This is a genomic window from Bradyrhizobium sp. LTSP857 (assembly GCF_000938285.1).
Taxonomy (GTDB): Bacteria; Pseudomonadota; Alphaproteobacteria; order Rhizobiales; family Xanthobacteraceae; genus Bradyrhizobium.
The window spans coordinates 1511-59181 of the sequence record NZ_JYMS01000048.1 but is presented as its reverse complement, the minus strand read 5'-3'; the positions used below and the strand labels follow the sequence as shown (position 1 = coordinate 59181).

44 protein-coding genes and 2 pseudogenes (1 of these 46 cut by a window edge) are annotated in these 57671 nt (G+C 56.4%); 21 read left to right on the top strand and 25 right to left on the bottom strand.

What is annotated here, in order from left to right; genetic code table 11:
* On the bottom strand, positions 1 to 464 hold the start of the coding sequence (gene xrtD, locus UP06_RS32820; protein ID WP_045007853.1) for a VPLPA-CTERM-specific exosortase XrtD. 1120 nt of this gene lie to the left of the window's left edge; 464 of the gene's 1584 nt are visible here — the first part of the coding sequence; the start codon lies at positions 462 to 464; its stop codon lies beyond the left edge, outside the window.
* Between the two features lie 134 nt (positions 465 to 598).
* On the opposite strand from xrtD, the gene UP06_RS32815 reads away from it, so the two are divergent.
* Positions 599 to 2992 carry a tetratricopeptide repeat protein gene (locus UP06_RS32815; RefSeq protein WP_045007852.1) on the top strand — a complete coding sequence of 798 codons (2394 nt, stop codon included), beginning with the start codon at positions 599 to 601 and terminating at the stop codon, positions 2990 to 2992.
* Between the two features lie 91 nt (positions 2993 to 3083).
* On the opposite strand, the gene UP06_RS32810 is transcribed toward UP06_RS32815, so the two are convergent.
* Positions 3084 to 4406, bottom strand: a complete 1323-nt coding sequence (locus tag UP06_RS32810) for a UDP-glucose dehydrogenase family protein (protein WP_045007851.1) — start codon at positions 4404 to 4406, stop codon at positions 3084 to 3086.
* 1102 nt (positions 4407 to 5508) lie between these two features.
* Here UP06_RS32810 and UP06_RS32795 point away from each other — a divergent pair.
* Positions 5509 to 5901 carry a VanZ family protein gene (locus UP06_RS32795; RefSeq protein WP_045007848.1) on the top strand — a complete coding sequence of 131 codons (393 nt, stop codon included), beginning with the start codon at positions 5509 to 5511 and terminating at the stop codon, positions 5899 to 5901.
* A 22-nt stretch (positions 5902 to 5923) separates the two neighbouring features.
* Here UP06_RS32795 and UP06_RS32790 read toward each other — a convergent pair whose 3' ends face one another.
* Entirely contained in the window at positions 5924 to 6331 is a 408-nt protein-coding gene (locus tag UP06_RS32790) for a hypothetical protein (protein ID WP_197087443.1), read from the bottom strand.
* Between the two features lie 207 nt (positions 6332 to 6538).
* On the opposite strand from UP06_RS32790, the gene UP06_RS41865 reads away from it, so the two are divergent.
* Positions 6539 to 6784: a hypothetical protein gene (locus UP06_RS41865; protein ID WP_082081795.1), complete on the top strand. Its 246-nt coding sequence runs from the start codon at positions 6539 to 6541 to the stop codon at positions 6782 to 6784.
* Between the two features lie 30 nt (positions 6785 to 6814).
* Here UP06_RS41865 and UP06_RS32780 read toward each other — a convergent pair whose 3' ends face one another.
* Complete coding sequence (locus UP06_RS32780; protein WP_045007845.1) at positions 6815 to 7075, bottom strand: hypothetical protein; 261 nt, start codon at positions 7073 to 7075, stop codon at positions 6815 to 6817.
* 168 nt (positions 7076 to 7243) lie between these two features.
* Here UP06_RS32780 and UP06_RS32775 point away from each other — a divergent pair, with 168 nt between their 5' ends.
* A complete protein-coding gene (locus tag UP06_RS32775; protein ID WP_045007844.1) occupies positions 7244 to 8398 on the top strand; it encodes a hypothetical protein in 1155 nt (384 codons plus the stop codon).
* Between the two features lie 414 nt (positions 8399 to 8812).
* Here UP06_RS32775 and UP06_RS32770 read toward each other — a convergent pair whose 3' ends face one another.
* Positions 8813 to 9181 (bottom strand): hypothetical protein, encoded by a 369-nt coding sequence (locus UP06_RS32770; protein ID WP_050032373.1) that lies wholly within the window; start codon positions 9179 to 9181, stop codon positions 8813 to 8815.
* An 838-nt stretch (positions 9182 to 10019) separates the two neighbouring features.
* Here UP06_RS32770 and rfbB point away from each other — a divergent pair.
* From rfbB to UP06_RS32740, 6 genes are read left to right on the top strand one after another with little or no spacing between them, the layout of a single operon-like run.
* On the top strand, positions 10020 to 11126 hold the full coding sequence (gene rfbB, locus UP06_RS32765; RefSeq protein WP_245305610.1) for a dTDP-glucose 4,6-dehydratase: 1107 nt from the start codon (positions 10020 to 10022) through the stop codon (positions 11124 to 11126).
* A 23-nt stretch (positions 11127 to 11149) separates the two neighbouring features.
* Entirely contained in the window at positions 11150 to 11707 is a 558-nt protein-coding gene (gene rfbC, locus UP06_RS32760) for a dTDP-4-dehydrorhamnose 3,5-epimerase (protein ID WP_045007843.1), read from the top strand.
* Between the two features lie 33 nt (positions 11708 to 11740).
* A complete protein-coding gene (locus tag UP06_RS32755) occupies positions 11741 to 12583 on the top strand; it encodes an NAD-dependent epimerase/dehydratase family protein (protein ID WP_045007842.1) in 843 nt (280 codons plus the stop codon).
* Positions 12584 to 12619: 36 nt separating this feature from the next.
* Entirely contained in the window at positions 12620 to 13519 is a 900-nt protein-coding gene (gene rfbA, locus UP06_RS32750; RefSeq protein WP_045007841.1) for a glucose-1-phosphate thymidylyltransferase RfbA, read from the top strand.
* 18 nt (positions 13520 to 13537) lie between these two features.
* Positions 13538 to 14605: a glycosyltransferase gene (locus UP06_RS32745; RefSeq protein ID WP_082081791.1), complete on the top strand. Its 1068-nt coding sequence runs from the start codon at positions 13538 to 13540 to the stop codon at positions 14603 to 14605.
* Between the two features lie 40 nt (positions 14606 to 14645).
* Positions 14646 to 15728, top strand: a complete 1083-nt coding sequence (locus UP06_RS32740; RefSeq protein ID WP_045007839.1) for an acyltransferase family protein — start codon at positions 14646 to 14648, stop codon at positions 15726 to 15728.
* Between the two features lie 566 nt (positions 15729 to 16294).
* Here the strand turns inward: UP06_RS32740 and UP06_RS32735 are convergent.
* The 3 genes from UP06_RS32735 to UP06_RS32725 all read right to left on the bottom strand — a co-directional run bounded on the left by UP06_RS32735 (position 16295) and on the right by UP06_RS32725 (position 20267).
* Complete coding sequence (locus UP06_RS32735; protein ID WP_082081789.1) at positions 16295 to 17089, bottom strand: class I SAM-dependent methyltransferase; 795 nt, start codon at positions 17087 to 17089, stop codon at positions 16295 to 16297.
* A gap of 528 nt (positions 17090 to 17617) precedes the next feature.
* Positions 17618 to 19540 carry an acyltransferase family protein gene (locus UP06_RS32730; RefSeq protein ID WP_156163390.1) on the bottom strand — a complete coding sequence of 641 codons (1923 nt, stop codon included), beginning with the start codon at positions 19538 to 19540 and terminating at the stop codon, positions 17618 to 17620.
* Positions 19541 to 19571: 31 nt separating this feature from the next.
* Entirely contained in the window at positions 19572 to 20267 is a 696-nt protein-coding gene (locus UP06_RS32725) for an FkbM family methyltransferase (RefSeq protein ID WP_050032370.1), read from the bottom strand.
* Between the two features lie 1054 nt (positions 20268 to 21321).
* Between UP06_RS32725 and UP06_RS39475 the strand changes: the two genes are divergently transcribed.
* From UP06_RS39475 to UP06_RS32700, 4 genes are all read left to right on the top strand, one after another.
* Positions 21322 to 22539 carry a glycosyltransferase gene (locus tag UP06_RS39475; RefSeq protein ID WP_045007835.1) on the top strand — a complete coding sequence of 406 codons (1218 nt, stop codon included), beginning with the start codon at positions 21322 to 21324 and terminating at the stop codon, positions 22537 to 22539.
* Positions 22536 to 23912 (top strand): hypothetical protein, encoded by a 1377-nt coding sequence (locus UP06_RS32710; protein WP_156163389.1) that lies wholly within the window; start codon positions 22536 to 22538, stop codon positions 23910 to 23912. The genes UP06_RS39475 and UP06_RS32710 overlap by 4 nt, the downstream gene beginning before the upstream one ends.
* Positions 23913 to 23953: 41 nt before the next feature.
* A complete protein-coding gene (locus tag UP06_RS32705) occupies positions 23954 to 25420 on the top strand; it encodes an MOP flippase family protein (RefSeq protein ID WP_082081788.1) in 1467 nt (488 codons plus the stop codon).
* 577 nt (positions 25421 to 25997) lie between these two features.
* Complete coding sequence (locus UP06_RS32700) at positions 25998 to 27188, top strand: glycosyltransferase family 2 protein (protein WP_082081787.1); 1191 nt, start codon at positions 25998 to 26000, stop codon at positions 27186 to 27188.
* A 564-nt stretch (positions 27189 to 27752) separates the two neighbouring features.
* Here the strand turns inward: UP06_RS32700 and UP06_RS32695 are convergent.
* The 14 genes from UP06_RS32695 to UP06_RS32630 all read right to left on the bottom strand — a co-directional run bounded on the left by UP06_RS32695 (position 27753) and on the right by UP06_RS32630 (position 46767).
* Entirely contained in the window at positions 27753 to 29024 is a 1272-nt protein-coding gene (locus tag UP06_RS32695) for an O-antigen ligase family protein (RefSeq protein WP_082081785.1), read from the bottom strand.
* A gap of 29 nt (positions 29025 to 29053) precedes the next feature.
* Complete coding sequence (locus tag UP06_RS39350; protein ID WP_156163388.1) at positions 29054 to 30157, bottom strand: hypothetical protein; 1104 nt, start codon at positions 30155 to 30157, stop codon at positions 29054 to 29056.
* Positions 30158 to 30689: 532 nt separating this feature from the next.
* A complete protein-coding gene (locus tag UP06_RS32685; protein ID WP_045007830.1) occupies positions 30690 to 31706 on the bottom strand; it encodes a hypothetical protein in 1017 nt (338 codons plus the stop codon).
* 97 nt (positions 31707 to 31803) lie between these two features.
* On the bottom strand, positions 31804 to 33468 hold the full coding sequence (locus tag UP06_RS32680) for an MBOAT family O-acyltransferase (RefSeq protein WP_045007829.1): 1665 nt from the start codon (positions 33466 to 33468) through the stop codon (positions 31804 to 31806).
* A 490-nt stretch (positions 33469 to 33958) separates the two neighbouring features.
* Positions 33959 to 35185, bottom strand: coding sequence for an acyltransferase family protein (locus UP06_RS32675; protein WP_050032356.1), 1227 nt, complete (start codon positions 35183 to 35185; stop codon positions 33959 to 33961).
* Positions 35186 to 36032: 847 nt separating this feature from the next.
* The gene (locus UP06_RS39345; protein WP_156163387.1) at positions 36033 to 36680 is read right to left on the bottom strand and encodes a hypothetical protein; all 648 of its coding nucleotides are present in this window, start codon (positions 36678 to 36680) and stop codon (positions 36033 to 36035) included.
* Between the two features lie 150 nt (positions 36681 to 36830).
* Positions 36831 to 38267 (bottom strand): O-antigen ligase family protein, encoded by a 1437-nt coding sequence (locus tag UP06_RS32665; RefSeq protein WP_050032351.1) that lies wholly within the window; start codon positions 38265 to 38267, stop codon positions 36831 to 36833.
* Between the two features lie 2 nt (positions 38268 to 38269).
* Complete coding sequence (locus tag UP06_RS32660; RefSeq protein ID WP_045007828.1) at positions 38270 to 39298, bottom strand: ABC transporter substrate-binding protein; 1029 nt, start codon at positions 39296 to 39298, stop codon at positions 38270 to 38272.
* A 91-nt stretch (positions 39299 to 39389) separates the two neighbouring features.
* On the bottom strand, positions 39390 to 39902 hold the full coding sequence (locus tag UP06_RS39340) for a hypothetical protein (RefSeq protein WP_156163386.1): 513 nt from the start codon (positions 39900 to 39902) through the stop codon (positions 39390 to 39392).
* Between the two features lie 20 nt (positions 39903 to 39922).
* A complete protein-coding gene (locus UP06_RS32650; RefSeq protein ID WP_045007827.1) occupies positions 39923 to 40606 on the bottom strand; it encodes a hypothetical protein in 684 nt (227 codons plus the stop codon).
* A 74-nt stretch (positions 40607 to 40680) separates the two neighbouring features.
* Positions 40681 to 43077, bottom strand: coding sequence for a polysaccharide biosynthesis tyrosine autokinase (locus tag UP06_RS32645; protein ID WP_045007826.1), 2397 nt, complete (start codon positions 43075 to 43077; stop codon positions 40681 to 40683).
* 156 nt (positions 43078 to 43233) lie between these two features.
* Complete coding sequence (locus UP06_RS32640) at positions 43234 to 44397, bottom strand: WecB/TagA/CpsF family glycosyltransferase (RefSeq protein ID WP_050032339.1); 1164 nt, start codon at positions 44395 to 44397, stop codon at positions 43234 to 43236.
* Complete coding sequence (locus UP06_RS32635; RefSeq protein ID WP_082081780.1) at positions 44384 to 45571, bottom strand: glycosyltransferase family 2 protein; 1188 nt, start codon at positions 45569 to 45571, stop codon at positions 44384 to 44386. Before UP06_RS32635 ends, UP06_RS32640 begins: the two co-directional genes overlap by 14 nt.
* A complete protein-coding gene (locus UP06_RS32630; protein ID WP_245305609.1) occupies positions 45568 to 46767 on the bottom strand; it encodes a glycosyltransferase family 4 protein in 1200 nt (399 codons plus the stop codon). The genes UP06_RS32635 and UP06_RS32630 overlap by 4 nt, the downstream gene beginning before the upstream one ends.
* 171 nt (positions 46768 to 46938) lie before the next feature.
* On the opposite strand from UP06_RS32630, the gene UP06_RS32625 reads away from it, so the two are divergent.
* The 3 genes and pseudogenes from UP06_RS32625 (at position 46939) to UP06_RS32610 (ending at position 49944) form a co-directional block, all read left to right on the top strand.
* Positions 46939 to 47829 carry a glycosyltransferase gene (locus tag UP06_RS32625; protein WP_082081778.1) on the top strand — a complete coding sequence of 297 codons (891 nt, stop codon included), beginning with the start codon at positions 46939 to 46941 and terminating at the stop codon, positions 47827 to 47829.
* Positions 47830 to 47851: 22 nt separating this feature from the next.
* Positions 47852 to 48916: a hypothetical protein gene (locus UP06_RS32620; protein ID WP_156163385.1), complete on the top strand. Its 1065-nt coding sequence runs from the start codon at positions 47852 to 47854 to the stop codon at positions 48914 to 48916.
* A gap of 89 nt (positions 48917 to 49005) precedes the next feature.
* Positions 49006 to 49944, top strand: a pseudogene (locus tag UP06_RS32610) (IS630 family transposase).
* A gap of 179 nt (positions 49945 to 50123) precedes the next feature.
* Here UP06_RS32610 and UP06_RS32605 read toward each other — a convergent pair.
* Positions 50124 to 51305, bottom strand: coding sequence for a polysaccharide biosynthesis/export family protein (locus UP06_RS32605; RefSeq protein WP_045007923.1), 1182 nt, complete (start codon positions 51303 to 51305; stop codon positions 50124 to 50126).
* Positions 51306 to 51501: 196 nt separating this feature from the next.
* Positions 51502 to 53022 (bottom strand): undecaprenyl-phosphate glucose phosphotransferase, encoded by a 1521-nt coding sequence (locus UP06_RS32600; protein ID WP_156163384.1) that lies wholly within the window; start codon positions 53020 to 53022, stop codon positions 51502 to 51504.
* A gap of 191 nt (positions 53023 to 53213) precedes the next feature.
* On the opposite strand from UP06_RS32600, the gene UP06_RS41205 reads away from it, so the two are divergent.
* The 3 genes from UP06_RS41205 to UP06_RS32585 all read left to right on the top strand — a co-directional run bounded on the left by UP06_RS41205 (position 53214) and on the right by UP06_RS32585 (position 55669).
* The gene (locus tag UP06_RS41205) at positions 53214 to 53807 is read left to right on the top strand and encodes a hypothetical protein (protein WP_156163383.1); all 594 of its coding nucleotides are present in this window, start codon (positions 53214 to 53216) and stop codon (positions 53805 to 53807) included.
* A 93-nt stretch (positions 53808 to 53900) separates the two neighbouring features.
* Positions 53901 to 54203 (top strand): hypothetical protein, encoded by a 303-nt coding sequence (locus tag UP06_RS32590; RefSeq protein ID WP_045007819.1) that lies wholly within the window; start codon positions 53901 to 53903, stop codon positions 54201 to 54203.
* 161 nt (positions 54204 to 54364) lie between these two features.
* Entirely contained in the window at positions 54365 to 55669 is a 1305-nt protein-coding gene (locus UP06_RS32585; protein ID WP_045007818.1) for a hypothetical protein, read from the top strand.
* A 3-nt stretch (positions 55670 to 55672) separates the two neighbouring features.
* On the opposite strand, the gene UP06_RS32580 is transcribed toward UP06_RS32585, so the two are convergent.
* Positions 55673 to 56281 carry a transglutaminase-like cysteine peptidase gene (locus UP06_RS32580; protein WP_045007817.1) on the bottom strand — a complete coding sequence of 203 codons (609 nt, stop codon included), beginning with the start codon at positions 56279 to 56281 and terminating at the stop codon, positions 55673 to 55675.
* A 635-nt stretch (positions 56282 to 56916) separates the two neighbouring features.
* On the opposite strand from UP06_RS32580, the pseudogene UP06_RS32575 reads away from it, so the two are divergent.
* A pseudogene (locus UP06_RS32575) lies at positions 56917 to 57671 on the top strand (hypothetical protein); the annotation flags it as partial.

The window sequence follows — 57671 nt, the reverse complement described above, 5'->3', positions numbered from 1 at the left end:
AGCCTGGAAGATAATAACTGCATCTCTGCCGAAAGCGACATATAGATGGTCAGCGGAGGTGGGACCACAAAAAGTAGGTACACCAAAGGTGCGGCCAAGACCCTCATGGAGTTTGACCCGAACGATGCCCATGCAAACCCAGCTAAGCCCAATATGGTACCGTAGATGGTCAGTGTGTAGCTGCCTGTCGTCCATGCGAACAACATGATGGCAACTGCCAATGCCACAAGTGGAACGCCAATTGCATAATTTCCACCAATCTGGGCCGTGCGGAGGCGTTGTGTGAAAATGAGCACAGCTAACGGGACAATAAACCAGGCGTGACTATATTCCTGTTGGTTCCAGGCCGAAAAAAGCGGAAGCAGCGAGCGCCAACCGCCGGCAATCGAACCAATGCAAATGGCGAGCGCAAACGCTCCCCCAAAGGTCCTGCCTTCGGTCCGCCGAAAATTGACTGCTTCCATAGTCGCCTCAGCAAATCGTTCGGGGTTAATCCTATTTGATGATGGGTAGAAATGCGAGGCCTGCGGTGCGAAGGTGTAGCAGGTGCGGCAGCTGCAACCATTTTGATCAATAACTTTCAGGCGCCGTCAATTCCATGAAAATTTCGCTGAAGCTTTTAGTATGCGCGGTTCTTTTGCTACTCACGGCTTGCGGGAAGCAAGAACAGAGCCGTGAGACTGCTTCGTCTTCTCTAATCAAGGCTCAAGAACTGTACAGTGCGGGCCAATTTCAGGCGGCGCGCGCCGAGGTTGAGGCATCCATCAAGGCCGACTTTAAAGCCAGTCAGGCGCACTTTCTCGCTGGGCAGATTGCGGAAAAACTCGGCGATTTGGACAGGGCTCTAAACGAATTCGTGACTGCGGACGCAACCGCGCCGCGCTCCGAAAAAGCGCGAGCGGCGGCGGCAAAATTATTGATCCGAGCTCGTGCGTACAATCTCGCGGAGCAGTGGATCGCCAAATGCCTCGCAGATCTGCCCAATGACCGAGCGATGAAGGGCTATCGGGCCCTTCTAAGGCAGCGATTGGGAGATGGCCGTAATGCGCGCGCTGACGCAGAAGCTATATTGGCCGAGAATACGGGAGATGTCGTCGCAAATGCAGTCTTAGCCGAAGAGGCGCTTCAGAGAAGGGACCCAGCCAATGCGCTAATCAGAATCAATGCTGGTCTGGCAACCGATGCTTCGGACGGGAGGCTTTTGCAACTGAAGGCCGAAGCATCAGCTCAACAAGGACACTTGGATAGCGCGCTTGAAATTTATAGAGCGCTGATTTCAAACGATCCCTCTGAGGTTGAATATCGGGTCGCCCTTGCCGAGCTATTTGCGAGGAACTCGAGAGTTGAGCAAGGTGAGCAGGTTCTGCGGGATGGGGTTGCCATAGCTCCCGGCGACATCAACATGCGAATGCAGCTCGTTTCTTATCTTACCCGCCACCGCGACAAGAATGCTGTTATTCGTGAGCTCACTTCAGCGATCGCGGCTGCGCCAGAGACCACTGTCTATGACGTCGTATTGTCGGATGTCTACGCACGAGACAATCAGTTTGTCGCCGCTGCAAAAATTCTGAATGACGCAACAGCGCGAACCCACTCGGAGGCGTCGCGCAGTTCAGCCCAGTTGGCGCTTTCAAGACTCTTGATCGCGCACAATGATCTTGGATCTGCCAAGAGCGTGCTGGAGGCCGCGACAAAGAGTAAGCCAGCTAACGATGAGGCGCTTGCCGTTCGCGGGCAGCTATTGCTGAAGGAGCGAAACCCTTCAGGTGCAGTCGATACGTTCTTGTCGATAGCTCGACGTCAGGCTGCAAATGCGGAACTGTTCTCGCTGTTGGCAGACGCCTATCTTCAAAATGATCAGGCCAAGGAGGCTGTTGCCGCTCTTAGGCGCGTCACGAGCCTGAGGCCATCGGATCTCACGCCAATCCTGCGCATCGTGGATATCCAAATCGGTCTAGGGGGCCTTCGAGAAGCACGGCGTACCGTCGATGATTTCCTGGGGCGTAATCCCGATTCGATCGATGGGCGAGTGTTGCAAATTCGGCTTGCGCTTCGAAGCAAAGATTTCTCTACTGCGTATTCAGCCCTTACCCAGCTCAGCAAGTTGCCCGAGGCCGGGCAGCAGGTCATCAGACTTGACGGCGAAATCAGAGAGGCACAGGGACAGTACCCTGATGCGGTCGATCTTTATCGCCGGCTCTTGATCCAAAAAGTCGACGACCGCTTTGACGTACCAGGCGCTCAAGCTTTTGCCCGCGCTTCAATCGCGGCTGGACAAGCAGGCGAGGCAATAACCCGGCTTGAACGGATTGCCTCCAATATTTCGCCGACCGACGTTGCGGCTTACGATATGACCCTCGCCAGCCTTTATGACAGCATTGACCAGGCGGACAAAGCGAACGCCCTACTTGAGTCAGCTATGCGCGCCACGCCAAAAGACGCTGCGCCATATCTTCAACAAGCCGCGCGTTACGCGCAAAGGAAGCAAATTGAGCAGGCTCTGACGTCATTGGATCGCGGGATAGAGGCCGGAGCGCCGAAGGAGCCATTGCTTCTTGGGCGCGCGGACGTTCAGAAATCCAACGGGCAAATCGATGGCATGATCGCGAGCTATCGCGATGTGCTTAGCTCCAACCCCGAGTCAATCATTGGCGCCAACGAACTTGCAAATCTACTTGCCGATCAGATTCCTCTGGATAAGAACGCTCTGCGCCAAGCTCGCGATATCCTGCAGGTAAACGCGACTTTCAAAAACCAAGCGATTCTCGATACGTTGGCTTGGTCGGCCTATCGCCTAGGTGAATTTGATAAAGCACGAGAACTAATGAACTTGGCTAACCCTGATCGACTATTGACGCCGCAAATGCGCTTCCATCTGGGGGCCATTTTAATTGCGACAGGTGAACGGGCCAAGGGTAGAGGGATCATCAAAGATACTCTCAATGATGTTTATGCGGGCCGGACTGAAGCGGAGAAGATTTTAGCCGATTAGCCCGCGAAAGCTTCCGAGCTGAGTGGTAAACTGGCACATTAGAGGGTTTGCCATGTGTTAAAGCCACTTTGGCGAAAGATGCGAGAAAATGCTACCTGCCTAGCGCCTCATTCGAACGTCCAACACTCTCGTATTGGAAGCCAGCTGCGGCCATCTCTTCGGGGCGGTAGATGTTGCGGAGATCCACGACGATCGGCTGTGCCATGGTCGCCTTCAACCGGTCGAGATCGAGACCGCGGAACTGCGTCCATTCGGTGACGATGACGAGCGCGTCGGCGCCTTCAGCACAGGAATAGGCGTCCTCGCAATAAATAATGCTGGGCAGCTCACTCTTCGCCTGCTCCATGCCGACGGGATCGAAGGCCTTCACCTTGGCGCCCATGTCGAGCAGGCCTGTCACCAGCGGGATCGACGGCGCATCGCGCATGTCGTCGGTGTCGGGCTTGAAGGTGAGGCCGAGCACGGCGATGGTCTTGCCGCGCAGCGAGCCGCCGAGCGCCTGGCTCACCTTGCGCGCCATCGCGCGCTTGCGGTTCTCGTTGACCGCCAGCACGGATTCGACGATGCGCAAGGAGACATCGTAATCCTGCGCGATCTTGATCAGCGCCTTGGTGTCCTTCGGGAAGCAGGAGCCGCCGAAGCCTGGGCCGGCGTGCAAAAACTTGGTGCCGATGCGGTTGTCCAGGCCAATGCCTCGGGCGACCTCCTGCACATTGGCGCCGACCTTTTCGGAGAGATCCGCGATCTCATTGATGAAGGTGATCTTGGTCGCGAGGAACGCGTTCGCGGCGTATTTGATCATCTCGGCGGTGCGGCGTTCCGTGAACATCAGCGGCGCCTGATTCAGCGAGAGCGGGCGATAGACGTCGCCCATCACCTTGCGGCCGCGCTCATCGGAGGTGCCGACCACGACACGGTCGGGGAACTTGAAATCGCGGATCGCCGCGCCCTCGCGGAGGAATTCGGGGTTGGAAGCGACGACGACGTCGGCCTTAGGGTTGGCCTCGCGGATGATCCGCTCGACCTCGTCGCCAGTGCCGACCGGAACCGTCGACTTCGTCACCACGACGGTGAAGCCCGAGAGCGATTGCGCGATCTCGCGCGCGGCGGCGTAGACGTAGGAGAGATCGGCATGACCGTCACCACGACGCGACGGCGTTCCGACCGCGATGAACACGGCGTCGGCGTCCGCGACCGGCTTGGACAGATCGGTGGTGAAATCGAGCCGCTTGGCCTTGACGTTGGTCGCGACCAGCTCGTCCAGCCCGGGCTCGTAGATCGGGATCTCGCCGCGATGAAGCGCTGCGATCTTCTTCTCGTCCTTGTCGACGCAGGTGACGTCGTGACCGAAATCCGCGAAGCAGGCGCCGGACACCAGTCCCACATAGCCCGTGCCGATCATGGCGATGCGCATGAAATGCTCTTCTCGTTGATAACAGATGTTCCACTAAACACCCTAGACCATCTTCCTATCCGATCGCACGCCCAACATTAGGGCAAGTTGCTTCGCGCCCGGAATAAACCTTAACGGCCCTCACATGGATGGCGTGCTCGCATCGAGGGAGCGTGCGGCATGCAATTGTCGCAATCTACATATGCGGCTGACATGCTCGGTACCTCCTAGCGGACGTACCGCTCGATATCCCTTCTCCACTGTACGTACCCTGGCCCGAGCAAGTGAATTCCGTCATAGGTGCATTGCCTGATGAGACCCGCGTCCGGGGATGAAAGTGACATGTTCAAATCGACGAACGTCAGTCCATTCTTGTCGGCGTAGGTGCGGAGGAGCTCGTTAAGGGCGCGAATGTCATCGAGTATCCCACCGCATACGGCCCTCGAGCATTCGATGGTGGACTGAATATAGACATTCACTTTGTGCTTAGTGAGCTAAGCCTCAAAGACGGAATTGCGCGGCCGCGGTGCCGTTCGGGGAAACCAACGCTGCCACAACGGTTCGCCGACGATCCCTCTTGCGAGCGTCTGCAGCGACCGCGCGAGGTAGAACCGCTCCTGGCAAACGGCTCCAAGAGCAAAGGCGGCAAGCGCGATGAGAATGTGTCGGGCGCCGATTTTCATTTGGACAGGATTGGAGCACAAATAATGCTCAGGGTAGCGCACGATCTTTTCGCTTTAAAGGTGGCAACCATGCAAACCCCGCGACCTTGTGTTTCAAGGCTTTGGGCGCTTGGTCTGAGATTGGAGGCGAAGAGAGAGGCCGAGCTCGCGAGCTTTGCGATGAACTTCACCGGTTGATCGCCCGAGTTCGATTGCGATCTGAGATGCGCGCCGTATCTGGGCAAGCATCCTCAGCCGCGATATCTCTTCCTCGGTCCAACGGCGCATTTTCGCCACCGCACTGCGTATGCAATTGCACAACCCTGTCGAGGCTGGCCCGTTCCTTGCCCCGCAGCCTGCGCGCGGTCAGCTGGATCGCAACAACAGTTCTCGACTGGGAACGGCCTTGAACGGGCCCCGCGCTCCGGAAGAGCAACTTGCCATAGGTGAGAAGAATTTTGTTGGAATTCGGTGGTCAAAAACTGTGCAAGCTTACGAGCTGGCTTGTCCTTGCCTATGTCGCCTATGTGACGCTGTCGCCTATCAAGCAGCGTCCGATCCTGGCCGGCGTCCAGTTCGAGCACTTCGCGGCGTTTGCTCTGCTCGGAACGGCCTTCGCGCTTAGCTATCAATGCCGGATCGGATTCGCGCTCGCGATTGTCATTGGGAGCGCCTTCGGCCTTGAAGCGCTCCAGCTGATCACACCAGATCGACATGGACGCATGATCGATGCCCTCGCAAAGGCAGCGGGCGCCCTATGCGGACTGGGCGTAGGTCAGTTGATGATTCTGGTTCTGCGGGCCTCGCTCGCGCGATCGAGGAAGCCATCACAATCCACGGAGACCACGAGCTAAATCAAGTCCAAGACGACTCAGCTCAATAACCTGCCAGATTGGCGACGAGGCCGTCGTTTGAGGCGCTGACCGTGATATGAATGACGGACTGTCCCTCGTCGTGACGATTTTTTCCAACGACCACAAGCGCAAAACTATCGCTACCCTTAAAGTCCGACTTGGCAAAATAGCGAAATCCAGGGCCCACCAATGTTATTTCGCCGCCTTTCGGCTGCTCCGCGATCGACACGCTGTAGATTTGCATTGTCGACCAGCGAAGTCCCTGAATGCAGTTGGCGCCGGGCCTGATCGTCATCGACCAATCGATACTGTCGCCGGCAAGCTTATAAGGCTGATTGTCCCGTAGGCAATTTGGGGTTGCCTTCGCAGGGCCGATCAAAAGAGCCGCGATCATCGGCAAAATGAGAGCAGGAACAGTGAGCATTTTCATTGGTGACATCCTTCTTGAGGACGATGCACCAACTCGGGCTAACGTTCGGTAAGTCTCGACAGCAAAGGGGCAGGGTTGGTAAATGTGGAACTAAAATCCCGCTAGCGGGTCGGGGGCCGACGCTAGAAAGACGGAAAATCCAACGCGTAAATAGTCGGCTCGTTGGATTCGTTCGAGCCACCCACCCTCTCACTACCCGAGACAAACTTGAAGGTCGCAATCAATCTCGTGTTCCTGACCTGCACGCTCATTCCGACCGCGGTTGCGGCCGGTCCAAGCGCCGAGGTGGCCCGGAAGTGCATGCATTATTCCTACATCGCTTATCCATATCAACGACCCGGGTCGGTACGGATGAGCGGGGATCGCCAAGCCTATTTCAAGAACTGTATCGAGAAGGAGGGCAATATTCCTGCTCCAGACAAGCCTTCCTCATCCGCGCAACACCAACCCTAGAGAGCCTGCGACAAGACACCAATTCGGCAATCACTTGGGCGGCGTTCCGGCATCTACATTGCCGTTGTTGGCGACACATTTGTCGAAGTAGCCGTGCTGAGCACGCCCTGCCCCTTTTGCGCTGCCGGCGGCCGGATTGCCGGGCTCGCGCGGCGGAAACTGCTTGGTCGTCAATGCACTGCATTTGCGCGCAAGCTCGGCCGTGATTGCGGATGCGTGGCCTGGGAGAGCGCCGACCGCAAGGCACGTCACGGCCAATAGCATCAAGGGCGATTTCATATTCGCGAGCATGGTGATCTTCCCCGCACGACAGCTTTCCCGACGGCTAGACCGGTTAATCCGCCGCGTCCAGCCATTCTAGTCGAGATGCGTAGCGACGATACAGCCGAAAATGCCGTTTTCGTCGCATCCAGATTGGTCTAATGTGACTGTTATGCAGTCACAAATGCCACCCTGGCGATGACCTCGGGCGACCTGATACCAAGCGATCCCGAACAGCCGGACCACGCTCCCACTGAGATCCAATTCGCGCTCGTCATCGCCCGCATGATCGAGACGGTGGACAAGAGCCCCGAGCATTTGCGTCAGGCCGTCTACGACCTCGCGCGCTACAAACTGCTGGAACAGTTCACCCACGCGGATGCCAGGGATAGCAAACGCGCTCAGCAGGCGCTCGAGACCGCAATCCGGGGCGTTGAACACTTCTCCCAGCAACAGCCGTTGCTCGCATCCTCGCCGTCCAGGGTACAGCCTGGCGAGCCCCCGGGCTGGCTGCATCATCTGCCAAGCTCAGTCGCTCAGGCCGCGGCACCGCAGCCAACGCCTCCCGAGCGGGCCCAGCTAAATGAACCAAAACGCACGGCGGCGCACCGCCGAAACCCGCAGTTTGCGCTGGTGCGGCGAACTGCCGCGATGTTACTCGTCCTCGGCGGAGTTCTACTCGCGTTCCAGCAACGTGAGCGCTTGTGGCGTTTGGCGCAAAATGCGTCCCAAGGCTTATCCCCACAAGAAAGAATGGTCGCCTCACCGCCGGTTGGACCCGCAAGCGCGCCTGCTCCGAGGCCGGCTCCGGCTCCGGCGAAGCCGGACCCGTTGCGGCCGACGGACTACGGCATTTATGCTGTCGGCCACGATCGTCTCGTGGAGTTACCGCTTCTCCCCGGCAAGCCGCCAGATATCCGCGTTGCGGTGTCGGCGGCGCTCAAGGCGCCGAGCCCGACCATGTTGCCGAATGGACGCCCGAAATTTGTCGTATTCCGCCGCGATTCCGCGGCCAATGCGGCCGACCGAGCCGAAGTTCGCATCCTCGCCAGGGTCACCCGGGAATTTTCGGCCGAGGCCGCCGGAAAGAGGCCCGACGACAGCGAGGCGACTTGGGTAATCCGAAACGTATCGTTCCCGTTTCGTTCGTCCCCCCTCCCGGATGCACCCGAGATGTACGAGCTGCACAGTGAAGATCCGGAGCTGCAATTGGCGCCGGGGCGCTACGCCCTGATCCTCAGGGGACAGGCATACGATTTCACAGTTCCAGGAGAGATCACCGATCCTCGGCATTGCATTGAGCGAGTAGTCCTGACCACGGGAGTTCTCTACACCGACTGCAAGAAGCTCTGACGCCTTCCAATTCGCAACTCCACGCCTAAGTAAACGTGGCTGTTACATCGCGTTAGATTGCTGGAGGCAACAATGCACTCGGCCCTGCTCACAGCTCTCATCATGGCAACGCTTACGACCTCTACAGCGGCGGTTGCCCAAGGAACGCAGCAACAGGGGCAGAGGAGCCAGCCGCAGTATCCCCGCAGGTCCGTCGCAACTCAGCCGACCAACAACCCGTTCCAAAATCCGATCAGCCAAGGCGTGCCGCCGGCGGTCTCCGCAAATCCCAATATCAACAACAATAGCGGATTGACCAATCCGCCGCGCTGACTAGGCGTAGCCTTGCGCAGCCTTCAGAACGCGCAAACCTCGCGTTTTGAGATCGCGTGGTTGCCAGACGACCAGCAGGTAGGTAGCACCAAACACGGCCAACTACTCTGCGCTTATCTCGACCTCGATCGACGAGCTGCCCGCGACCCGCATCGACGTTCCCGTAATGCTCAGCTTGAAGGAATCGCTTCCGCGCGCGCCCTGATTCGACAAGTAGCGGAACGAAGGTCCTTGGATCATGAGCTGCCCCGATTTGGGCATCTCCGTGATGGCAATGTGATCGATCATAATCGTCGACCAACGCAAGCCCTGGATGCATTGACCGCCCGAAGCGATTTTGACCGACCAATGGACCGTGTCGGATTGAAGCTTGAATGGTTCTGGATGCAGGAGGCAGGTCCCGCCGGCCAGCGTTGCTACGGGCAAGACCGTCACCAGAAGAGCAAATATTCGGAGTATCAGCTTGGTCACAAAACACCTCGTTGCCGAAAATCCAGACGCCTCGTCGCCCAACCAGCGCCAGCATTGATGATATTATCTCGTCTGTAGCGCCTCGCCAGCAGGCGACTTTGCGACCCGAGCAAGCCGCCCCACATCGCCACACCAATGATGACAAGATAGGCATCAAGCCGCCGTTTTGGGGCTGCCAGCCGCCCTCGTCGTCGCTGCGGCCTTGAGCTTTGAGCCCGAACTACAGAAGCACCCTAGTGGCACGGGGGCTGCTGCTCGGAGATGCATCCTACTCAATCTAACTGCCGCACATAATCTTCCTTCTGATATTCAACCTGATCGCGAAACGTGCCGGCATGCTCTTGCCGGCGGGCTGATCGTGTACACCGCTGTCAAAAAATCAACGTCAAAACTTCTCGCGCGCCTCTCCACGCCCAAAGCGCAGTTCGAATCTCCGCTTCAACGGGTAAATTCAAGCTGACGACTAATGAGAGCGCTCGAGGAAGGCGGCGACACGAACGCGATCTACTTCCGGCTCGCAGGTACAGGCGAGTTTTGTGGAGATCGACTTTGCAAGAATGCCCGGTAGCGGCAGCAACCCAAGCAGCAGCTTGCGACCGCCGCACTGTTGAGCTCGAAATCGCGAAAATCTCCGGGATTTTGTCATGTTAGCTATGCCGGGAAAAATGACTTGCTCGGATTTTACGAAGACAATAGACTTTACTTCTAGTCCATTAGTCTATTTTCATCTTTGAGTTTCAGTCCGAATTTTGAGCACAATGAAGAATTCTTGGGCGTTCGCCACAGAGGCGCCCGCAAAGACTTTAGTCATCTCGCTGACTATCTGCTGAAACCGAGAATGGAACCGTTCGTGGCTAAGGACTTGATGTTGGATTCGCAATGCGCTCCGAAGAGGTTTCTCGTGACCGGCGGTGCGGGCTTCATCGGCTCGGCCGTTGTGCGCCACCTCATCGAGACTACGTCGAATGAAGTCCAGGTCGTCGACAAGCTGACCTACGCGGGCAATCTGGATTCACTTCGGCCGGTCTCCGCGAATCCGCGCTACCGCTTCGAGCAAGCCGACATCGCCGATGCGACAGCCATGCGACGAATTATGGCGGCGTTCGCGCCCGACGTCGTCATGCATCTTGCCGCCGAAAGTCACGTCGACCGCTCAATCGACGGGCCCGGCGAATTCATCCAAACCAACGTCGTCGGCACCTTTGCGCTGCTCCAGGCTGCCTTGGAGTATTGGCGGAAGCTGAAGCCGCAAGGAAGGGACCTCTTTCGTTTCCATCACATCTCAACCGACGAGGTTTTCGGGTCGTTGGGCTCGACCGGCTATTTCAGCGAAGAGACGGCCTACCAACCTAACTCTCCCTATTCCGCGTCCAAGGCCGCATCAGATCACCTTGTCCGCGCGTGGCACCATACTTACGGGCTGCCTGTCGTCATCACGAACTGCTCCAACAATTACGGCCCCTACCACTTTCCCGAAAAGCTGATTCCGCTGACGATCATCAATGCGCTCGAGGGCAAGCCGCTTCCGGTCTACGGCAAGGGCGAGAATATCCGCGATTGGCTCCATGTGGATGACCACGCAGAAGCGCTCCTGCTCGTCGCTCACAAAGGCGTCACGGGACAGTGCTACAACATTGGTGGCCACAATGAGGCCACAAATATCGCCGTTGTCAGGGCGATCTGCGCATTGGTCGATGAACTCGCCCCCAATCCGGCGATAGGCCCTCGTGAACATCTGATCACATTTGTGGCTGACCGCCCCGGCCACGACGCACGCTATGCCATCGACGCTACGAAGATAGCGCGAGAGCTGGGCTGGAAACCAAAGCACAGCTTTGAAAGCGGGTTGCGCCAAACTGTGCAATGGTATCTCGATAATAAGACATGGTGGGAACGCGTTAGGACAGGTACCTATCGAGGCGAGCGACTTGGGCTCGCAGTCTAGGTCTCTAGCGTCCAGGATTTGTCATGCTCAGCGTCGTTCCTACCGCGATCGAAGCCGTCAAGGTCATAACGCCTAAATCATTCGGCGATGCCCGCGGGACTTTCAGCGAGACGTACAAACAGCAACGGTTTTTCGAGCACGGCGTCACGCTGAATTTCATTCAGGACAATCAGGCCTTCTCAAAGGAGGCAGGCACCATCCGCGGCCTCCACTTCCAAGCTCCCCCGACTGCACAAGACAAGCTGCTTCGGGTGTTACAAGGAAGCGTCGTTGACGTCGCAGTCGACCTGCGGCGTTCCTCGCCCACTTACGGAAAGTGGGTCTCCGAGCTGCTTTCGGCCGAGAACGGCAAGCAGCTGCTGGTTCCTGCCGGCTTTGCCCACGGCTACTGCACGCTGGAACCCGACACGGTTGTTCTCTACAAGGTAACCGCTTATTGGTCTCCAAAGGACGAGCGCGGGCTCGCTTGGGATGATCCGGATCTCGCGATCGATTGGCAGGTGCCGCGAGAAAAGTCCCTGCTCGCGGAGAAGGATACCCGCTGGCCGCAGCTGAAAGCGCTGCCAACCTATTTCGACTGAAGTGCGGTCCGAATTACAAGGGACAGATACGGAATGAAGATCGCAGTCACGGGCGGTGGTGGATATGTCGGATCACACGTCGTGCCGGCGTTGCGGAAGGCAGGTCATCATGTCGTCTCGGTGGAGCGGTATCCCTCCGACAGCGGCACATCGGACCACCTCGCAACCGACATCTTCGATAGCGATCCCGACCTGTACCGCAGACTTGGGAGCCCAGACGTCTGCATTCATCTGGCTTGGGAATTCGGCTTTGATCACGCAAATCCGGCCCACTTCGCGAATGTCGACAAGCATTATCGGTTCATGGAAACAATGCTCCGCGGTGGCTTGAAGCATCTTGTCACCGCCGGCACAGTCCATGAGATCGGCTTTCACGTCGGGGCAGTGAATGAGGCGACGCCAGCGTCTCCGCGTCATCCCTATGGCATCGCCAAGAACTACCTGCGCCAGCTCCAGGACTGGCTCTGCACCCAACATGGCGCCGTGAGTCAGTGGCTGCGGTGCTACTACATCACCGGCGACGACCATCGGAACAATTCGATCTTTGCAAAGCTCCTGAAGACAGCCGAAGAAGGCCAGAGGACGTTCCCGCTCAATAGCGGCGAGTTGCTTTGCGATTTCATCGACGTGGAGGAGCTCGCGGCACAGATCGCCAAGGTGTCGTCGCAGACGGAGGTTACGGGGGTGATCAACTGCTGCTCGGGCACGCCGACGTCGCTAAGAACACGGGTCACGAAGTTCGTTTCCGACAACAACCTCGACATCGAGCTGCAATGGGGCAAGTTTCCGATGCGTCCGTACGATTCGCCAGCGGTCTGGGGCGACGTAACCAAGCTGACCGCGGCCCTCGCTGCGGCATCAGGTCAGAAGAATTAGCGTGTCGCGATCGAGCAGTCACGAAAGGGGCATGAGATGACTTCGATTACCAAGGGTATCATTCTGGCGGGCGGCAGCGGCACGCGCCTGCATCCGATGACCATCTCGGCGTCGAAGCAACTATTGCCGATCTACGACAAGCCGTTGATTTATTACCCGCTGTCGGTCCTGATGCTGGCCGGAATTCGTGATGTTTTGATCATCTCCACGCCGAGCGACCTGCCCAGATTCCGGCAGCTTCTGGGCGATGGCGCAAAATGGGGGATGTCGTTCAGCTATGCTGAACAGCCGAGCCCGGACGGCCTTGCGCAGGCCTACATCATCGGTGCCGACTTCGTCGCCGGTCAATCATCCGCGCTCGTCCTGGGCGACAATCTTTTCTATGGCCACGACCTTGTTCCGGTGCTGCGACGGGCCAGCCAGCAAGTCGATGGTGCGACTATATTCGCCTATCACGTCAGCGATCCCCAGGCCTACGGCGTGGTGGAATTTGACCAGCGGAACGTCGCCGTGTCGATCGAGGAGAAACCCCGCGAGCCGCGATCGAACTGGGCGGTCACCGGGCTCTATTTCTACGATCGCGAAGTCGTTGACATCGCGGCCAATCTGAAGCCATCGAAACGCGGTGAGTTGGAAATCACCGACGTCAACCGCGCCTACCTGGAACGGAAGCGGCTGCGCGTAGAACGGATGGGGCGCGGCTTCGCCTGGCTCGATACCGGCACGCCCGACAACATGCTGGAAGCCGCCGAGTTCGTGCGCGTGCTGGAAAAGCGACAGGGCTACAAGATCTGCTGTCCCGAGGAGATCGCGTATCGCGCGGGTTGGATCGCGGTCAATCAGCTCGAACGCCTCGCCGAGCCGATCGCCAAGAGCGCTTACGGACAGTACCTGTTGCGCGTTTGTGCATGGCCGAAAGAGGACTACTTTTCGTAAATCCAGGAACGCTTCTCCATGGAGCACAATTCTTCGTTTTCGCCCCATCAATTCCAGCCTGAGCCGACAATGCATTGGAAAGTTCTGACACCATTTAGTCCCGGCACGGAGGTTGGCTGGATACCCGCCCATATCCGCGACCCAAACCTGACCTTTGAGGTCATACCGTCGGACTACGATCACGATCGCTCCCGCCGCCTGTCCGGCTTGCGGGAGTGGATCGATTATGCGCGGCACGCCATCCGCGCCTGGTTCAAGAAGCCATCGGGTTCCGATGCCCCGATCGGCTACCTCACCAGCTTTCCTCAACTGCCGATTTGCCTCGCCCTGATCAAGCGCGTCACGTTCTCGAACGTGCCGATCGTGGCTTGGTGCTTCAATCTTGGGTCGACCTATGGCGGGGTCAAAGGCGTGCTTGCCCGTTTCGCCTCGAAGGCCATTGACATCTTTGTCGTGCACTCGACCGCTGAAATCGAGATCTACTCGAAGTGGCTTCGGCTTCCACGGGACAAATTCATCTACGTTCCGCTCTCGGTGGCGATGAAGCCTCTGCCGGCCGTCAGCCAGGCCGCGGATCGTTTCGTGCTGGCGCTGGGGACGGCCAACCGCGACTACGACGGCTTGGTAAAAGCCCTCACCCCCCTGGGCTACCGAACCATAATCATTGCTGGCCCCAAAGCGATGCAGAACCTGGATCTGCCGGCTTTCGTTGAGCATAAGAGCGGCCTGCCGCTCGAGGAATGCCACAAATTGAGCCGCGCCGCTGATTTGATCGTGATCTCGCTCAAGGACGTCGAGGCCGCCTCGGGCCAAGTCAGCTTTCTGGAGACCATGATGTTCGGGCGGCCCGTCATCGTGACGCGAGCACCTGGGACCGTCGATTATATTGAAGACGGTAAGACTGGCATGCTGGTCGAGCCCGGTGACGTTGAGGGCCTGCGGAGTGCAATTGCAAAGCTCTGGAACGACGAAGATCTTCGCCTGAGGCTTGGAAACGCTGCGAGGACCAGCGTCGAGAATTCATCGACATTCAAGGCCGTCGCCCCGAAGATGAGGCAGGTTTTGAATTCGTTCGCCGAAGGCTAACGCCCAAATTGGCAATGCGAGAACCGGAAGCTGTAGTCGGATGCATCGGGATAATAATTTCAACTTGATACGTGCCGTGGCAGCACTGGCGGTCCTCGTCTCACATGCCTATCCGATCGCGTGGGGCGCGCGCGCCATCCAGCCGCTCGAGGATACACTTCAATTAACTCTGGGACATTTTGCGGTCATCCTTTTCTTCATTGTCTCCGGCTATTTCATCACCCAGAGCGCGCTCAGGAGCAAGGGCCCATTCGATTTCTGGACGGCGCGCATTCTAAGAATCTATCCCGGACTGTTTGTCTCGCTGTCACTTACCGCGTTGCTTGGTGTGTGTGTCTCTAAACTGAGCCTTGCTGAATATTTTTCCAGTCCCGGAACCTATTCCTACGTGCCGGCTGGATTGTCGCTCCTGTGGATTCAATATGAGCTACCCGGTGTCTTTGACAGCAACCCTTTCCCACAACTGGTCAACGGATCGCTGTGGACACTCTTTTATGAAGTGCTGTGCTACGTGATGGTTTCGGCACTTGCTTGGCTAGGCGTTCTACAAAACAGAGCGGCACGTGCTGGCTTTTTTGTGATCTACTTGGCTTTGTATATTGCTGCAAAATTGATGCTGCTTTCTGGATTGTTTCCAGCCTGGGTAAGTCAGGGCGCCATCAATTTCCTGCGTCACCTCCTGGACTTAACGCCGGCCTTCGTCATCGGAATGCTGTTCTATGTCTACCGGGATCGTCTTCCTTTGAATTTTGCGATCTGCATTGTGCTCGTGCTCTCCACAGTATATGCGGCCAATTCGCCATTCTATCTTGAGATGTTGCTGTTTTCAGCCGGGTTTTGCACGTTCTACATAGGCTTTCGATCCTTGCAGGTACTTCATCCGTTCAACAATCTGGGTGACTATTCCTATGGCATGTACATCTACGCTTTTCCGATCGAGCAGCTCGTTGCACAGTTTTTCAAGGGTATATCCCCGTTGGGCATCATTGCCATTGCGACTCCGATAACCATCGCTGTTAGCGCAGCATCGTGGCACACGATAGAAGGCCCGGCGTTATCGCTCCGTTCGAAGATCATTTCGGGCGTATTTGCTGGGCGGGCGAAGGTCTCGACGTCGGTTTGATGCCGATGGTCAGCCACTTTCCAGGGCTTCCGAGCGGCCGCGATCGCAGTCGGGGCCGACCCCATGCATGAGGTCTCCTCGACCAGATCGGCGCTCTGCGGGCAAGGAACCGACACGGCGGCATCGCTCGGCCGCAAAATCTGTCACCAGGAGAACAGCGACAGGGACTGGCCGCGTGTGCTTGCTCAGGTCCATTGGTTCAGAAGACGAAGCCGCAGATTTACGGCACGCATCCGGTCAATACCCGAGCTAGGCGCGATCTTTTTGCGAGGATCGAGCTGCGGCGGCAGCCCCTTGCCGCTGGCCGCCTCCAACTAACGCCAGCAGGTCCGCAGCCTTGTTGCCTTGTTGGCAGGATATTCGGGGAGCAGCGCCAGCACGTCCGCAAGTCAGAGTCTCGATTAACGTATGGACGGCGGCGGCACGATCACCGCCAGCGTCCGGGCCGGCAGATCCAGTTCTTTCTTCCAATCGCAACAGCTCGCAGGCGTGCTCGGTTGCGTTGTTTAACCCCGTGATGTTTTTGGGGCTAACCACGGCATGTCGCGCAGCCCAGTTTGCGAGGTTTACCGTCTTCCGAAGATGCCATCGATATATTTCCGACGGCGGGACCGTCGAACGAAGGGGTCGACGAGCCGACCTTCGAGTTTCTGTCGAAGAGACCGCGGAAAGCGCACTGCCGTTCGGACTCTGGATTTCAGGCTTTCATTTCTCTCGAAAATGCAGTGGGCGTACTCCACTTCTCGCCATACAGGGATCATTCTAAAATATGTCATGCTTAATCCAGCAAGCGCGGCCTCTTGAGCGAGCGTTTGCGGGGGGATCTGATTGTCAATAATTTGTAGCTCTGAGGGTTCCTCTTGCGATTGGTACTCCAAATTGAAAGCCGTCGGAAATGTCAGCATCACTTTTAAGGAGGGGCCTCCAAGAGCGGAAAGCCTTCGGAAGAGCGCGGTCCTCTGGCTTTCAGGTATGTGCTCAATTACGTCGCAAAGGGTGATTATGAACGGAGGAGCATCCAACGGAAGCTTGACGGCTTCATCAAGGACGTCGGCTGACACAAAACGGAGATTTGACATCGAAACAGACTGTGTGGCGTACCATATATTCTGATCGCTGATGTCAACGCCAACGACGGAACCCTGGGTGCATGAAGCCATAGCTTCTGTCGCAATGCCGATACCGCAGCCAACGTCGAGGACGCTGTCGTTCGGTTCGATTGAAGAGCAGAAGAACTCGATCGCCTTCTCAATTCGCAAGTTGCCATACACGCGGTATCCGAGCATGCGATCGGTAGAAAAAGCATCATAATATGCTTTAACTTGGTCTGGGGTTGGCGAGGCCGCACGCGCATTTTCCATGATCGATGCTCCCTGACGAGCTACTGATAAGGGATAAGCAGGGCGTGAAAGTGGCAAGAACGTATTCTTGCGAAGGCCGTGCGGGTCAAGGTTTTGGGCGGGTTGGAGCGGCGGCACTTATCGCAGGATGACAAGGTGCGGATCGTTGAGCGGACGGCGGCGCTGGGGACGAAGGTAACGGAAGTTGCGTCGCAATGGCGTTGCGGCGACTGATCGAGATCGATCTTGGCAACCAGCGACGCATTCGGGTGGATGCATCAGTTGACCCGGAAGCTTTGGCACCGACAGGCTCGAATGCCGATGACTGCCATACAGGGCAATGTGCGGGTGTGGCTTGCCAAAACCATACCGACATGGGCCGCGGCTTCTCAAGCCCTGCGCGCATTCCCAGCCCGCGGAGATCCTCGCCGTAAGTGATATGATGTAAGGCGTACAGCTGCACCTCGGCATCTGCTTGCGCCAATGAAGCACGTTGAAGTCGAACACCCACGGACATCAAGTCGGAAGAGACGATCGTTGGAATTTCGGTCACTTTTGCTCGCGTTTTTGAAAAGCATTGCGGCTCCGTTGCAAGAAGCTATCAAGCAGGTGTCGTTCGGCAATAGAGTGCGCGCCCGCGAGCGTAAGATGACTTCTGTCGCGATACTTCAGCTCTCCATTTCTAAAGGCCGTGCATGTGGCACCGCAGAGTTCATGCAGGACAGACACTAATTCAACGGTTGATGGAGCTGACGCTTTGAGGAAGGCTTCACGCTCGAACTGATCAGCGCCCCAGGAGCGCGACGGCAAGAATGGTCTCAGGTCGCCGTCAGCGGATAACTGGTTCGTTTCGTAAAGGCGTGGTACCGAGTCCGAAAATACAGGGGAAACTCCAACGAATGCGACAGCAAAACGCTTTTCCTTGAAACGATCAAGAGCTTCTTTCAGATCGCCGATTTCCAAAAGTGGAGTAGTCCAATTTCCCGCGACAATAAGGCCATCAACGAACTCGAGGCGCTCGACTATGGACGCGACTTCCTCCCAAGGCGAGCCGTAACAAGCGGGGAGTTTTTCAAGTCTGGCGTTCGGTCCAAAATGCGGAGGGCATCCGTCTATCTCAAGGAGTGATAGATTTGCATCGTCGTCATGGGTAAGTGCTGCCGCTACGGCAGGCGACAGACTATCCCCTATAATTACGATGTTGATTTTTTGGGGGTTTATGCAACCTCTCAGGTCACTTTGTCGTAGATTGGTCGCAGGCTGGAAGTGACACCTCAGTTTTTGTAGCTCATGATCAAGGCCATCACGCATTGCTTCAACGTCTGCCGAGTTAGGAAAAACGATCCTCGATATGTTCAGTGTTCCAAAGAGCAAAACAACGGTAAGGGCCGATGTGGCTAACCCTGCAGTTGCCATCAATTTCATGTTGCTCTTGGTGTCAGCGCGCCCGTGCAGCCTTAGGGGCCGCTCAACAATTGCAGTGAGCAGATAGCCAGCAGCAATAGATCCGAGCAAAAGAGCGATCTCAATCGAAATATTCGGAGTGGGATTTCTCGCTAGTACCGCTGTAATTAGGGGCCAATGGACGAGATAGATCGTATATGCGTGGGAGCCAACAGATACAGCGGGACTGCTTCCGAGTAGGGAATAACGGTGCTCGCCATCAGATACGTCGGCTAAATAGCAAGCAAACGCCACGATTATCGATATCAGGAATTGAAAGCTCGTCTGTTGGGCGCCAAACTGATAGTCGAACAAGGAGATTCCGATAATCATTGTCACGGGCAGAAGTTCAGAAAATACGAAGCTCTGCATCCACCTATTTGGACGCCAAGCGGTGCGAGCAATGGCCGCAAAGAGCCCTCCGATCATGAATTGATGGAAACGAAACGGGCTCAAATAAAATGCCGCTGTGTCGGACCGAGCGGCCACAACGACAGCGCATGCGAAGCCCAACAGCATAATGGCTACGGCAACGAGAAAGACGTTCTTTCGAAACTTGATCAGGGCCACCAACAGTAGCGGCCATATTAGGTAAAACTGCTCCTCGACGCCTAGCGACCAAGTATGAAGCAATGGCTTGAATCGAGAAGACTCGCTGAAATAGCCTGCATCAAGCCAAAACCAAACGTTCGAGACCGAGAAGATGGCCGACAGTGCCGACGCAGAAAGGGCGCGATAGTCTGTCTGACCATAGAGAAAAAGGAATCCTACCATTGAGGCGAGGACCGTAACCATCAAGGCTGGCCCGAGGCGCGCTACGCGGGAGAGGTAGAAGTCTTTGAGGAAGCCCGGTTCTCGCGATCGAATTAAGATCAAACGAGTAATGACGAACCCACTGATGGCGAAGAATGCATCAACTCCTAGGTATCCAGACGGAAGCCTCGAAGGGACGATGTGAAAAACTACAACCAAAAGTAAAGACAGCGCCCTCAACCCCTCTATGGGGTTGATCTTGCCTGAGATTTTCATGTTCACTCGAGAAAACAGTAGGGTGACCGTCTCAGCGTTGCTTTAAGGCTCGATTGATGAAAAGGCCGTCCACCCAATCGGCGTGAGTCTCGTAAACGCCATGCAGCATGAAATTATGATCGGAAAGAAATCTGTATAGATCATCGAAGCTGGCCTGACCCTCGTACATCTCGATGAGGTTCATTTCGATGTAGACGAAGCCAACGATGCCGAGGGTTTTAACTGCCCCCTTTAGAACGTTAAGATCGTAGCCCTGGGTGTCAGTCTTTAGTAGATCAACTCGACTTATCGAATGTTCGGCGCAATAGCTATCGACCGTCGTTACATTTACCATGTAGCGTTGTTTTATATCTTTCCAACCGCGACCATTCCAACCATTTGCTGCAGGTTCCAGTAGAGAACTCATTACGTCGTGACCAGCTTCACGGAACTCAAGTTGGCCGACCTCGGACCCGACCGCGAATTGATTGAGGTGGACCGATCCAGAAACGGTATTTTTCAAGATATCGAAACACTTTGGCGTTGGCTCAAATGCGTGAATGGTTGGGTTCTTAAATACACCCTGAAGCATAGTAATAGTCTGGCCTTTATTGGCGCCGATATCGAGTGCGGTAATATTTTCGGCACCGATTAGACTGCGGATATCTTCAAATGGGTCACGATGCACACTGATCCGGTATCCAGATTTCTTTGCGACATCTTTGACGAATTCTTTCAACGCTGGCATCACTATCCTCTCCGCGACGTCTAACTATCGTCCAGATTTGCACCAGAATGGCAGACGTAGCGATCTTCGGCAATGCACGTGTTTCTGATCTTGGTCTGGAGGTTGACTCTGTTCGGCTTGGTTACAGGCTTGCTCCTCCCTTTAGGTGAGCGGCTTGAGTCCGCCAGCATCTTGGAAAAAACCCGCACTAGCGGGTGCTGGCTTTTGCTTCATCGAAAAGATGTCGGCTTATTCGTGCCGTCCTACTTATTTCCACCGGGGAAATTTCCACCGGGTGGCTTGGACGGTCCAGCGCCGGGACTTGACGGAGATGGGGACGGGCTCGGATTACCTTGTCCTGGTGCAGGCATGTTGGCACTCCATGAACGACCGAAAGCGGCCGCTGGCGCGGAATTGGGAAGACTCGCGCAAGTTGCAATGGGGCGCTTTTAAACTTCGATCCATTTCCACTCCTTCAGGGCTTCTTGGGGTTAGCTGTAGCTACCTACTCTTGCCGAGCAAAATCGTCATACGCGCCGACGCCATCAAGACGCGCGACTTGGCTCGCGCGCCAGCGCCGGTGACGGAGGCGGCGACATCCGAACGGCGTGCGCTGTCCCGACGAAGGCATCGACGGAGGCTGCCGCGTCGGCTGAGCAGACAGCGCCGGCTGCTGCCGCGCTCCGCCGCCCGCGCGGCCCTTCTGACGCAGCGGCAGCACCCGCAGCGGCTCAGAGGCCTCGTTACCATGTAGAACCAAGCGCCAACCAACCGACGTCGGCCGCCAAGTCTTCGATGAGTGCCACTTCGATGAGTGCCACCAGTCGATGCCGGACAATAGATAAGCGAGCCGCGCACGCCAGATCGCCACCGCACCGTTCAACCATCCCCTACAATCAGCCGACTGTAACAATCTCCAGTCATTCAAAGGCGGCCAATCAATTGCCGTCATTAATGCTTAAAACCATAGCAAGTTAGACGCCTTAGAGTCTTGGAAGGTTTCCCTTTTCTTCCCCGCTTACCTAATATATGTCGTCGTCAGCAAGCCTTTCGAAATTCTGTTGAAAGCCCTCAATTGGATCGGCTCCCCAATCACGAAACAGGTGCCGCAACCCAGACCGTTCTAATCTACCGGAACGAACTGCTTGCGGCTTCTGAGACATTTATCCGTGATCAAGCGCTGGCCCTCAGAGATTGGCGGCCGGTACTCGTCGGACGCAAGCTGCTGAACCAACTACCGCTGGACGATCTGAACGTCCGCTGTCTCACACCTCACGCGTTGACTTTGAGCAATCGCCTGCTCTGGAGAGCCAGCAGCATGTTCGACACGGTGCCGCCTAATGTCAAAGCTGCGCTGCGTAAAGAGAGGGCATCCCTTATTCATGTCCATTTCGGGACTGACGCCCTTGACGCTTGGCCCCTCGCTCGCGCCTTGAATCTGCCCCTGCTGATAACGTTGCATGGTTTTGACATAAACGTCCATCGGGACTGGTGGGAAGCAGGGAACGCCGGATCCCATCTTCGATCCTATCCCCGCCGGCTTCTGCAGCTCGCCCAATTGCCTCAAATTAGCTTTGTCGCAGTGTCGGAAGCAATTCGCAATCGGGCTATCGAGTCCGGAATCCCCCCAGGCAAAGTGGAGGTCAAGTATATCGGCATCGACCCGAGGAAGTTTACACCTGGGTCATTGGCCGTTGCCGATCGAGCCCCGCGCGTTCTTTTCGTCGGGAGATTGGTCGAAAAGAAAGGTTGCCTTTATCTGATCGACGCGATGGTGCACGTTCGAAAGAACGTTCCCGACGCCCGACTCATTGTCATCGGGGATGGACCACTTCGGCAGCATCTTGAGCACCATGCTCGTGAGGTGGGCATAGAAGCCGATTTTCTCGGCGTGCAGCCCCACGCTGAAGTCAAGCGGCAACTCGAATTGGCCCGTGTCTTCTGCCTGCCCAGCGTTACGGCATCCAATGGCGACGCAGAGGGCCTACCCATTTCCATTTTGGAGGCGCAAGCTTCCGGCGTTCCCGTGGTTACATCCGCAAACGGCGCCGTCGGCGAAGCCGTCAAAGAGGGACACACTGGGCTGCTATTTCCCGAGCGCGATGTCGTCACGCTGGCGACAAAATTGACCGCCCTCCTAAGCGACGACGCTCTCGCAAGCAAGGTCGCAGCCCAGTCAGTCGCCCAAATAGCAAAAAGCTTTGACATAGCAGACCTGACGCGGAGTTTGGAAGATGCGTACGGCGTTGCCGCTCGTCGAACAAACCTAATCCCTCTGGAGCGCCACCTTTGAACCGTTACTACAGCCAAACGAGCGGGCCAGAAGTTGCGCTACAATCGCGCCATGTCACTGTAATTGGCACTGCCTTTGATACTGTTCTTCCGGATGACATCGAGCAGTGCTTAAAGGATGGGATTTGTATCGACCGTAGAAACAACACCCCGATGGAGATGGATGCCTACAGCATTTATCTCGCACTGAAGGCCATTGAACTCTCAACCGGCTCATGTCTCCAGGCTCGGAAGAAGCTTCTAGCTGACGCCGTCATCAAAAGGATGAACCAGTGTGGTGGGTTCTGGCGCCACGGCGCATGGACGGGATCGGAATTAGAAGTCCATATGCGGTTTACAGCCGCCGCCATACGGCTTTTGGTTGAGGCTATCCAAGACAATCTGATCGCTGAACCTAGCATTGTTGTCGACGCGTTAAAGCGTCACCTATCGTTTGCGGAGAAACTCGAGAAGGGGCTTTGGTTTCTGCACGACTCTCTGGAGTCAAAGGACGTAAATGTCTCACATCCAGGGCGCCTGACACACAACTATGCATTTGGATCTTCAGATCGAAATTGCTTAGTTTTGAATACCCATCTCGACACATTGCTCACAATGATGCACGTGATGCGCCGGATTGATCTCACTGCGGGAGACCAAGATTACTTCCGGTCAGCCCTATCCGCGGGTGTCGATGCGCTGCGAACGGTCTTGAGACCCAACACTGGATCCGCTTGGAGCACATTCGAAAAGCTCGACTCCTTAGTCAGAAGTGTGCTGTTTCGGAGCTTTGAGATCCGCAACTTTCGCTCCTTTCGCTCCAAAGCCACTCGGTACGCCATTACAAAATTTTATTTTCCTGTGAGACAGCGTGTCCGCAGCTGGATGCCCGGCTTCCTATTTACAGACGGCTACACCGAGAGAGATATCCGACTCGACGGAATAAGCTTCGAATACCACGTCGCAAACCTTTACGATCTTACCCGATTTGCACTTGAAGCGCGGGCTTCTCGTCTGGTCGCCGATGAGGAATTGCTCAATTACTGCGATGAAATAGTCTATGCGGGCATCAACTATGTCGTCTTAACGAATTACTGGCATTGTCTTGTTGCGGGCTTCGCATGGAATGGCAAAGCAATCATTCTTTGCGAAACAATGGTCGCTTGGCTATCCTCGCACAATCGATCCGCGCCTGCTGAATGGGTCAAGGCTTATTGCGCAGTTCGGAGAGTTATACCTCCGACGCCGGCGCTGCTCGGCTATGACCCCATTTCGGTTAGCGAAAAGCCCGTTCATGCCGCTTATTCCTCCGCAATAGACGTAGTGGAATTGCGCGATGGACGGCAGCTAGTCGTAGATATTGCGAATGAAACGTTTACTTTCAACGCGGTGTAGACGTTGCGTTTCTCCTTCTGGTCGCGGGATGCACGGTGCAAATGAGCCTACGAGATAGCGTTCTTGGCGGACTGTCTTGGAGCTTGGCTTCCCGCGTCGGCACTCAAGCGTTTCAATTTGTTTTCCAGATTGCACTTGCGCGCCTACTTACTCCTCAGGAGTTTGGGGTAGTTGGAATGCTGCTTATATTCATTGGCTTTGCGCAGACCTTGGCCGACTGCGGCTTGAGCTCGGCACTTGTCTACGATCAGAACGCAAGTGACTCTCAGTTCTCTACTGTATTTTGGCTTCAGCTTGCTGCCGGAGCTATTCTTTCGGCAGCTTTCTTTATGGGCGCTCCGCTGTTTGCCTCGTTTTACGGTACTCCTGCGTTGGAGCCTCTCTCTCGACTCGTTGCCCCGATCTTTCTGCTCCAGGCGCTCGGACAAACCCATTTCGCACTGCTCTCAAAGAATTTTCGCTTCAAGCAACTAGCGGTTGTGAGCGTGTCATCAATTTTTGGCTCGGGCGCGTTCGCAGTTGTTCTCGCGAAGCTTGATTACGGCGTCTGGGCGCTTGCGTGGCAGGCATTGGTCGCCACAATCATCTCAACAGGCCTTTTGTGGTTTCAATCCCGGTGGGTTCCTAACCTTCGTTTCGATCGTGCTGACGCGATGCGTTTAGGGAAGTATGGAATTTATCTACTCGGACATGCATCACTGAACTACTGGTTGAGAAATGCGGATAAACTAGCGATCGGCAGATTTTTGGGAGCTCACGACCTCGGGATCTACTCGCGGGCCTACAGCCTTATGCTGCTTCCGCTGAATAATATCTCGGCGGTGTTGGGGCAGGTGATGTTCCCGGCACTTGCGCGTTTGCAAAACGATGCGAATCGTTTTCGTGCAGTCTACGTTTCCGCCACTCGCATGATCGCGCTAGTGTCATTTCCGTTAATGATTGGTGTTGCTTCGTTGTGTGAGCCTCTGATCTTGTTGCTGCTTGGCGACAAATGGAGCGAGGTTATTCCCGTACTCCAAATTTTAAGCTTCGTTGGCCTCATACAGTCGGTGGTTTTCCCTGTAGGATGGATCTTCACCGCTCTGGGGAAGACCAAAGATCAATTCTACCTCAGTATTCTCTTGTCGCTCATATTCGTCCTGCTCGTAGGCGCTGGTCTTCTTTACGGAATCGTCGGTATCGCTCTAGGTTATGCTTGCTGGACTGTCATTTCGGGCTGGCTAAATTTGCACATCGCAGGCCGCTACGTGGCGCTGCCCGTGATGACGGTCGTTGTGAGTTTAGTCCGAATTCTGGGAATGGCGCTCGTGATGGGTGCCCTTGTTTTTGGTGTCGATCAAACTGTTCTTTCAGGCTCGCCAACGCTCCTCCGTCTCACCTGTGGAGCGATCCTCGGCGTGACGTCGTATGCGGCAATGTGCTTTTTGTCGAAAGACGCGACTTTTCTGGAGCTTTCAGGCTATCTCTCTAGCCGCCTTAATCTGCCTATACGAATTTTCTCACGATGAATGTCGCGGCGTTCCTCTTACCATGGTGTCAATCACCCAAGAGGCCACGAACCCGCGATGACGCCGAGGAATGACTGGGATGTTCTGTAATGGGTCACGCCTTACACGTGCTGCCAAGCTGGAAGATGGGGCGCCCCTAACTGCTTTCCGTCATCCTGCATTTCCGCCGCCGTTCGCCGGACACGATACCCCGCGCGATCTTCTGAGAAGAGCGAAGCAACCGAAGACCGCAGGCGGCGCTTGCGCTCGTGCGCTAGCGCAGCTGTTCTCACTCACGTTACGTCCGCTGCCCGCCTGTCCGGATAAACGCTTTGAGCAGAAGGCCCCTCAAACCATCGGGCCAGCCACGCCGGTTGGATGCTCTCATATCTTCGACCGTGCAAACAAGACCGCCTCCCCATCTCGCCGCGCTCGTGGTCTTCATCTAGCAAACTGGAACTTGAGGTGATCCGATTGACCACCAACGGAACGTCGGCGGTCTTCGCGGTTCATGCAAACTTCGCCTTCTTAGTTATTCAGTCTGGTGCATGCGTGATCAGATTGCCGGCAGCAACTTTTCTTGAGGCTACTGAACAACATGAATGCAAAACCATCGCTTTCGCAAAGAGCGCCAAATCTGCTTTCCTGGTCAGTGTGCATTCCGACACTAAACCGGTTCGACGTTCTCCAAATCAATGTTCGATGCCTCTTGGTGCAAACCCGCCTCCCGAAGCAGGTTATCATTGTAGACGCTAGTCCGGAGGTCGAGCGGCACCGCTCAAAGTTGGTCGAGATGTTTGCAGGAACCGGTGTAGACCTCATTGTTGAACCGGCGGCGGCACGTTCATCTGCCGTGCAGCGCAATCAAGGACTTGGGTCTGTTTCAGCCGATGTAGTGGCGTTTTTGGATGACGACTCTCTTCTTTTTCCCGACTGCGCTGAAAGATTTCTCGAAATCCTTGAAAATGATCCAGATGAGATAATTGTGGGACTAGGACTACAGAACATCGATAGTCTACCTCCAGTGGCGCAGCCGTTGCTGGAGGCGACTTCATCTTCGAAGCAACAGACGAATATTGAGCAAAAAAAAGACGGCACAACAGCGAACCTTTCACTTCTAAGCTCTCTGGAAAAGTACCGGCTTTGGCGGTTCTTTCGGCGTGAGATACTGATGCAGGCCATGGAGCGCATGTTTGTGCCGTACGACCACCGCCGTCATCGTCCGAACGGCGCGATGCCATCAAACACCTACGATTTGATGCGGATGAGGCATTTGCCAGGCTATGGCATTGTGGTTCGGACTCATGTTGCCCGTGCCGAGCCTTTCAATCCCTTTCTTCTCGCATACTGTCCTTTTGAAGACCTCGACGCCAGCTACCGTTATGGTCGGCATGGTCTGTGCGCTTATGCCGCCGGCGCTCGCCTTAAACACTTTGAAGTCGAAGGCAGCAGAATAACTCGCTTGCAGGCAACATCGCTTGGGGTTTCCAATGTCGCTTTTTTCGTCCACACAAACAGCGACTCCCCCTTGCGACACCGCGCTCTATTCGCGATATACGTGCTAAGGAGGCTGATAGGCGAAACGCTAAAAGACCTGATGACGCGGCGACTGGATTTCCCTCAAGCGAGGGGCGTGTTATCCGCCATACCACGGTCTTTCGGAATCTTTAAGCGCACTTTGCCTGATGCCCAAGAATGGTATGTTGAACAGCAACGCGAATTCCTGAAGAGAGGCAAGCCTCTTGAGAAGCGACGCCCGATCGAGCTTGATGCAAGCTCAACGGAGTGACCTGCTCCGCTAGATGTGCAGCCTCCAACGTCCCAATCTGCAGCACCGTGATCTGAGCCGAGTTGAACCGGAGGAAAAATACGCCAGCGCACTTCGAAGACGACAAGGTCAACTCGGTTCGGGCGCCTGAGGCGTTTCCCTGTGTCCCTGGTGCGGACCAATCCGCTTTCGAGGCGGATGATCCGCCGCTTCCGCTGCCCGGCGGCAAATCTTCACGGCAGCGCTCGCCGAAGAACTTTTCGCTCCGTCGATGTCGCACAGTGGGAATGGGGCTATCGCACCTCGCTCCGGCGGTTGGTCGACCTGAAGCAGTTTCTGCTCATGCTCTCGCACGCAATTTTACTTTGTCGCGCTGTTGGAATCCGATGGAGAACTTCGGCCGGGCCTTCCGTGGAATCCTACGCACTTCGATGCGCCAGATACGAGCGTTGTTGTGCGACGACGGTCGATCGTGTCTTCACAGCAAGTAACGGCTGCGTTGAAAGCTATCTTCACGGCGATGAGACCGATGCGTTGCCAGCACTGCTAGGCTAGGTCGTTCGTGCTTTCAGACGGATTGCCTTCTCATAATGAGCCCACTCCTGATAAGTCAGTGGCCGTGCTTAGCGCGCCACGGGCCCGCAAGCGCTTTTCAGTCTTGATCGCCGCGGGCAGGATTCTCGTCCGCAAGGCTAAATCAGCACCGATAAAGGCCCAAATGTACCAATTGACGACGAGGTAATATGGCAGGTTGTCCGAATAGTTTATTATCAGATTGGCTGCGATAAAACCTAAAGCAATTATTCCAAGATGAAAACTGCGACGCAACGCGAAAACGATCGCGACTGCACAACCAATGTACGTCCATATATACGAAAATAATCCTAAGTAACCCGTCTCATACAACGACTGGACATAGGCACTGTGCGCGCCGATCGCTTCGTCTCCCCCCGAGAAGAAGCTTCTTGCATTTTGGCCAAAATTACCAAACCCCTTGCCAAGGACGCGATCATCCTCCGAGTCAATCAGCGCGCGAGCCCAAACCAACTCTCGCCAAACGTAGGAATTCGCTTGGACCTGACCGCTTTGAATTTCCTCAAGCGTAACGGGTTGCGTGCTGTCGACGCTATTTATCCGATCCGCAACTGAGGGGACCAATAGCAGAAGGGGCACCAAAGGCAACATCAGCAACAGTTTGCGATTAACCACTAGAGCATAGATCAAGCCGAATGCGGCAATCGCAAGCCACGCGGAGCGCGTCTGCGTACCCAGCAGCATGCAAACCAATAAAACCAAGTAAACATTAAGCACAATATGTAAAGCGCCAAGTCGCAAACCGAACGACTTGTAGTACAGCGTCGCGCAAACCACACTCAGCAAATAAAAGGCCAGCTCGTTGGGATGTGCAAATGTCGACATCACAAGATAGCGATTGCTCAGCCCGTGGAGCGCTACTTGCACAAAAAACATGAGACACGGAATGATCGAAGATAGGATGATGCAGAGGAGCAAATCTGCAACATCCTCTCGTGTTCGGAGCAGCAAGAAACTGGCGAGAAATATTGCTGGAAAGGTCAACGTGCTAAGAAATAGTTTGATCCCTTCCGGGCTGGCTGAGACAAATGTAAAACCGACCAAGAGGACTACATAGTACGGAACCCAAACCATAACCGGTATCAAAATTGAAGTTCGGCGGAGGTAGGGAAACGATGCGACAGCAAGACCAAGGGCCAAAAGGTTGAACAAGGCTCCAAGAGACACTCCACCATCGCCCGATTTTCCGACAAGCCCAATAAAAAGCTCGTCAGTCGTTCTGGTTGCAATCAATAATAGAAGCGCCCCTTTCACCAGATTCATGTCTGCGGCCTAACTTTCTGCACCATCACCTAGCGCTTGGTTGAGATCATGACAAGGTGACTACGAATCCACTTTGCGTCGCGTGACAAATTGGATAGCTGAGCATCAGTCCAATCGCCAAGCATCGCAATCGATGTCGTGCGATAGGTCGCATCGACAACATACCCACCATAGCGCTGGTAAGCTTTTGCGACTGCAAGACCTTCGGGGGTGAGACCTGCATGATCCAGATCTATATCGGGCGGCAGAGCAAAGCGAGCTCCCATTGGAATAGAACCCTTATAGCTTTTGACGCTTGCGCCATCAGTGGAAACTGCGGGAAACACGAACTGTTCACGGGGATTTGCCCCCGATTTAAGCTGAGCTGGATCAAGTTCGATTGCCATCGCGTGGTCAATTTGCAGCCTGTTCAACTCGTCAGCAGTGATGAGCCCCCCCAAAAGAGATGCGCCGGCAGCGCGTATCCCCGCCCCTACACCAATTGATGGTCCCCAGCCTGTTCCCTGGAGGTTGCCCTGGACAAGATACGATGCATGCCAGCTCTGATTTGAAGCATCAAAGCGCGCATGCCAAGCCTCCCAGTAATACATCTCATCTGGGTCCGTGAAGACGACCCAGCCATCGGGGCCATGCGTAGGAAGCAAGTTTTTCGGCGTCGGAGTTTCCAAGCTTCCATGCGACATGAAACGACCACCGACGGCCGTCTTGTTCAGCGTATCAAATGTCCATTTAGTGGGTGGCGCGTCCTTCGGCGTCTGGAAATAAAGTCTTTCACGTTGGACCCACGTGTTCCCAAGTTTCAGGTCATAAAACTGACTATTTTCGAGCGCCGAGGGCGAAGAGTAGGCAACTTGAGCCGGGTCGATCACGGCATTCCAAGGGCTATCAGCGGAAAAAAAACGATGTTTACCGCCTACGCCGGTCGCGGCAACCCGGCCTTGGAGCTGCACCTTGAATATTTTCGCCCGCGCTTCGCTATTCCCAACCGCCGCTCCGACTGAAGCAATTGGATGGTTGGCAGGCGCATCAAACTCGGCTCTGATCAGAACGTTTGCAGGGCTGAAGGATTGAGCCGCAGAAGCCCCTGCGCAAGCACCTAGAGAGATTATTATCAGCATCTTGATTGGAGGCACGGCCAACTTCCCTTCAGCAGTTTGTTTTTGCAACGTTGGAGGCATCGCCAATGTTTTACGACGTATAGCGTTCGCCTAAATTGATGGCAAAATGGTAAGCGGCATAAGCCCTAATTGCGTCGATTCGGCGCGGGCCGGTGGCCCCCGGAACCAGCCCCGGAATTCTACAGGGGGGGTGTGGAGTTCGGCCGACTGCAAGAATGCTCCAATGAGGAGAACGCGCCGGAATCACACACCGCCCCCCCCAAGGAATAGTACTGGCCGGCCTGAGGGCCGATCGGACACTGGCTCATCTTGCCGAGCAGTTCGACATCTACCCCATCATATCACGACTTGGAAGGCTCAGCTTGAAAGCAAGTCCGCCGATGCGTTCGGGGTCCAGAGCGGGCCAAGATCGAGCAAGCTACTGCGCGGCTCTCGCGGATTGCGAGAACTGCTGGTTGCCGATGCGTGCAGCGTTTTCATTCCAGGCAACAGGCGGCGTCTCTGATACCATCGAAAACGGATCGCCCAAACTTCCGCGATCAAATCATCATCTTGGAATTCCCGAGGCGAGATATTTTATCTTGTCGTAGACAGCCTCCGCGATCTTATGGTCGACCGCTGGCGTGAAGTGCCCGTCTGTGATGAAATTGCGCGGGTCCGCGGCAGAGGCTATCTGATCGCTGCGCACGAATGCTAGACCATATTGTTCGAGGTCATGGCCTAACAGACGGTAGAGCGAATCGGATCCCGTTCCCTGGTCCTGAAATAGGATCACCATGGGAATTTGGTCTCGGTTACGAGCAGATTTCGCGAAGTCGCGCAACATTGCCTTCATGACGGGCCCGACTTCTGGATTTGGTCTAAAATCAACACCGTTATTAATCAGCCGCATGTCAATTTCACGCGTACGTGCGTGTGCATATGCGCGCCGCAGAAACCGAAATATGACGCTTCGATCAAGCAAGCCGCCGTAGAACAGTGCCGGATCGTAGTAGGCATCTTCTTGAGCCAGCTGGTCGAGGTACGCATGCATCTTTGCAGCGTCTCGCAAATCGTCCGGTCTTTGTACGACCGGCTTCAGTTCGTGCAACTCATCATGAGCGAGCAAGTACCGTGGGTAGGAAAAGGGTTGGGGGGCTTCGAAGCTGGTGGTAAGGCCACCAAGCGTCAACATCCTATTGACGGAGCTCGCAAGTATACCGATGATCTGTATTTTATTGGGATTCTGTTCATTCGAATTCGCCGCCTTGTAGCAGGCGTAGCTGTGGTTGAATCCTGCAGCAGGTCCGCCGTACGACGTGATAGGCAAATTTGGATCGATCGCGTTCAACTCACTCGCTATGTGTTTGGAGAACGACATTCCGTATATACTGACACCCACTTTCCCTGACGGTGGAGGCGGCACGATCGGAGCGCAGTCATTTTCGATCCAGCCGGCTAGCACAACCCGGTTGGACTTCGCATCGGTCGATCCGATCATCTTTGTGAGCTTGCCCTCGATCGAACGGCCGTAATCAAAGTACCGCGCTAGTGTAGTCGGCTCAGTACGCGGATCGATCGGCATCGGAAACGCGCACTGCACGCCGACATCGAGCAGGATGAGAAATAACAGCGTCCAAATGCAAGTCGAGGCAATCGCCGATAGGCGGAGCCTGCGAATCCTAGAACTGGAAGTAGATGAACTGGGCCGGTGCATTGCTCATTCCCATGAACAAATCGAAGATGATGACGGCATAGAGCGCGCCCTGCAAGGGAGTTGGCCAAAACCGGAAAACATCGCGACGACCATCGACCCACTCCGCAAGCTGCAAGCACAGAAGAATTACCAGGCCAAATATTGAGGCAACAGGTGGCTTCATCATCACAGAAGAGGCATAGGGAGTGAGGCCGACGAGTTTTTCGGTAAAGATTATGATTTGCTCAAGGCTCGTCGCGCGAAATAGCAGCCATCCATAACAGACAAACAGAAAGAAGAATGCAATTCTCGCGAGGCTTACCACACGCTTTGCAAAGCGACGGGGAGCAGACGGGGGAGCATCAGCTTCTGTCTTGACGTCCGTTGGGAATTTCTCCTCGCGCCCGGTAAGTAGGCGGTGTCCTGCCAACAGCGCCCCCTGGTAGGCACCCCAGAGTAAGAAGTTGGCGGCTGCACCATGCCAGAGCCCCCCGAGCACCATTGTGATGATGAGGTTTAGGTAAGTCCGAAGATTGCCTCTACGGTTACCTCCAAGCTCGATGTAGAGATAGTCCCGTAACCAGCTTGATAGACTAATGTGCCAGCGTCGCCAAAACTCACTTGGATTGCGCGAGAAGTAAGGAAGATCGAAGTTGAGGCTAAGTTCGATGCCAAATAACTTTGCTACTCCACGCGCTATGTCCGTGTAACCGGAGAAGTCGCAAAAGATTTGGAAGGCAAAGAGCAGCGTGGCGAACCCAACATCGACCGATGAAACCGTGCCAGACGAGTTGTAAACCGAGTTGACAGACACGGCGAGGCCGTCAGCAACAGCAACTTTTTTGAATAAGCCATACAGGATGAGTTGGACTCCATACGTTGACTGGTTGAGCCGTATGTGCCGCGGCCTAAGCAACTGGGGCAACAAGTGACGTGCCCGCTCTATCGGCCCGGCAACCATGGGCGGAAAGAAGGCAACGAAAAGTGCAAAATCCCAAAAGTGCTCAACGGGCTTTACTCTGCCTCGCGCACTATCGATGGTGTAACTCAGCGATTGGAATGTGTAGAAGCTGATGCCAACGGGCAAAACGACACTGAGGTGAACTGGGTCTACATTCCAACCAACCGCGTGCAACAGCCGCTCGGCACTTTCCGCGAAAAAATTGAAATACTTAAAGATACCTAGAAATCCTAGATTAACGCCAACTGTGACGAAAAGCAGCAAGCGCCGACGCCGCTCTGGTTGCATCGAAAGTAGTTGGTTGTGAGTCGCATTGGCAATGAGCACGATCGCGATCGTTCCTGCCAATGTCTGCAGGCCCAAGGTACTCGGAGCGAGTATCGCCCCTAGCTGACCTTGTGATAGCGCCCCCCAATCGAGATTGAGAAAGCAAGCCGCGGCTGTAACGATAAAAAGCGAGGCTATTACTCGTTCTGAGCGCGGAACAGCGCCTCTTGAGAGCAATAGTCCAATCCAAAAATCAACCGTTGTCGAGAACGAAATCAGAAACAGAAAGCGGACATCCCACCATCCATAAAATACGTAACCAGCGACGAGAAGAAGCCAGTTTTGTCCTCGAAATGGCAATAAACGGTAGAGCGCGTAGACGATCCCGAGAAAGATAAAAAAGACTAGAGAGTTAAATACCACCGTGGCACTCGTCGACGCGCAGATTGACCAATGTTAGTATGGCAGAGTTCTTCTAAAATGTCCCAAGCCTTGTTGCCTTATGAAATTCTCCGTTTGAGCAACGAACTCATTTAACAGGCGCTCCCCTGGCGCTATCGTGAGCATAGTCACGGCGAGTTAGACACAACCGAAAGAAGTTTCTTATTCCGGCTAAAGCTAGCATCTCACCGGGACGTATTATCTGCCTTGTCAGCCGCATGCTCCGCATGAGCCTACCTTAAAGATCGCATGCTGGTTCAGCGCATCGAAACATGCGCCACAAGAGAACTGACGATCACAATTTTTTCGCGGCGGAACAAGCTATACGAAGCCGATGCAGCTTGCCCTATGAGCTAGTCGGAGAGCCCCCAAGAAGTCTTTTTCAGGCGACACTTTAGAAAGCCGCTGTTCTGCCCGTAAGGCAGATAAATCGAAAAAGAGGCTCTCAAAGCCGAGCACGAAGATCAAACATTCAAGGACGCGGCTGCATGGCAGCTGCCGTTGTCTCAATGCTCGCTGATCTCTTGGAGATGCGATGTCTTAGCTTCAGGAAATGCTTCTCGATGAGGTGCCAAGACAGAATTGAAAAAACAAGCGTAGTCGCAAGCGCCAAAGACGTGAAGGTAAAATACCTATATCTGACGAAAGGTACGCTCGCCACTATCGCCTGCATGATCGGATAGCCGTAAAGGTATATGCCGTAAGAATAGTCGCCGGACCGGAGGAGCTTGTTAGTTGGAATATTGCATAGCCCAACATAGATCGTGATGTAGGTCACGAACACCGGAACGAGGTATACCGCCTGGGTCGAAAACTCAAGGACATAGGCGATCGGAATGCAGGCAAGACAAAGCCACCCCTTGTGGGGAATCAGGTCTCGCCAATGAAAAAACATTGCGCCCATGAAAAAGTAATACACATTGACGCTTGGAGCCAAGATCCACGGTTGGCTATCGAATCCGAAGAAGACGTTTGCCACGATCAGCAAAATTGAAGCGATACCGAATAATAGCGTCGACAGGGCACGATTGAATATGAGCCCTGTAACGATCATCGCAGCCAAAATGAGATAGCAATAGAACTCGGACGGTAAAGTCCACAGGTTAGCATTTACAGCATGAGCGTCGTATCTCCAGAAGCTAACCCCGGGCAGCTCCATTTGCACCTTTCCGACGATGTTACCAAAATAAGTAAGGAACATCGGATCAGTATAGTAAGCTCGTAAGTCCAATGTAGTGAAGACGGCGCCGATAACTATTGCGGACAGCGCAACTTCGACGCAAAGCGCTGGAAATATTCTGAAAAACCGCAACGTCAGAAATGGAAGAACTTTTCTGGCCCGAAATGCACTCCCGGTAACCAGGAAACCGCTGAGGGCGAAGAACATAGGGACATGCGTAATTACGATAGGTCGAAGCCAAGGTGTACCGGAACTGATGGTCTCTTGAGCTGCTGCGTTGATGTTCGGGGTTTGGGCATGAGCCTGGCCCAAGAAATCCAAAATCAACTCAAATAGGGACGGGATCGGCCCGCGCGTTCCCGCTAGTCGGGCCGCGTGTGCCACGAGTATGGCAACAGCAAGGCCCAAGCGTAGAATATCGAAACCGGGACCGAGCCCGTTGTTGGCTCCGAGGATACTGCCGAACGTCTTTCGCACGCTTGGCGAGCTTAAGAAATCTGCCAACTTTCTATGAAGCATGTGCACCCATCAGTTTCTTCCGGCACCATATTCAAGTCGGCCCGTCAGTTCAAGTTCGCTATCTCTGGGGGTAAGGCCAAGGCGAATACTGCGCCGGTCGGGACGCCACACGACCAAGTTCGGCGCCTGTACATCGACCCCGCTGCCGCTGGGGCGACGCCAAAACGGATTTCAGATTTGCTCTTAGTTTAGTTCCTTCAACAACGGTCAGACATTAAAGCGACGAGCAACCTGCCCGTTAAAGATTATGGATTTCCGTCCTGAACGCCTGAAATTTATTGAGAAGCTACTACGTCGGCGTCTCGCGTCGCGGGTGCCCAGCAGAGAAGTTCTTGCGCAGCTCGAAGCCTCGTCACAATCGTCTACATGGCTTCCGAATAACAACACATTGCGTCGGCCATATAGGAAAAGCAACGAACCCAGCCTTCGCCACGCGCGGACTTTACAAAGGCTCGGCGACATTCGGCATGGCAAAGCCTATGGCGATCATAGCTTTGTGGTCGGTTATATACTTGTGTAGATCAAAATGGCGAAGGGAGCCGGTGCGGCGGGATATTGGTAGCCGCTCCACAAAAAGATGCGGGGTGCAATTGAAATGCGGCACCCTTAACCCGGTTAACGCAGTGCCGATGTCGGACACTCGCATCACCGGCCACCGCACCTTCAGCGCGTCAGTTGCAAGATCACGGGCGACACCATGTCGATTGCAGGCGTGAACCCAAATCTTCGCATTTGCCTTAGTTGATCCCAAACGCAACACTTGAGCAGAAGACGCGGCCCTATCTGCAATTGCTCCGCATTCACGGCCCAGCCTTGCGAGCTGGCGGCGGCGCTCTTCTGCTTCTTCTTAGGGAGTCGAGCTGCTCACACTTATAATTGTAGTGGTCGTCGTAGTGGTCGTCGTACTCGAAGATGCGCCCAGACCCGAGGCACCACCGCCAGTGAAAAAGTTATTGTTTGGATTGGTGACGCTATTTGCAAGGAACGTCTGCAAAGTACTCGACCCGCCAAACTGATTGGTCAACGGGCTCGTTTGGCCACCACTCGCACCGCTGGAGAGGCCGCCAGCGCCGCCGCCAACGCTACCGATCAGTATGTTCCCGGTGATGGCTGCGTATTGCTGCTTGGCATCGGGCGAGTTCGTACCTGCGATCTGAGTTTGGATGTCGCTGGCAAAGTTTGGGTCGGGGCGAATGCACTGGTTTGCCGCAAGCCCGAGTCCCGTCCCAATGGCCTTCTGCAGGTCGGAACTCGGAAGCGGATCGGTCTTCAACAGGCCGATGACTAAAGGCAGCATGGCCGGATCGCTTATAACGAGATCGCGAACATCAGCCGTCACGTCACCGGGTGAGCGCGACGAACCGGCACTTCCCAAAAGAGACGAAGGATTTGCGGTGAAGTCCGCAATCTTCTGAGGAGGCGCGGCTCCCGGACTGCAAGCCGCGGAGGCTTGTTCAGCCCCCCCGATCACGGCCAGCAGGAACACTGCTGACATCAATTCTCTCAAAAATCCCCTCAAACCAACTCTAAAATCCCCAAGACGCGCTGCGATTGTCATTGGTCACCAAACTGCCAGACGGCGTTAACCGGAATTATTAATAACCTATTGAGATCGATAGCACAATTTGAATATCCCGTCCAGAGATCATGGAGCAGACAACCGATTGCGCTCTGTAGACGACTGGGCCAATCCGATTCCGAGCAACACCATGATACTTATGGAAAATCCCGGAATTTGTAGGGAAAAGTCCAACAGCGAATGAAGTAGTCCAAGCATCCCGGCCCAAAAGGCCATCACGGGAAAAATACGGTCGCGGCGGCGGCGGGCCATGGCACGCGCCAGACAGGTCATTACGACTGCCCACACGGCAGCGATCAGTCCGGCGAATGGCAGGCCCATTTCGGCTGCGAGCTCCAGCGGAGTGCTGTGGGCGCGATCCCAGACCCCTCCGATCGGGACGTCGCGGCTATGATACTCTGGAAAAACCCACCGGAATGTGCCGAGCCCGGTCCCGAAGAGAGGATACTCCCGGATGATCTCCAGCGTCGATCGATAGGCCTCCACCCGTCCGCCACCGGAAAAGCCCCCCGTATCGAAGCGCGCGTTCACGGATCCGCCTAAGACTGAACTCAGCAAGACAGCAGCGCCGACCATGGCCACGACGGCCATCACTGCGGCCCGCCAGCTGCGCAGCCAGACTCGGTAGTATGAAAGCGCGCCTCCGGCGACTGCCAGAAGAGTGGTGCTAGTACCAAGCCGAGAGCCCGTCATGAAGCTCGCAGACAGCGTCAAGAAGAAAGCGATGAAACAGATCAATGTTCGGCGCGACGGACGTTCGAACAATGCCCGAATGACGTGACGTCGCGAGACCTCGCGCAGCCGCAGGCTTTTGGCGCAAAGCAGCAACCACGCCAAAGCGCTTGCCCCCAGATAAACAGCAGCGGTATTGGCGTTAATGAACGTCGTCGTGAGCACGTTCCGATAAGCCACCTTCTCAAGCCAGAGCACGTGATCGGGCGCAGCGAGAAAACTGACAATTCCGTACACTGCATAGAAGAGGCCGGACCAGGCGAAAATCTCGAGGAGCAAGGTCGCAGACCACCGGCTCCGACCGAGGCAGATCCCGCAGAACAGCGCAAGCGCATTGGCGATCTGCGCTCCGGCAGCAATGCTCGGCAGATCGCGTACGGCACTGATACGAGGGACCAGCTCGGTGCCGAGCAACGCGGAACTATCGCGCCAAATCGGATGGGCAAGCGTGACAAGAGGCGGCGGCAACGGCATGAGTTGCAACGTGATCACCAGCAGCCAGCAGCAGATCACGAGAGCAAAGCCCGCAAGCGCAGCGACGCCGCAGATGTTCCGCCACACACAATGCAAAGCGATTGCCGCCAGTAGAGCGACCCAAACCGCGAGCACGTTGTTTTGTACCGAGCCGAATATGAACGGTACCGCAGCGACCACGAGGCCAAGAGCGTAGGTCGCGAATCTTTCACTCAAGGGTGTCTCGATTGCAATAGCCGTCCGCTCTTCAGCTTCAAGCTCTTGCCGGCCTGCGCGGATTTGCGAACGTCCAGACATCGCTAGTCGACCTGAATCGATCGCGACTGCCTGCGATAAACGTCGGGCACGAGCGAAAAATCAATCGCCGCTCGCAGGTCGACAGGGTCTGAAATCACGCGCTGTTGCAGCAAGAGCTTCTGGAATTCCTGCCATCGCGCCAGATCGAGTTCAGCCATTCGCGCTCCAAACGGCCTGATCAGGTCGCGCTGCTGCTCGAGCATAATCGTCGTGTCTTCTGGTCTCGCGCCGCGGCCAATCGCCGTGGCGACGATCGCGGCCGTTCGCTTTGGGTCAAGATCGGCACGCGACCAGGATGTAAGAAGCGCGGAGATGAAGGCTTCGGCCGAACTGGAAGACCTTGCGAGCATCTGCGTCGACGCGATGTAGACAGTTCCCGGAATGTGGATCTTGAAGGCACCGGGATCGAGAGCACGATACGGAATCTTGAGCCGGCGTAACTCTGCTCCCTCAACTTCCAGGTAACCAGGCAGAACATCGATGGCACCCGCAATAAGCTGTTGTACCGTGCCGACGGCATCGGTCACCCTGACCAAGCTGCGCTGCACCGCGTTCCGGCTAATGAGCGCTTCGACGACAAACCCGACCTCGCTTGACGACCTGTAAGCCAGAGTCTTGCCGACCAAATCAGACGGGCTCTGCAAGGCGGTAGCCTCGAGCGCGAACAAGCGGATTGAATTCGCGACATAGGAGCCAGCGATCGCGACAACCGGCTGACCTGCGGCGCGCGCTCTCAGAAATGCCATCGCGGAAACATGCCCAATGATGCGATCGCTTGCAGCTACTGCCTCGGCTGCGTCGCCGTCGTCAACGCCGACTTCGAGACGTGAAGACAATCCAGCCTTCTGAAAGACGCCATCGTTGACGCCGAGTACTACGCCGGCGGCAGCCTCGGTTAGGGAACCATTCCACTTAATGATCAGCGCTTGCGAAGCCGATTTCCCTTCCTTGATTGCGATCGGCGACCATCCTCCGATGAAGAGAGAGACCGCGACCAAGGACACGATTCCAACAGCCAGGCTCAACAGCATCCCGCGCGCGAGCAACCTCCTTGAGACGGATCGTGACGGCCTGCCACGCGCATGCCGCGCCCCGTCACGCCTCAACCTTCCGCCATGACGCTTAGTTGACATATTCCCGAAACGAATACTGAAAATCGGAATACGAGAAAATTCCGAGGATGTGTTGTTGACGCCGATAACCGCCGACCGACATGGTCGTGCAGCTATCGGTCTTGTAATAGCAGGCTCGAATCCGAATCTCCTTACCGCAACGATTATCGAGAATAAGGATGTGGTTGAAGACGTTCTTATTGAGCGCCTGACTTTCCGCCATCGGCGAGACGCCGAGACATGGTTTGCCCGTCGGGTCAAGGCTGCGGGGTCGAGAGACCGTGAAGCCCTTTGGCTGCGTCAACGGAGAATTCACTGCGAACTTGCCCGAGCCTCCGACCGTTTCGTCGGACAGAGGTTGATTGGCAAGACTTGCCTGCCCGAACGCCGGTCCGCCTCCAAGGCAAACCGTGCCTAGCACAAATGCCAGGAAGATATTGCGCCCGTGAATCGCACCATCGGCCCGAGATCGGACCTGCCATACCGCTCGCACCATCATCCTTTCAAGCATTGCCGCGCGCATCTTCCGCATCGCGCCCCGCACTATTGGTGCCATCCCAATGGGTCACGTAACTTCACTCCGGGGACCGCCAGATCCGCCCCTTCAGCGCGAACCATGCGCGCAAATTGGTAGCGCATGGTCTGATCCGTCCATTCTAGTTCCGAGAGTAGTTGATCGCGAATAGGCCAGCCCGCACCCAATACGTTGCGCACGGCTGTTGCGAGAAGGCCCGAGTTCACCAACGTGGCAAATTCGGTTCGTACGGCACGTTTTTGATCTTCTGCCAATAGGTCATAAACCGCAAGGGAATAGACATTACGGCGGACAGCGATCCATCCCTCGACCGGGGCCAGCCGGTAAGACATCGCAAGATTGGCAAGCTCCGGTTCGGCCTGAGCTCCCTGGTTGATCCGCACCCAGTATCGCATGAACCAGAGGAAGCCTTCGCTCGGAGCGCACGTCATCGCCTTGTCGAGCGCTTCGCGCACGCCCTTGAGCTGTTGATCTGCCCGCTTTGGATCGGCCGCAGCCACCGCCTCCTCGTGTAGACGAGTGCGGATGGTCACATCACTGCGGAGCTCAATCGGGTTGCACGGGAACCGCAGTTCAGCCGCTTCGAGCTCGGGCGATAACGATTCAAGCCGATCGAAGCGATCCGAGGCTAGGATTCGGGTGGCGAAACCATTCAGCCGAGTCTCGTGATCGGGGTGGATGAGGAAGAACACACCCCAACTGCCCGCCACGAGGCAAATACACGTCGCTAGCAGCCTAACGGTAAACAGCAGGCGCGAAGATCCTTCTAATCGACATAGCCGTACCGATGGTAATAGCGATTTCGATAGTAATCACCGCGGTGGGAGTCGTAGCGGCCAAGCGCTCCGATATCGACCTTGTTCAACACCACTCCCATCAGCTTTTTCTGCACCCCCGGCGCTTCGTCTAGGGATCGCTTGACGATATCGATCTTGGTCTCAGCCCATTCCACCACCAGGGTATAATGGTCCACGATACGCGACGTGCCGCGCACGTCGATGACCGGCGCGAGCGGGGACATGTCGACGATGATGAGATCGTAGTGGCTTCGGAGCGCCTTGAATAATCTCTCCATCGGCGCCGAGGCCAGCAAATCGGCAGAGTTCGACGATCGCGATGCGAGCACGCAGGGCAGGAAGTGAAGGCCGGACTGACTGTCCGTCCAGATGAGGTCCTTTAGCTCCGCTTGACCGAGAACAAGTTCGACTATGCCCGCTTGCGCATCCGGCGAGAAGCGCCGGGTCAAGGATGGATTGCGGATATCGCAGTCCACCAGGAGCGTGCGCGTACCACTCATGGAACTCGCCTGCGCTATGGCGCCCGCAATCGTCGATTTACCTTCATTGGGCAATGACGACGTGATGCCGATGACCTTGCAGGTCGCCTCATCCCTGCTCAGATCGATCGCCATCTTGACCGCTCTCATCGCTTCAGCAAATCGAGAGAACGGCGCGCGGGTCACAACACCGGACATCGTGTCGGTGATGTTCATCTGCCGGCTCGGAAGCTGAGCACCGGCCGGATACTCCGAACCGATGGAAGCGACGACCTGTTGCTCAGGTTCGCTCTTGCCGCTTAGATGGCGCCAACCAGAGATCCGAGCCAGTTTGGCGACCGTCCTCGCCTTGCTCCAGCCCGACTGAGGCAACTCGTCCGGCAGCACGCGCGGCACCACAGCGAGACAACTCACACCCAGCATCGCTTCAACTTGCGGAGCCGTGCGGAATACGCGATCCATCATGTCCCTGACGAACCCGCTTGCCGCAGCGAACAAGCCGCCGACGAGAACGCCGCCGAGGAGCACGAGAAGAGTCTTCGGAGACGACGGACCGAGTGACATTGCCGCCGGCGTAATCACGCGGGCTTCGGTAATCGGAAAGGATTGCTGCTGTACGGACACCATGTACATCTGCAGAAAATTGTCGGAGAGAGCACGCGCGCTCTGCGCATTGCTTTCCAGATCGCGTAGCACGATCTGGGCCTGGCTGGTGTCGTTGGACTGATTGATCGCGTCGCTGAGGCTCTTTTGGCTAGCCTCCTCGCGCGATTTCGCAATTTCCAGATCACTTTTGAAGCTTTCGGCCGTTCGCTTCAACTCATCCTTAATCGATCGCCGAATCTCACGCATCTGATTGCGCAGATTGATCACTGCAAGATGGTTCGCTCCGTAGCGATTCGACCAGTCCGATTCTTTCGCTGCGTAATCGAGATAAGTCTGACGCAGCTTCACGATGACCGGATTCTGCATCGTGTCAGCCACGGTCGCGAGGTCATTGAGAATGACGTTGCGATCCTCATCGTCTGCCTTCAGAATGGTGGTGATACGCTCGAGCCGGGCTTGCGCTTCCGCCCGCTGCGCTCGTGCGACGGTAAGCGCGCTGTTTATTTCGGCCAGTTGCTGCTCGCTAAGCAGTCGACCGCCCGCGTCAACGATATTGTTTTTTGCCTTGTAATCGGCAACGCCGCGCTCGGCAGCCGAGGCCTGGACCCGCAGTTCCTTCATGCGATCCTGGAGCCACACCGCGGCACGGCGAGACGCGTTGTACTTGGCCTCGAGAGAGTCGACGATATAGGCCTCAGCTACCGCGTTGGAGATCTGCGCCGCGCGGTCCGCGGACGTCGATCGATAGGATATCTCGATGACGTAGCTCAATCCCACGCGCTTGACCGCAAGGTTCTTCGCAAAGCGACCAAGCGCCTTGCGCAACTGCTGATACTCGGACGGCGGTGTGGGGCTCGATATCAGTGAGAAAACGGCGCCGACGACGTTGCCGATGAGTCCGCCGCTATCGCCGGTAAATTCCGGCTCATCGACCAGGCGCAGGTCCTTGATGACCGAAAGGGCGATCGTATCTGACTTGATGATCTCGACTTGGCTGTCGATCATCGCCGATTCGATCGGCGCATCGCTTCCAGCAGACTGTTGCTGCTGCATCAGGCTGATCTTGCGGCTGTCGATGATCAGACTCGCAGTGCTCGTATACATCCGCTGCGCGGTGATCACGTAGAGCAGCGCTAGAGACACGCACGCCAGGAAAACAAAAATCATCAAGGGAAGCTGACGCGAGACCAGCCCCTTCAACGCCAAGATGGCATCGCTGATCGACAGAAGCTCCGGCTCCGGAGCCTCGACGTTTACTGAAGGCAATCGGCTATGAAGCATGCGCGGAGTACTTTGTTATTTGAGGAAGCGATGTTGCGCTGCAGTAAAATAGCTTGAGCATCACGACGAATGTGAGGCGTTCGGCAAGAGCAAGCACCTCATCATCAATCACACCAGATAGATATTTCTCGAATATAATCAATCTGTTGGCCCAGGTCAATTGTCACGTGGGCCAATCAAATAGTTAGCACAGTGCAGATGGACGAGGAATCGGACCCCAGACCGCCGGGGCGAACGAATCCAGACAGGAAGCCCCTTTTCGAGACGCCCCCCCCTCGCAACGATCAGGAGACCAAGCAAAGCAGCATCGACGTAGCTGACCTCTCTCAAGCATACGACCAGTTCACCTGGAAATTCCTGATACTGATCGAGCGTTTTGCGCAGCCCTTCGAGATGGAGGGCGCTCGCGCTTCCTTTCAGCTCGATCACGGCACTACCGTCTTGGGCCGTGACGGCCACTTCCAACGACCTTGCGCCCGAGCCGGCGAGCTTGAGGGCAGGACCGAACAGCAAGAGCGGAAATGCCTTTGTTGCCAAAAGCTTCGCTAGGTCGACGAAATCCCTGGCGTACCGGGATGCCAGGTATGGCTCCTCCCAAATCCGCCATAGCCATTCCATGCCTGTCTTCTGCAGAAACTCCGGCGAGCGTCGTATCGTCCCCGCGACAAAGTTAATGACGGACCCGAGATGCGCGATGACAGGCACGTTGAGATGGGGAGAATTCAGGCTGATCCAGCTATGGCCACGCTTGGCATTGAGCGCCAGAATTAGCAGGTCGGCACCGGACCTATTGATGTTTTCGAGAATGTCCTTTCGGCTCATGCTTTCAATCGGGCCATAACCCGGCGAAAAACTACCCGCACTCCGCAAAGAGGGCGACAATTCCGGTAACCGCTCGCTAGCGCGTGCTGCGGCCCCCTCAGGCCCTCCAAAGAAGTACACCTTCATTGGTCCGGCCGCACCCGACATCATTTTGTCAAACACCGTCGATCCTGGGACCCTTTCCGGAACGGGGATCCCAAGCATCCGCGATAGAATCAAGAGGGGCATTCCGTCGACGGTGGAGAGCTGACTCTTGCCGAGAATGTCTCGAAATTCCGGGCTCTTCAGACACGACGTCAGATGGTTCAGGTTTGGCGTGGACCAAACACAGCGATCTCCCCTCGCCACAGCCTGCTGCAACTCGGCAACCGCCTCCTGGAAGGAAAGCGCATCGACCGGAATGCCAAAAAGGCAATAAACCTGACGGCCGAAGTCAACGCGCACCGGATTGAGGTCGCGCTCCGACGCATCGGCGATTTTAAGACTATCTTGAGTCACGATTGGTTCTTACCCAGACGCGCTGACGATTCAGAATGAACTTCAGATATAGCGGAATCTTGGCCAAGACGTAGAGCGGCACTTTCAGCAAATCCGCAGCAGAGCAGAAATCCCGCCCAAAGCGGAACCACAGAACCAGGACAGCGAGCACGAACACGGCTGCCGCGACAAAGCTGACAACGAATGGGGCAGCAGTGCCGGTCCAGAGGGAGACCAACGTCCCTTGGATCAATGATACGAGGGTCAAGACTATCAGGAGCGACAGCGGCGGCACGATGAGGTCGAGGACCAAACCAAGCAGGTTCAAGTCCCGACGCTTGATCGACTCACTAAACAGCCGAGGCGCATGCGTTATGATCGAATGAAGGTACCCATGCTCCCAGCGCGTACGCTGTGACTTTTCTGCACCCACGTCGTCCGGAAACTGGCTTGTCACAACGGCTTCCGGACAGAACAAGGGCGCGCGTCCTTGCAACGCAAGCTTGAGGCCCAATGTGAGATCTTCTACCAGTTCGTCGGTTGCCAGCCTGACCGATCCAAGTAGGTGCGTCGGGAATGCCATACCGGACCCTGTTAGCTGAGTTGGCAAGCCGAGTTTCAACCAGCCGAGTGGCCTCACATAATTCTTTGTAAACCAAGCGAGATTCCGAATAGGAGAAAGATCTCCGCTCCGGGAGGGCGTCATCAGATAGGCCGCTTGCACGGGTCGTCCTGTTGACGCCGCAAGACTTGTGATGCGCGAAAGCGCTCCCTGCGCTACCTGACAATCCGCATCAACAATGATCACCACCTCGGGAGCTCCAGTGCCAATCAGAAACTGTAGACCGTGATCCAGAGCAAATCCCTTGCCACGATGCGTCGGGTCATCACGAGAAGTGACCTCGGCGCCCGCCGCCGCCGCGATCTCGGCCGTTCGATCAGAGCAGTTATCCGCGACAACGACTAAGCGATCCGAGCCCGTCAGCTCTCGACGGATCGACTGCAAGGTTGATGCGATTCCTTGTTCTTCGTCGTGTGCTGGGACGATGACGCCGAAACCCGGGCGGCCAGCTGCTTGCGGAGACAACTGCCGGGTCGGAGCGGCAACGAAAATCTGGATCGCAAAAACGAGGATCGGAACGGCGACCGCGACCGCTATCGCGACGCTCGCACAGACGATGAGGAAGACCATCATGGCTCTAAAGCGTGAGCGAACAGCGCGCTCAGCTTCCCTGCCTCTGTTTGCACGTTGTGCTGCTCGGCAACAGCGCGCGCGCCTCGCTCACCCATAGCCTGTAGAACCGAGAGCGGTGCATTCAGACAGCGATGCATGGCATCGGCCAGTTCGCCTTCGCTACCGGCAGGGAACAGCCAACCATTTTCTTCGTGGACGACAAGTTCGGGGTTACCAGCAATATATGTCGTCAAAACAGGGCGACCGAGCGCCATCGCTTCCATCAGAACAACCGCAAGCCCCTCCGCAAAGCTCGGCAGAATGAACGCGCGGGCATCGAGTATCTCGCGACGAACTGTCTCACCATCCGACCAGCCCGTGATGCGAACCTTGCCCTGCAACTGGTGGCCTCTGATCAACTGCTCGATGATCGGGCGATTCTCCCCATCGCCAACAAGCACGAGCTCAAAACTCGCACCTCTGCCCACCAATTGTGCAGCCGCGGACACCAGCAGCGCCTGCCCCTTCTGCTCGCAGAGGCGTCCCACGCACACCAACTTATTCGCGCCATTGGCCTGCACAGAGTCGATCAAAAAGCGCTCGTCAACCCCGCAGTGAACTACCTTGATCTTGCTCCACCCACTCGGGTGAATGAGACGCATCAGCTGGCCGCGCCCGAACGAACTGATTGCAACAACGAATTTCGCCCGCTCGACCTTCGTCTTCAGGTTGATCCCCACGATCCGATCGAATTCCTCCGGGCCATGCACGGTGAAACTGTAAGAGATCCCTGTGAGGCAATTGATGAGCAACGCGACATCAGTGGGATTCGTGCCAAAATGGGCGTGGAGATGCGACAGCTGCAGCCTAGCAAGTTCCCGCGCCAACCAGCACGCCTCAGCTAAATATATGGCATGCAAAATGAACGCGCGATCGCTTCGACGCATCAAGGCCAGGGCAGTTACCAAAGATCGCCAAAATCCGCCGGGCGCGGCAAACATCATCACCAGGACCGCCCAAGCAATGGACAATCCGCCCTTGTTCACAACGTGGACCGTTCGCTCCAGTTCCGCGCGGTCGTCAACGTCCGGCAGTTCCGCATCCCAGCCGCGCAACGCAAATCGATGGACCTCCCAGCCCAGCCGTTCAAGCGCCAGAATCTCGCGCCGGATGAAACTGTGACTGACTTTGGGATACTCGTTTGTCAGATAGGCCACACGCCTCCGGAGCGGCGACTTTAGTTCAGGCACGCTTCAAATCCCTTCATCGACCTAGGCTTATCGCACTGCGATAACAATACCAAAACATTGCGGGATCAAGGCGAATTCCTTAGAAATTGGTTATCGCCGCGGCTTGCGCGAGCGAGCAACTCGTTGCGGTGTCTGAAGATGGTAAAAGTTAGCATTTATATCCCGACTCACAATCGCAGATTGCTCGTCGAGCGCGCGCTGCGATCTGTCATGCAACAGACACATAGCGATCTGGACATCATCGTGGTGAACGATGCCTCCACCGACGATACTCGCGCCTATCTGGACGATCTTCAAGTCCGGGAACCTCGCCTCACGGTGATCCATGCCGATCAGGCAAAGGGAGCGCCTGCCGCACGAAACCGCGCCATAAGTGTCGCTACCGGACAATTTATCACCGGTTTGGACGATGACGACGAATTCACGTCGACTCGGATCGAGACTCTTCTGAGCTACTGGAACAATCTCGGCGACGATGTGAATCGCATTTCAGGATTATTCACGCAAAGCGTAATGACTGACGGCAAATGGTCTTCTCCAACCACTGACCGCAAGGACAAGGTCGGCTACGAGGATCTTTTCCATCACAATTTCATTGGCAACCAGATTTTTTGCCCCACGCGGTACCTCGCGGAAGTCGGTGGTTTTGACGAAAACATGCCCGCCTTGCAGGACCTCGAGCTTTTTATGCGTATGGTGAGAAGATTCGGGCCAGCGCGCCTCGTTCCTGATTGCAGTTACGTCTGTTACGTCGATGACGGTCGCGACCGCATCTCCAAGAATTCCAGGAAGCGCTACGATGCTTTCGAAAGAATAATGCGGAAGAACAACGAAGCCCCCTCCCACCTGCGACCGTATTTGTTCATGCAGCTCTTTTCTCCTTTCTACGGGACTGTGCCGAGCTTGAACGATTGGAGCCGCATGATTCAATGGGGCGCCACTCCCGCACTTCTTGCGAAGATGTTTCGCGCGACAGTCCGGAACGCCTTGGTCACGGCACGCGGTTATGCGCGAAAGAGCGCTGCATAGGTCAACAATCTCGAGGCAGAACATGCGGCGTGAAGTATCTGGAGCACTCCTGTTGGTTTGGGGCTTTTCGGCCGCGTTCCTTGACAGTGAGGTACGAGCCGGTGGACGCCGCGATCCGGGACAGCAGCCATTCTCAAACGCGAGTTTCTGGAACACCCCTCTTGGAAAAGGAGCCTCCTTTCAGGACCCGCAAGAGGCCGAGACCGCCATGATCAGAAATGAGAGTGTCGGCGGCCATGCGGCCTCCTACGCCTGGATCGGGGTAGATCTGCTCAAAGTGGACAGACAGAAGGCCGATGATCCGGTGATGCGATGGGAATACAAGGGACGCTCGACCACCGGTCCCTGGTTGCTTTCATCGCCGGTGAGCGCAGGATCGTTCGAGCTGAAAACGCCCCGCAACATCCAATTCCTCGGAGGGAGCGACAGGTACGCCGCGATCATTACCGAGGACGGAAGATACGCATACGAATTCTGGAAGGGCGCGTATGATCCCGCGGCCAACAGCTATCGCGCACATTACGTTGTGCTGACGGATTTGTATGGCCTGGGAAAGGCCAGCCGCGATAGCGCGTCTGAAGGCATTCGGGCTTTCGGCGGATCGCTGCTGGGCGGCCTCATTCGTTGCCATGAACTCGACCAAGGCATCATCCCGCACGCATTAGCCATGGTCATCAGCCCGACCCAGTTGCGACGAGGCGCGACCATGGCCGAACAGAAGGTCTGGCCAGCGACGACGACGGACCTTGGTGGCCGCAACACCTATTCCGGTAACGTCCCTATGGGTGCTCTTTTCGCGATTCCCCCATCCTTCGATCTTACAAAGCTCGATCTATCGCCCGAGGGAATGGCCCTGGCGCGGGCCTATGCGACTTATGGCGGCTATGTCGTCGATGCTGCGACTCGAACCAACATGATCGCCGTCACCGAGGCCGGCTGCCGCAAAGAACAGACCGACAATCTACAACGCGACAAGCGGAAGATCCTGGCCCAACTTCGGATGGTCACGAACAACGGACCAGACAGCGTAGGTGGCCCCGGCGAGAGGATCGCACCAAGGCCCGCCGAGCTGCAGCCGCTTCCCTAAAGCGGGATGGGGTTAGGCTGAATCGATTTGGGATTCCCAAATCGGTGTGTTTCTGATTCACCATGCTGGCTGGGCGGAGGCCAGCATGGATGGGCAAGCCTTACTCTCTCGATCTTCGCAAACGCGTAGTGGCAGCGATTGAGGGCGGAATGTCCCGCAATCAGGCCGCCAAGCAGTTTGGAGTGGCGATCAGCACAGCGATCGGCTGGATGAAGCGGGTCGATGAGACCGGCAGCGTTGCTCCTGGCCAGATGGGCGGTCACAAGCCGAAGGCGGTGTCGGGAGACGACGCGGTCTGGCTGTCACAACGGATCAAGGACGGCGACTTCACCATACAGGGCTCGTTGCCGAGCTTGCCGGTCGCGGCCTGAAGGTCGACTATCACTCGGTGTGGGACTTCGTGCATGCTGAGAAGTTCAGCTTCAAAAAAAAGCGTGGTGGCTGGCGAACGCGATCGTCACGACGTGGCACGGCGGCGAGCCCAGTGGGCAAAGTACCAAGGTTGCGTCGAAGCTGAGCGGCTGGTCTTCATCGACGAGACCTGGACCCGGACAGACATGGCGCCGTTGCGGGGATGGGCTCCGCGCGGGCACAGACTCAGCGCCAAGGTTCCTCACGGCCGCTGGAAAACCATGACCTTCCTGGCGGCTCTGCGCCATGACCGGATCGATGCGCCATGGTTCATCGAAGGACCAATCGATGGCGTAAGCTTCCGGATCTATGTCGAGAAGGTTCTCCTGCCGACCCTTCGTCCTGGCGATATCGTCGTCCTGGACAATCTCGGCAGCCACAGAAGCAAAGCCGTGCGCCAGCTCATCCGCTCCGCCGGAGCCAAACTGTTCTTCCTGCCAAAATACTCACCCGACCTGAACCCGATCGAACAGGTCTTTGCCAAGCTCAAACATCTGCTCCGCAAGGCTGCCGCACGAACCGTCGATGCGGTCTGCACCGCCATTGGCGAACTCCTTGACGCCTTCACGCCCGAAGAATGCGCCAACTACCTCAAAAACTCAGGCTATCGAAGCTAATGCCATCACGCTTTAGTACTTCGTTCTGCGACGTTGAGCCGTTGACGAGTGCCCGGTTGAAGGCACCTAAACGCGCACCTACCAGTTATGGCCAGCGACCGATTTACGTGTTGTTGCCAGGCGAGCTTCGATCCCTGGCTCGCCGAACTCAAATCGGACCGGTCCCTATCCCTAAGAGATCAGAGCCCCTTCGAGTTGATCCTCAGCACCTGCACGTTATTGGCCGACACAATCGTGTCGTTCGCAGTCGCCACGATCAGGCGCACGAACTGAAGGAACTTCGCGGTGTCATAGGTTGCGGCATTTGCCGCAAACAACACGTCCTTATCACGCATGTCGAACTTGGTCGCCAGAAAGAAGCCGGAAGGGTCGCGGAAATCGACATTGTAGACAATCGGAACCAGCGGCCCCACATACTTCGAGCAGTCTACACCCAGGCGCTCGGCGAGCTCCCGCGGTTCGCGACGGTAGACGAAGACACCCGCGGGCTCGGCCTGGGCGTCAAGCAATCCGCCTGCCTTGGCCATGGCTTGCGCCATAGTGATCTTCCACATGTCGAACGGGAATTGACCCTGCTGTCCCGACGCGCCAAACGCCAAGAAAATCTGAGGTTCGCGGTAGATGTAAATGGTATCGCCCGGATGGACCCAGACGTTGTTGTCGGGCTGGTACACGAGAGCACCGAACGGCACCGTAGCGCGCTTGCCTTTGCGCTCGAGTGTGACCCAGGTCTCCCATCCCTGCCCCTTCGGACCGCCGGCGCGGCTGATCACATCGAGCACTCGCTCACCGGCTGCGTTCGCTTGCAGGCGAGCTGGTGTGTTAACCTCTCCAAGAACACTGATGAGCGAAGTGTTTTGAGTGATCAGGGCCACGACGACCTGCGGCTCGATAGCTCGATTACCAATCGCCCTGACAATGTCCTGTTGAATCTCGCTGGGCGTACGATCTGCTGCCTTGACGGCGCCGGCATAGGGCACAGTGATGTTGCCTGCCGTATCGACGTTCTGGTTCGGGATCTGGACAAAGTTGCCGGGCCTGACACCCGCTTCAGCAGGGATGAAGAGGCCACCGGCGGCGGCTTCAAAGATCGTCACAGAAACAACGTCGCCGATGCCGAACTTGATGCTCCGCGGGGGCGACTTGTCTGGGAAAGTACCGGCGAGTGCACCCGGGCCGTATTCCTTCAGGATGTCAACAACCGTCGGAGTGAGCTTGACGAGCCCATATTCCGGCCCCGCCTTCGTCATCTCGCCCTTGATCACGTGATCTTCGGGACCCGAGCTGGGCATAATTGCGCACCCTGCCGTACACAGCAGGATCACCGAGAGCAATGCCGACAAAGTAATGGTGGATCTCACGCCCAACCCCAATGGTATCCTGGGTCGAGGATTGGGTTGAATCCTCAACGGAGTCAACGTAATCCCTATCGAATTGCTCGAATTGGCTGGAGGTTGTTGCGCCGCAGCTACAGGAGTCTCCCCCCGCTCGGGGGGACCGTCACCATTTCCGGGCAGAGACGGCCCAAAGGCAGCCCAGTTTTCGCCCGTTCCGTGGTCAGTAGGCGTTACCCCGGCGAGTAAGCTCTAGGCAAGTGAGCACCAAAATCTTCAAGTCGAGCGCGAGACTCCAGTTGTTGATGTACCAGAGGTCGCAATCCACTCGGCCCTTCATTTGCTCGACCCTCGCGGTCTCGCCGCGATAGCCCCTCACTTGTGCCCAGCCGGTGATTCCGGGCTTCACGTGGTGCCTGAATGCGTACTCCGCCAGCAGATCCCCATAGTGATTGTCATGCGCCAAGGCATGCGGCCGAGGTCCGACCAGTGACATTTCGCCGGTGAGCACGTTCAAGAGCTGCGGCACTTCGTCGATGCTCGAACGCCGCAGGACACGCCCGACGCGGGTCACGCGAGGATCGAAGCGCTTGGCTTGAACCACCGCAGCCCCGTCTTCCATCACAGACATCGTGCGAAACTTGAAGATCGAAAACTGGTTGGCGTTGAAGCCATTGCGGCGCTGGCGGAAAAAGATAGGTCCGACAGAATCGACCTTGATGGCAATGGCGCTCAGAATCATGAGCGGCGCCAGAATGATCAGGCCGAGCGATGCGCCCACGATGTCGACCACCCGTTTCGAAAACTGTTCCGCGCGCGACAAGGGTCCGCGCTGGATTTCGATCGATAGCGACCGACGCAGGCGATATGATGGATTCTCAGCGAGCGCACGAATTCGTCTATCGGGAACCAACTGCACGGGAAGCGGCGAAACTCTCAGGCGATCCCGCACCAATTCGAGCTTGCGCGTATCGGTCCATGGAAATGCCAGCACGATTTCGTCGACCACACGCTCGCGACCAATTGCCAGAGCACGGTCAAGCGACGAGGATTCCTCCTCCGTCATCGCAAAACCGCTATTGCGATCCGTTGAAAAGACAACCCGCTCAACCTCCGTCAGACCAAAGCGCTCAAGCAATTCCTCGACGCCGAGGGCGGCAAGCTCCTCGCGCGTCCCGATCACAATGGCACGCCTGCCCTGCACCTGGCCGTCGGCGACAGCCGCTGCGACGAACCTTTTCGAATAGCGGCGACACACCAGCAACAGCACCAGCGCAAGCAGGCCGAAGCAGATCACCGAGCCACGCGAGAAGACGGCCCCAGTCTTCATCAGAAAGGCCAGCAGGGTGAGCAGCAAGCTGACCATGGACCATTGCGCAAAAATGCGGCCGGCATCCCGCCTTCGCTTCGAAAATGCGACGCGCAAATCGTAAAAGCCGCCGGACTGACCGATCAGGACGTATAGCAGCGCCGCAGTAAGGCCCGCGCCAAACAGTTGATCGACGTTTCTAAAATCCCCAATTGTGATGACCTGATACAGGCCACCGCCGACAACCCCTGCAAACGTGATCAGGCAAGCATCCGCCAAAGCCAGCAGGTATTGCAATGCGGAGTACGGGATCTTTACGCCAACGCCTCCGGCGCCCGGCGAAACTTGCTGTTGCGCTGCGCGGGTCTCTGGAGCCGGCTGGCCCATCGGCACACGCTCACGCGCATCCCGCTCGATCGGACTGTGGGGGATCAAGATCGCCTCCCGCAACAAGGAAGTAACGTCAGATTAACCAACTGCTAGAAACAACATTTCGTGCTGCAATGCAACAAAATTGCGCAGCGCAATGCATCAAGCTTTAATGATACCTCTAGTGCCAAATTAATCAGCATCTCGTCAAGACCGAACGCCCCAAAAGGGCGAATGACCGTTGGAAGCCGAATACGATGTACCGCATCTTTCTTCTTATCGTCGCAATAGGGCTCCCGCACTCTGCGTCGGCTGAACCAATGCGACTGCCGCAGGGTTGCGTGCCCGGTGCCGGTCCTGAACAACGTCAGCGGTGCGACGACGTCGTATCGCAGCAATTGAACTCGTCGAGCCAGTCGACGCCTCTCGATGGAGGCTGGCGATTGGTCAAGACACGCGATCCGAATGGGGGCGCGAATATCGTCGCGGTAATGCGCACGGCCGACACATCAAGGTCCGATCTCAATCTGGCCGGATTGAGCCTGCGTTGCAGCGGAAATGGGACGGAAGTGGTGTTGACTTTGTTGGAGCAGCAGCCTCGCGCGAGCCATCCCATGGTCACGCTAACCGTCGGATCCGATCGCGTTCAACTCGAGGCGTCGGTCAATCAAAGCGCAGAGTCGCTTGTGCTGCCACAAGCCGCCACCGCGCTCGCTGCTGGCCCTTGGCTGACCGCCCCAGAGCTCACCGTGGAGATCGCGACAACGCCAGTGCCAACCCGCGGGACCATTCCCCTCACAGGATTGGCCAATGGCATGCGAGCGCTGCGTTCGAGCTGCGCGCTTCGCTAGATCGCTCCTTCGTTAGATTTCAGGGATTTTTAAGGAACTTGTTGAACGGATTCTTAGGGAACCGGGTGAAATGGTGGCCGCCAGGAGACAAAAATGGTTCCGGGCGCCATCTTTTCATTTCTGGTCGGTGCGGTACTCGCATGGCGCTTTCGCGTCTGGATACTCGTGCCAGTTAGTCTGCTCGCAGCCGCGGCGGCTTCACTGCTCGGCCTGTCGCATGGCGAGGGCTTCGCATCGACGGTGGGGCAAGCCTTTTTGGTTGGAGCGCTCACGCAGCTCGGCTATGGCTTCGGCTTGATCGGCCGCCACACCCTTGCGCTGTTGAGGATGCCGCCTGCCTCAAGACAGCGCACCGCGGCCGTCGCCGTGTTGTACAAACAGCGGCCAGGCCACTGAGCCAGAGAAATTCATTCGGGCGGCGCGACTTCCTCCGCCCAGGCTCGCAACGGACATCCACGCAACGCGGGATCTGAGCGGCGCATTTGGCACACCTCGCGCGATGTGCGATAAGCACTCGCCCATAGCGTCTGCCCGCCTCTTGCACGAAGAATTTCCGCTTGCAGATTACCGTCCGTCTTCTGATCGTCGTGCTGGCCGCGTGCCCCGCGCTGGCAACCATTCACATCCTTCTGATCGAACAGCTGGCGTCTATTGCGGCTGCAATAGTCCTCGTATCCGCAGCCACGAGAGAACAAGCGGATGTATCCAACGCGGCGCGGCTCCTGACTCCGCTGACGCTGTGTCTTGCATTTCCCGCGCTGTGGATGATCTTGCAGATCACGCCACTGCCTTTTCCAGCGCTCGTCAACCCGATCTGGAGGATGACAACAACAGCCCTTGGCGAGCCTGTCGCAGGAAGAGTCAGCATTTCACCTGACGCCACACTACGAAGCCTCGTGATCTACTTGGCCATGCTGTCGCTTTTGGTTTCTACCGTGGTCGTCGCGCGAGACCGACGCAGGGCCGAAACGCTGTTCTATACGTTGAGCACGGTGACGACCTTCATGTCAGCGATGGTGCTCATCTCGCGTTTTGGCGGCCTCGCCGGTCTCACCGCATCAACCGACGGCGAAGCTTCCACCTTCGCCGCGGCGGCTACACTGTCAGTCCTCATGAACGCAGCAACGATTATCATGATGGTCGGAAGAAATTGGGGCGGCGGCAGCGCCGCGCAGGGCTCCCGGACGCAATTGCTGATCCAACTCGCGTTCGTTCTCGTCGGGCTCGGCGTCTCATTGGCAGCCTTGGCCGGTCTCGCCTCCACCGGCCTGACGGCCGCGGTGGCACTAGGGCTCGTCTGCCTCATCCTCGTCGCCGCGACTCGCTACCTTGAGATCGGATGGTGGCTCGCACTGATTCTGTACGCAATCATCGCTGCGATCGTGGCCGCAATAGCGATAGCGCGCCTTCTGGGAACAGCCTCATGGACGATTGTCGATTTGGCGTCGGCGGCGAACGCAGGGCAACTTTCGATGGCGCAACGCGCGATAGCCGACGCGCCGCAACTCGGCAACGGCGTGGGAACGTTTCAGTCGCTCGAACCGGTCTATCGCGATTTCGAGGCAACACCCGTTCTCGAATTGCCATCGACCGCGATCACTATGGCAATCGAGTGGGGCAACCCGGCATTGGCCTTTGTCGTCCTGACGGTTGCCTATGTCTTTGTCGTCATGTTTCGAGGCGCCGTTCGACGCGGGCGCGACTCACGTTACGCTTCCACGGCCGCGGCCGGCGTGATCGTCCTGTTCTGTGAAACGTTCCTCGACAACAGCCTCCTGAATACCGCCATTCAGATCCTGGCCACCGTCACGATCGGCGTCGGGATAGCGCAAAGCATGGGCCGCACAAGCGCCGTCAATTGACACTTACACCCGGCGCGACGCGATCGTGGCCCAGAGTCTGTTATGGTCCGGCATCTGAATTCGGACCCAGCGATAGGGTGCGCGCGACCAGGGCTTGATACTCGGAGTTAGATTGTCGAGCACGAGATCGGCGTTAGTCGTGCGAACGACGAGCACAAGGTGATGCTCCCCGGAATTGGTGACAACCTCGCTCAGGAGCAGGGCACGGGCTGGCCAGCCCTGAGCCAGGAGTTGATGCCGCTTCGTGACCGCATAGTCGTTGCAATCACCACGATCCGGACCGATCAGCCAGGTTTCGCCGGCCAGACCAAGCTCGTTGCGCTCGGGGGCGATGTCCCTGTTCACCGTTCTGTTGACATCGTTGAGCTGGTCCCATCGCTCAGCCGTCAACTTCACGGGACCGCCGCGGAACATCGTGCGCTTGCGGCATTCGTCGGCATATCGAACGCAGAATTGCGTGTATGCGAACGGCGCCAGCGCGTTCGCTTCGAATTTGATGTGCTGGATGGCCGACTGCAATCCCATCGGCATTCCCAACAGGCCAGCTTGAACCGGCTGAAACCCGACGATGACCGCGGCCCCCATGGCCACCCAAGTTGAAATCTTACGCATGCTTGACTCCCCACAAGACTCTTGGGGAGCACGCTAGATGGAACGATTTGAGATTCTGCGACGCTCGATCGTTCAAATAGAATCAAACGGTCTCGTTGTTCAACACGAGTCGTTTACCATCGATCAGCGCACGATCGAGACGGAGCGGAATCGCGCCAATATTAGTGCTCAACCCCTATCAAAGCCTGGCCGCCGACGCGGTCGGGCTTTGGAAAGCGGTAACTCTGACGAATTTCTGTTGGCGGCTTTCCGAGACGAACCCATGATCCCGTCAGCAGGCCTCTATGCAACTCGCGGAGCGCGCCCGGGCGGAAGCCTTCATCCGTCCCAGGAGAATGAGGCAATTGGCAAGTACGCGTTAACAATGCCACCAGACGAAGAAGAGTGTGGAGCGCAATTCTTTTCGATGCGCGCAGCAGCTCGTCGCCCAAAAAACGACATTCACGCCAGCTCGACGTTACGCGGACACGGCTACTGAGCATGTCAAGACTACGGCTGCCGGGGAAAATACGGGGCTGATCGTTTCCGATTAATGTCTGGTTTTTTCTACCGATCAGAACCAATCGATAGACTTCGCGCGATAGAGACGTCTCGGCCCTACACATCCATCAGTTTCGACACATGGGTGGGTTCCAATGGCCTCGACTACTCCTACGGTGACATCGACAACGACCAAGCTCGCAGACGGCTCCGCGCAGACCCAGACATACACGAACGGAATTCTCTCCAGCAGCGTGATCAAATATCCGGTCGGCGCCACCAACGTATCCGATACGAAGGTGTACACGGCGGTCAATGGACAGGCGGTCCTGACCAGCGACACCATCGTGCACGCCGACAAGAGCAAAGATATCTATCTCTCCAACGTCACCGGCAAGACCTACGACGCTGAGCACGACGTCTACAATACCGCGGGCATCCTCACCAATACGATCCGCACCCACGCCGACGGCACCCGCGATTTCACCTACACCCTGGGCGCAGACGGCACAAAGACGTCCCTTCAATACAACGCCAGTGGCAGTCTGCTGACGTCCAGCAATGTCGTGAAGGCGGACGGATCCTCGGACACACTCGCTTATACCAACGGCGTTCTCACCAGCGAGACCGTCGTGCACGCCGACAAGAGCAAGGACATCTATCTGTCCAACATCGCCGGCAAGACCTACGTCGCTGAGCACGACGTCTACAATGCCGCGGGCACACTCATCAATGCGGTTCGCACCCACGCCGATGGAACTGTCGACTACACCTACACCCTGGGCGCAGACGGCACAAAGACGTCCCTTCAGTACAACGCCAATGGCAGTCTGCTGACGTCCAGCAATGTCGTGAAGGCGGACGGATCCTCGGACACACTCGCTTATACCAACGGCGTTCTCACCAGCGA

Bases quoted from the DNA above. Each gene is read 5' to 3' on its own strand.
- UP06_RS32815 (WP_045007852.1), top strand. From the start codon at position 599: ATGAAAATTTCGCTGAAGCTTTTAGTATGCGCGGTTCTTTTGCTACTC.
- UP06_RS32810 (WP_045007851.1), bottom strand. From the start codon at position 4,406: ATGCGCATCGCCATGATCGGCACGGGCTATGTGGGACTGGTGTCCGGC.
- UP06_RS32790 (WP_197087443.1), bottom strand. From the start codon at position 6,331: ATGAAAATGCTCACTGTTCCTGCTCTCATTTTGCCGATGATCGCGGCT.
- UP06_RS32780 (WP_045007845.1), bottom strand. From the start codon at position 7,075: ATGCTCGCGAATATGAAATCGCCCTTGATGCTATTGGCCGTGACGTGC.
- UP06_RS32775 (WP_045007844.1), top strand. From the start codon at position 7,244: ATGACCTCGGGCGACCTGATACCAAGCGATCCCGAACAGCCGGACCAC.
- rfbB (WP_245305610.1), top strand. From the start codon at position 10,020: ATGGAACCGTTCGTGGCTAAGGACTTGATGTTGGATTCGCAATGCGCT.
- rfbC (WP_045007843.1), top strand. From the start codon at position 11,150: ATGCTCAGCGTCGTTCCTACCGCGATCGAAGCCGTCAAGGTCATAACG.
- UP06_RS32755 (WP_045007842.1), top strand. From the start codon at position 11,741: ATGAAGATCGCAGTCACGGGCGGTGGTGGATATGTCGGATCACACGTC.
- rfbA (WP_045007841.1), top strand. From the start codon at position 12,620: ATGACTTCGATTACCAAGGGTATCATTCTGGCGGGCGGCAGCGGCACG.
- UP06_RS32745 (WP_082081791.1), top strand. From the start codon at position 13,538: ATGGAGCACAATTCTTCGTTTTCGCCCCATCAATTCCAGCCTGAGCCG.
- UP06_RS32740 (WP_045007839.1), top strand. From the start codon at position 14,646: ATGCATCGGGATAATAATTTCAACTTGATACGTGCCGTGGCAGCACTG.
- UP06_RS32735 (WP_082081789.1), bottom strand. From the start codon at position 17,089: ATGGAAAATGCGCGTGCGGCCTCGCCAACCCCAGACCAAGTTAAAGCA.
- UP06_RS32730 (WP_156163390.1), bottom strand. From the start codon at position 19,540: ATGAAAATCTCAGGCAAGATCAACCCCATAGAGGGGTTGAGGGCGCTG.
- UP06_RS32725 (WP_050032370.1), bottom strand. From the start codon at position 20,267: ATGCCAGCGTTGAAAGAATTCGTCAAAGATGTCGCAAAGAAATCTGGA.
- UP06_RS32705 (WP_082081788.1), top strand. From the start codon at position 23,954: ATGAGCCTACGAGATAGCGTTCTTGGCGGACTGTCTTGGAGCTTGGCT.
- UP06_RS32700 (WP_082081787.1), top strand. From the start codon at position 25,998: ATGAATGCAAAACCATCGCTTTCGCAAAGAGCGCCAAATCTGCTTTCC.
- UP06_RS32695 (WP_082081785.1), bottom strand. From the start codon at position 29,024: ATGAATCTGGTGAAAGGGGCGCTTCTATTATTGATTGCAACCAGAACG.
- UP06_RS32685 (WP_045007830.1), bottom strand. From the start codon at position 31,706: ATGCCGATCGATCCGCGTACTGAGCCGACTACACTAGCGCGGTACTTT.
- UP06_RS32675 (WP_050032356.1), bottom strand. From the start codon at position 35,185: ATGCTTCATAGAAAGTTGGCAGATTTCTTAAGCTCGCCAAGCGTGCGA.
- UP06_RS39345 (WP_156163387.1), bottom strand. From the start codon at position 36,680: ATGTCAGCAGTGTTCCTGCTGGCCGTGATCGGGGGGGCTGAACAAGCC.
- UP06_RS32665 (WP_050032351.1), bottom strand. From the start codon at position 38,267: ATGTCTGGACGTTCGCAAATCCGCGCAGGCCGGCAAGAGCTTGAAGCT.
- UP06_RS32660 (WP_045007828.1), bottom strand. From the start codon at position 39,298: ATGCTGTTGAGCCTGGCTGTTGGAATCGTGTCCTTGGTCGCGGTCTCT.
- UP06_RS39340 (WP_156163386.1), bottom strand. From the start codon at position 39,902: ATGCGCGCGGCAATGCTTGAAAGGATGATGGTGCGAGCGGTATGGCAG.
- UP06_RS32645 (WP_045007826.1), bottom strand. From the start codon at position 43,077: ATGCTTCATAGCCGATTGCCTTCAGTAAACGTCGAGGCTCCGGAGCCG.
- UP06_RS32635 (WP_082081780.1), bottom strand. From the start codon at position 45,571: ATGATGGTCTTCCTCATCGTCTGTGCGAGCGTCGCGATAGCGGTCGCG.
- UP06_RS32625 (WP_082081778.1), top strand. From the start codon at position 46,939: ATGGTAAAAGTTAGCATTTATATCCCGACTCACAATCGCAGATTGCTC.
- UP06_RS32620 (WP_156163385.1), top strand. From the start codon at position 47,852: ATGCGGCGTGAAGTATCTGGAGCACTCCTGTTGGTTTGGGGCTTTTCG.
- UP06_RS41205 (WP_156163383.1), top strand. From the start codon at position 53,214: ATGTACCGCATCTTTCTTCTTATCGTCGCAATAGGGCTCCCGCACTCT.
- UP06_RS32590 (WP_045007819.1), top strand. From the start codon at position 53,901: ATGGTTCCGGGCGCCATCTTTTCATTTCTGGTCGGTGCGGTACTCGCA.
- UP06_RS32580 (WP_045007817.1), bottom strand. From the start codon at position 56,281: ATGCGTAAGATTTCAACTTGGGTGGCCATGGGGGCCGCGGTCATCGTC.